At 72.2% G+C, this 56051-nt stretch carries 48 protein-coding genes and 7 pseudogenes (1 of these 55 running past the window's edge); 26 read left to right on the top strand and 29 right to left on the bottom strand.

Annotation, left to right across the window (positions count from 1 at the left end; translation table 11 throughout):
• A pseudogene (locus ACYVMZ_RS31820) lies at positions 1 to 296 on the bottom strand (VWA domain-containing protein); its annotated part reaches 809 nt to the left of the window's first position; the annotation flags it as partial.
• A pseudogene (locus ACYVMZ_RS31815) lies at positions 295 to 822 on the bottom strand (ABC transporter ATP-binding protein); the annotation flags it as partial. The pseudogenes ACYVMZ_RS31820 and ACYVMZ_RS31815, both read right to left, overlap by 2 nt.
• A 141-nt stretch (positions 823 to 963) precedes the next feature.
• On the opposite strand from ACYVMZ_RS31815, the gene ACYVMZ_RS31810 reads away from it, so the two are divergent.
• Positions 964 to 1608, top strand: a complete 645-nt coding sequence (locus ACYVMZ_RS31810; protein WP_461085837.1) for a hypothetical protein — start codon at positions 964 to 966, stop codon at positions 1606 to 1608.
• A gap of 46 nt (positions 1609 to 1654) precedes the next feature.
• On the opposite strand, the gene ACYVMZ_RS31805 is transcribed toward ACYVMZ_RS31810, so the two are convergent.
• The 6 genes from ACYVMZ_RS31805 to rhaI form a co-directional block, all read right to left on the bottom strand.
• Complete coding sequence (locus ACYVMZ_RS31805; protein WP_461085835.1) at positions 1655 to 2314, bottom strand: LutC/YkgG family protein; 660 nt, start codon at positions 2312 to 2314, stop codon at positions 1655 to 1657.
• Entirely contained in the window at positions 2311 to 3789 is a 1479-nt protein-coding gene (locus tag ACYVMZ_RS31800; protein ID WP_461085833.1) for a LutB/LldF family L-lactate oxidation iron-sulfur protein, read from the bottom strand. Before ACYVMZ_RS31800 ends, ACYVMZ_RS31805 begins: the two co-directional genes overlap by 4 nt.
• On the bottom strand, positions 3786 to 4541 hold the full coding sequence (locus tag ACYVMZ_RS31795; protein WP_461085831.1) for a (Fe-S)-binding protein: 756 nt from the start codon (positions 4539 to 4541) through the stop codon (positions 3786 to 3788). Before ACYVMZ_RS31795 ends, ACYVMZ_RS31800 begins: the two co-directional genes overlap by 4 nt.
• 70 nt (positions 4542 to 4611) lie before the next feature.
• The gene (locus ACYVMZ_RS31790) at positions 4612 to 6000 is read right to left on the bottom strand and encodes a rhamnulokinase (RefSeq protein ID WP_461085932.1); all 1389 of its coding nucleotides are present in this window, start codon (positions 5998 to 6000) and stop codon (positions 4612 to 4614) included.
• Positions 6001 to 6062: 62 nt separating this feature from the next.
• A complete protein-coding gene (locus ACYVMZ_RS31785) occupies positions 6063 to 8102 on the bottom strand; it encodes a bifunctional aldolase/short-chain dehydrogenase (protein WP_461085829.1) in 2040 nt (679 codons plus the stop codon).
• Between the two features lie 134 nt (positions 8103 to 8236).
• Positions 8237 to 9397 (bottom strand): L-rhamnose isomerase, encoded by a 1161-nt coding sequence (gene rhaI / locus ACYVMZ_RS31780; RefSeq protein WP_461085827.1) that lies wholly within the window; start codon positions 9395 to 9397, stop codon positions 8237 to 8239.
• 260 nt (positions 9398 to 9657) lie between these two features.
• Between rhaI and ACYVMZ_RS31775 the strand changes: the two genes are divergently transcribed.
• From ACYVMZ_RS31775 to ACYVMZ_RS31735, 9 genes are all read left to right on the top strand, one after another.
• The gene (locus ACYVMZ_RS31775; RefSeq protein ID WP_461085825.1) at positions 9658 to 11175 is read left to right on the top strand and encodes a sugar ABC transporter ATP-binding protein; all 1518 of its coding nucleotides are present in this window, start codon (positions 9658 to 9660) and stop codon (positions 11173 to 11175) included.
• A 31-nt stretch (positions 11176 to 11206) separates the two neighbouring features.
• Positions 11207 to 12277: an ABC transporter permease gene (locus ACYVMZ_RS31770; RefSeq protein WP_461085823.1), complete on the top strand. Its 1071-nt coding sequence runs from the start codon at positions 11207 to 11209 to the stop codon at positions 12275 to 12277.
• Positions 12270 to 13280: an ABC transporter permease gene (locus tag ACYVMZ_RS31765; protein WP_461085821.1), complete on the top strand. Its 1011-nt coding sequence runs from the start codon at positions 12270 to 12272 to the stop codon at positions 13278 to 13280. The genes ACYVMZ_RS31770 and ACYVMZ_RS31765 overlap by 8 nt, the downstream gene beginning before the upstream one ends.
• 32 nt (positions 13281 to 13312) lie before the next feature.
• On the top strand, positions 13313 to 14395 hold the full coding sequence (gene rhaS / locus ACYVMZ_RS31760; RefSeq protein ID WP_461085819.1) for a rhamnose ABC transporter substrate-binding protein: 1083 nt from the start codon (positions 13313 to 13315) through the stop codon (positions 14393 to 14395).
• Between the two features lie 17 nt (positions 14396 to 14412).
• Positions 14413 to 14733 carry an L-rhamnose mutarotase gene (locus ACYVMZ_RS31755; protein ID WP_461085817.1) on the top strand — a complete coding sequence of 107 codons (321 nt, stop codon included), beginning with the start codon at positions 14413 to 14415 and terminating at the stop codon, positions 14731 to 14733.
• A 39-nt stretch (positions 14734 to 14772) separates the two neighbouring features.
• Positions 14773 to 16197 carry a BNR repeat-containing protein gene (locus ACYVMZ_RS31750; protein ID WP_461085815.1) on the top strand — a complete coding sequence of 475 codons (1425 nt, stop codon included), beginning with the start codon at positions 14773 to 14775 and terminating at the stop codon, positions 16195 to 16197.
• 91 nt (positions 16198 to 16288) lie between these two features.
• Positions 16289 to 17320: a LacI family DNA-binding transcriptional regulator gene (locus ACYVMZ_RS31745; protein ID WP_461085813.1), complete on the top strand. Its 1032-nt coding sequence runs from the start codon at positions 16289 to 16291 to the stop codon at positions 17318 to 17320.
• A gap of 99 nt (positions 17321 to 17419) precedes the next feature.
• Entirely contained in the window at positions 17420 to 18721 is a 1302-nt protein-coding gene (locus ACYVMZ_RS31740) for an alpha/beta fold hydrolase (protein ID WP_461085811.1), read from the top strand.
• Positions 18722 to 18899: 178 nt separating this feature from the next.
• Positions 18900 to 19643 (top strand): PIG-L deacetylase family protein, encoded by a 744-nt coding sequence (locus ACYVMZ_RS31735; RefSeq protein WP_461085809.1) that lies wholly within the window; start codon positions 18900 to 18902, stop codon positions 19641 to 19643.
• An 88-nt stretch (positions 19644 to 19731) separates the two neighbouring features.
• Here the strand turns inward: ACYVMZ_RS31735 and ACYVMZ_RS31730 are convergent, their stop codons facing one another.
• Complete coding sequence (locus tag ACYVMZ_RS31730; RefSeq protein ID WP_461085807.1) at positions 19732 to 19932, bottom strand: DUF5999 family protein; 201 nt, start codon at positions 19930 to 19932, stop codon at positions 19732 to 19734.
• A gap of 140 nt (positions 19933 to 20072) precedes the next feature.
• On the opposite strand from ACYVMZ_RS31730, the gene ACYVMZ_RS31725 reads away from it, so the two are divergent.
• Complete coding sequence (locus ACYVMZ_RS31725; protein ID WP_461085805.1) at positions 20073 to 20903, top strand: pentapeptide repeat-containing protein; 831 nt, start codon at positions 20073 to 20075, stop codon at positions 20901 to 20903.
• Here ACYVMZ_RS31725 and ACYVMZ_RS31720 read toward each other — a convergent pair.
• Positions 20865 to 22361: a cytochrome P450 gene (locus tag ACYVMZ_RS31720; RefSeq protein ID WP_461085803.1), complete on the bottom strand. Its 1497-nt coding sequence runs from the start codon at positions 22359 to 22361 to the stop codon at positions 20865 to 20867. The genes ACYVMZ_RS31725 and ACYVMZ_RS31720 overlap by 39 nt on opposite strands.
• Positions 22362 to 22469: 108 nt before the next feature.
• On the opposite strand from ACYVMZ_RS31720, the gene ACYVMZ_RS31715 reads away from it, so the two are divergent.
• On the top strand, positions 22470 to 23078 hold the full coding sequence (locus ACYVMZ_RS31715; protein WP_461085801.1) for a TetR/AcrR family transcriptional regulator: 609 nt from the start codon (positions 22470 to 22472) through the stop codon (positions 23076 to 23078).
• Between the two features lie 85 nt (positions 23079 to 23163).
• Positions 23164 to 23892 (top strand): DUF2470 domain-containing protein, encoded by a 729-nt coding sequence (locus tag ACYVMZ_RS31710; RefSeq protein ID WP_461085799.1) that lies wholly within the window; start codon positions 23164 to 23166, stop codon positions 23890 to 23892.
• Here ACYVMZ_RS31710 and ACYVMZ_RS31705 read toward each other — a convergent pair.
• The 3 genes from ACYVMZ_RS31705 to ACYVMZ_RS31695 form a co-directional block, all read right to left on the bottom strand.
• Entirely contained in the window at positions 23860 to 25065 is a 1206-nt protein-coding gene (locus ACYVMZ_RS31705; protein ID WP_461085797.1) for a lactonase family protein, read from the bottom strand. The two genes, ACYVMZ_RS31710 and ACYVMZ_RS31705, sit on opposite strands and share 33 nt — an antisense overlap.
• Before the next feature lie 115 nt (positions 25066 to 25180).
• Positions 25181 to 26239 (bottom strand): hypothetical protein, encoded by a 1059-nt coding sequence (locus tag ACYVMZ_RS31700; RefSeq protein WP_461085795.1) that lies wholly within the window; start codon positions 26237 to 26239, stop codon positions 25181 to 25183.
• 46 nt (positions 26240 to 26285) lie between these two features.
• Positions 26286 to 27539, bottom strand: a complete 1254-nt coding sequence (locus tag ACYVMZ_RS31695; protein WP_461085793.1) for an FUSC family protein — start codon at positions 27537 to 27539, stop codon at positions 26286 to 26288.
• A gap of 283 nt (positions 27540 to 27822) precedes the next feature.
• Between ACYVMZ_RS31695 and ACYVMZ_RS31690 the strand changes: the two are divergent.
• Positions 27823 to 29181: pseudogene (locus tag ACYVMZ_RS31690) on the top strand (erythromycin esterase family protein).
• A gap of 12 nt (positions 29182 to 29193) precedes the next feature.
• On the opposite strand, the gene ACYVMZ_RS31685 reads toward ACYVMZ_RS31690, so the two are convergent.
• Entirely contained in the window at positions 29194 to 29688 is a 495-nt protein-coding gene (locus ACYVMZ_RS31685) for an FBP domain-containing protein (protein WP_461085791.1), read from the bottom strand.
• Between the two features lie 137 nt (positions 29689 to 29825).
• Between ACYVMZ_RS31685 and ACYVMZ_RS31680 the strand changes: the two are divergent.
• A pseudogene (locus ACYVMZ_RS31680) lies at positions 29826 to 30696 on the top strand (DUF3626 domain-containing protein).
• Here ACYVMZ_RS31680 and ACYVMZ_RS31675 read toward each other — a convergent pair.
• Positions 30630 to 31280, bottom strand: coding sequence for a helix-turn-helix transcriptional regulator (locus tag ACYVMZ_RS31675; RefSeq protein WP_461085789.1), 651 nt, complete (start codon positions 31278 to 31280; stop codon positions 30630 to 30632). The pseudogene ACYVMZ_RS31680 and the gene ACYVMZ_RS31675 sit on opposite strands and share 67 nt — an antisense overlap.
• Positions 31281 to 31431: 151 nt before the next feature.
• Between ACYVMZ_RS31675 and ACYVMZ_RS31670 the strand changes: the two genes are divergently transcribed.
• The 3 genes from ACYVMZ_RS31670 (at position 31432) to ACYVMZ_RS31660 (ending at position 36101) form a co-directional block, all read left to right on the top strand.
• Positions 31432 to 34620 (top strand): cytochrome P450, encoded by a 3189-nt coding sequence (locus ACYVMZ_RS31670; protein WP_461085787.1) that lies wholly within the window; start codon positions 31432 to 31434, stop codon positions 34618 to 34620.
• Between the two features lie 23 nt (positions 34621 to 34643).
• A complete protein-coding gene (locus tag ACYVMZ_RS31665; RefSeq protein ID WP_461085785.1) occupies positions 34644 to 35606 on the top strand; it encodes a phosphotransferase family protein in 963 nt (320 codons plus the stop codon).
• A gap of 183 nt (positions 35607 to 35789) precedes the next feature.
• Positions 35790 to 36101, top strand: coding sequence for a hypothetical protein (locus tag ACYVMZ_RS31660; RefSeq protein ID WP_461085782.1), 312 nt, complete (start codon positions 35790 to 35792; stop codon positions 36099 to 36101).
• A 187-nt stretch (positions 36102 to 36288) separates the two neighbouring features.
• On the opposite strand, the gene ACYVMZ_RS31655 is transcribed toward ACYVMZ_RS31660, so the two are convergent.
• The 4 genes from ACYVMZ_RS31655 to ACYVMZ_RS31640 all read right to left on the bottom strand — a co-directional run bounded on the left by ACYVMZ_RS31655 (position 36289) and on the right by ACYVMZ_RS31640 (position 40845).
• On the bottom strand, positions 36289 to 37317 hold the full coding sequence (locus tag ACYVMZ_RS31655) for an SDR family oxidoreductase (RefSeq protein ID WP_461085780.1): 1029 nt from the start codon (positions 37315 to 37317) through the stop codon (positions 36289 to 36291).
• 455 nt (positions 37318 to 37772) lie between these two features.
• The gene (locus ACYVMZ_RS31650) at positions 37773 to 38984 is read right to left on the bottom strand and encodes an FUSC family protein (RefSeq protein ID WP_461085778.1); all 1212 of its coding nucleotides are present in this window, start codon (positions 38982 to 38984) and stop codon (positions 37773 to 37775) included.
• A 121-nt stretch (positions 38985 to 39105) separates the two neighbouring features.
• Positions 39106 to 39762 (bottom strand): HAD family hydrolase, encoded by a 657-nt coding sequence (locus ACYVMZ_RS31645; protein ID WP_461085776.1) that lies wholly within the window; start codon positions 39760 to 39762, stop codon positions 39106 to 39108.
• A 54-nt stretch (positions 39763 to 39816) separates the two neighbouring features.
• Complete coding sequence (locus tag ACYVMZ_RS31640; protein ID WP_461085774.1) at positions 39817 to 40845, bottom strand: PHP domain-containing protein; 1029 nt, start codon at positions 40843 to 40845, stop codon at positions 39817 to 39819.
• Between the two features lie 126 nt (positions 40846 to 40971).
• Here ACYVMZ_RS31640 and ACYVMZ_RS31635 point away from each other — a divergent pair, with 126 nt between their 5' ends.
• The 3 genes from ACYVMZ_RS31635 to ACYVMZ_RS31625 all read left to right on the top strand — a co-directional run bounded on the left by ACYVMZ_RS31635 (position 40972) and on the right by ACYVMZ_RS31625 (position 43120).
• A complete protein-coding gene (locus ACYVMZ_RS31635) occupies positions 40972 to 41781 on the top strand; it encodes an SDR family oxidoreductase (RefSeq protein WP_461085772.1) in 810 nt (269 codons plus the stop codon).
• Positions 41782 to 41791: 10 nt separating this feature from the next.
• Positions 41792 to 42808: a DNA topoisomerase IB gene (locus ACYVMZ_RS31630; RefSeq protein WP_461085770.1), complete on the top strand. Its 1017-nt coding sequence runs from the start codon at positions 41792 to 41794 to the stop codon at positions 42806 to 42808.
• Between the two features lie 75 nt (positions 42809 to 42883).
• Entirely contained in the window at positions 42884 to 43120 is a 237-nt protein-coding gene (locus tag ACYVMZ_RS31625; RefSeq protein WP_461085769.1) for a hypothetical protein, read from the top strand.
• 33 nt (positions 43121 to 43153) lie between these two features.
• On the opposite strand, the pseudogene ACYVMZ_RS31620 reads toward ACYVMZ_RS31625, so the two are convergent.
• From ACYVMZ_RS31620 to ACYVMZ_RS31600, 5 genes and pseudogenes are all read right to left on the bottom strand, one after another.
• Positions 43154 to 43328, bottom strand: a pseudogene (locus tag ACYVMZ_RS31620) (ricin-type beta-trefoil lectin domain protein); the annotation flags it as partial.
• 12 nt (positions 43329 to 43340) lie between these two features.
• Positions 43341 to 43943, bottom strand: coding sequence for a VanZ family protein (locus tag ACYVMZ_RS31615; protein WP_461085767.1), 603 nt, complete (start codon positions 43941 to 43943; stop codon positions 43341 to 43343).
• Positions 43944 to 44055: 112 nt separating this feature from the next.
• Positions 44056 to 44718, bottom strand: a complete 663-nt coding sequence (locus ACYVMZ_RS31610) for a DUF4230 domain-containing protein (protein ID WP_461085765.1) — start codon at positions 44716 to 44718, stop codon at positions 44056 to 44058.
• A gap of 227 nt (positions 44719 to 44945) precedes the next feature.
• Positions 44946 to 45326 (bottom strand): anti-sigma factor antagonist, encoded by a 381-nt coding sequence (locus ACYVMZ_RS31605; protein WP_461085763.1) that lies wholly within the window; start codon positions 45324 to 45326, stop codon positions 44946 to 44948.
• Positions 45327 to 45543: 217 nt separating this feature from the next.
• The gene (locus ACYVMZ_RS31600) at positions 45544 to 45993 is read right to left on the bottom strand and encodes a MarR family winged helix-turn-helix transcriptional regulator (protein ID WP_461085761.1); all 450 of its coding nucleotides are present in this window, start codon (positions 45991 to 45993) and stop codon (positions 45544 to 45546) included.
• Between the two features lie 103 nt (positions 45994 to 46096).
• Between ACYVMZ_RS31600 and ACYVMZ_RS31595 the strand changes: the two genes are divergently transcribed.
• Together ACYVMZ_RS31595 and ACYVMZ_RS31590 are read left to right on the top strand one after the other, a co-directional pair.
• Positions 46097 to 47551: an aldehyde dehydrogenase family protein gene (locus tag ACYVMZ_RS31595; protein WP_461085759.1), complete on the top strand. Its 1455-nt coding sequence runs from the start codon at positions 46097 to 46099 to the stop codon at positions 47549 to 47551.
• 33 nt (positions 47552 to 47584) lie between these two features.
• The gene (locus ACYVMZ_RS31590; RefSeq protein WP_461085757.1) at positions 47585 to 48691 is read left to right on the top strand and encodes an NAD(P)-dependent alcohol dehydrogenase; all 1107 of its coding nucleotides are present in this window, start codon (positions 47585 to 47587) and stop codon (positions 48689 to 48691) included.
• A gap of 641 nt (positions 48692 to 49332) precedes the next feature.
• Here the strand turns inward: ACYVMZ_RS31590 and ACYVMZ_RS31585 are convergent.
• Positions 49333 to 50283, bottom strand: a complete 951-nt coding sequence (locus ACYVMZ_RS31585; RefSeq protein WP_461085755.1) for an NADP-dependent oxidoreductase — start codon at positions 50281 to 50283, stop codon at positions 49333 to 49335.
• Positions 50284 to 50386: 103 nt separating this feature from the next.
• Here ACYVMZ_RS31585 and ACYVMZ_RS31580 point away from each other — a divergent pair.
• A pseudogene (locus ACYVMZ_RS31580) lies at positions 50387 to 50965 on the top strand (GlxA family transcriptional regulator); the annotation flags it as partial.
• On the opposite strand, the pseudogene ACYVMZ_RS31575 reads toward ACYVMZ_RS31580, so the two are convergent.
• Positions 50964 to 51352 (bottom strand): annotated as a pseudogene (locus ACYVMZ_RS31575) (terpene cyclase); the annotation flags it as partial. The pseudogenes ACYVMZ_RS31580 and ACYVMZ_RS31575 sit on opposite strands and share 2 nt — an antisense overlap.
• 370 nt (positions 51353 to 51722) lie before the next feature.
• On the opposite strand from ACYVMZ_RS31575, the gene ACYVMZ_RS31570 reads away from it, so the two are divergent.
• Positions 51723 to 52115: a VOC family protein gene (locus tag ACYVMZ_RS31570; RefSeq protein ID WP_461085753.1), complete on the top strand. Its 393-nt coding sequence runs from the start codon at positions 51723 to 51725 to the stop codon at positions 52113 to 52115.
• A gap of 597 nt (positions 52116 to 52712) precedes the next feature.
• On the opposite strand, the gene ACYVMZ_RS31565 is transcribed toward ACYVMZ_RS31570, so the two are convergent.
• Positions 52713 to 53012, bottom strand: coding sequence for a DUF4235 domain-containing protein (locus ACYVMZ_RS31565; protein WP_461085751.1), 300 nt, complete (start codon positions 53010 to 53012; stop codon positions 52713 to 52715).
• Positions 53013 to 53051: 39 nt separating this feature from the next.
• Entirely contained in the window at positions 53052 to 54077 is a 1026-nt protein-coding gene (locus ACYVMZ_RS31560; protein ID WP_461085749.1) for a glutathione S-transferase family protein, read from the bottom strand.
• A 108-nt stretch (positions 54078 to 54185) separates the two neighbouring features.
• On the opposite strand from ACYVMZ_RS31560, the gene ACYVMZ_RS31555 reads away from it, so the two are divergent.
• Entirely contained in the window at positions 54186 to 55145 is a 960-nt protein-coding gene (locus ACYVMZ_RS31555; RefSeq protein ID WP_461085747.1) for a cation diffusion facilitator family transporter, read from the top strand.
• A gap of 186 nt (positions 55146 to 55331) precedes the next feature.
• Here ACYVMZ_RS31555 and ACYVMZ_RS31550 read toward each other — a convergent pair whose 3' ends face one another.
• Positions 55332 to 55775 carry a nitroreductase family deazaflavin-dependent oxidoreductase gene (locus tag ACYVMZ_RS31550; protein WP_461085744.1) on the bottom strand — a complete coding sequence of 148 codons (444 nt, stop codon included), beginning with the start codon at positions 55773 to 55775 and terminating at the stop codon, positions 55332 to 55334.
• Positions 55776 to 56051: the final 276 nt, after the last annotated feature.

The raw sequence follows: 56051 nt of genomic DNA, 5'->3' as shown, positions 1-56051 counted from the left end.
CGCCCCCACCATCCGCCGGAAGACCTCGATACGCCGCCGGATCTCGTCCTCGAGCAGCCGGTCGGCGAAGCCCGCGGCGCCGTCCCGCGCCCGGATGTCGTCGCGGACGCGGGCGAGCAGCGTCTGCGGACGCAGCCGGTCCAGTGTCTGGTGCGACGACCAGCCGTCCGACGCCGGTGAACTCCCGTACACCCCCCGAAGCCGTCGACCGCCTCCACGGCCAACTGTCCCATCAGCGCCTGGTCGTTCGCGGCGAGGGCGACCGCCAGCCGGTCGCGCAGATCGTCCCTGCCCGCGGGGTTCGGTGACCAGCGCGCGGGCGATCGCCACCCGCTGCCGCTGACCGCCGGAGAGCTGGTCGGGCCGGTGCCCGAGCCGGTCGCCCAGACCGACCGCCGTCAGCACCTCCCGGACCCGCTCGCGGTCGACGCGCCGCCCGGCGAGATTCAGCGGCAGCACCGTGTTCTGCGCGACGGTCAGCGTCTCCAGCAGGTTGTACTGCTGGAAGACGAACCCGATCCGCCCGCGCCGGAACTTCGTCAGCTCCGCCTCCCCGCCGCCCGTCAGCTCGGTCCCGTCGACCCTCACGATCCCGCTGTCGGGCCGGTCGAGCCCGGCCGCGCACTGCAGCAGCGTGGACTTGCCGGAGCCCGACGGCCCCATCACCGCGGTGAAGGTACCGCGCCCCAGGCCGAGCGTCACGCCGTCCAGCGCGGTCACGGCGCTGTCGGCGGTGCCGTAGGTCTTGCTGACCTTGACCAGCCGCAGCGCCTCGGCGGCGGGTCCCGTGTCATGCGTACGTCGTGAACCCGCGCGAAACATCTCCCTCACCTTCCGTCCGGCACGCCCTGTGCCCCGCCGACGACGCTACGGAGACGGCGACTTGACCACACGGGGCGCAGAACCCTTATCGCGGGGTGTACTCAGCACCACCCGGCAGCCGCGTGCGCCATCATCGTGACCATGACCGACGGAATAGCCTGGCTCGCCGCACCCCGGTCCATTGCCTTCGGCGGCTACAGCGTGGTGATGGCACGCGATCTCGCCGGAGAGGAGGTCGCCCGGCGCGTCGCCGGGACCGCGCTCGGCCCGAGACGCAGCGCCCGGTTCATCGGGCACCTGACCGGGACACAGCTGAACGACGTGCTGGAGGGCGTCTGCGGGGACGTCCGCGACGGGCTCGCCCTGCGGCACGGGGAGATCGACGAGTGGGGATTCGCCGTCAAGTACGGCGGCTGGTTCACGGAGTTCGGCGACCAGACCCCGGTCTCCCGCGGCGGCGCGCACGTCTTCCACCTCGAGTACCAGGAGGAGAACTTCAAGCCGGTGCCGCCGAATTTCGCGTACTTTCACGACGAACGGCTCATGTGCGCGCTCAACCTGCACCTGGACCGCTCGTGGGCCTACGGCAGCGCCGAGGGAGACGCCGAAGTGGCGCGCCGCGTCGAGGACATGCTGGCGGCTGCCGGTCTGCTCGACGAGACCATGGCGCGACGCGCCGTCCACCGGGCGTCACTGGAGGTCCTCGAACAGTGCTTCGGGCTGACTCTGCCCCGACGGCAGATCGTCGAGGAGACACTCCCCGCCGTCTTCCTGCGGCGCGACTGACACGCCTCACGGTGCCCCCGCTCCGCGGCCGGAGCCGGACGGCGTATCAGGTCCTGACCGCCTTCTCGCTCACCAGCACCACCTCCAGAGTGCGCGGACCGTGCACCCCCTCGACCCGGTCCAGCTCGATGTCGCTGGTCGCCGACGGCCCCGAGATCCACGTCAACGGGCGGGCCGGGTCGAGGCGTTCGAGGGCCTGCGGGACGGAGGAGACGACCTGGTCCGGGACCCGTACCACACAGATGTGGTGGTCGGGGACGAGAGTGATGCGGCGGCGGCCCTGGTCGGGAGAGCCGTCCAGGACGATGGTGCCGGTCTCGGCGATCGCCACCGCGCACGCCGTGACGACGCTGTCGACCCGGTCCAGCTCGTGCGGGGTGCTCTCCGCCCGGTCCGGGACCCGCTCGGCGCCGGCCGCCGCGAGCCAGCCCGGGTCCAGACCCGGCGGCACCAGCACCGTCTTCGCGCCCCGGGCGGCGAGCAGTCCGGCGATCAGCGACGGCAGCTCACCGGCCGCACAACGGTGCACGAGCGCCCGGTAGTCCGCCAGGTTCTCGGCCAGCAGCTCCACGCTCCGCTCGGGACTCCGGTCACCGTGCGCACGCAGGTAGTCACGTGAAACCGCCTGCTCGTACGGCGTGTCGTCCCGCGGTACGTCCGCGAGGGCGCGCCGCACCCGGCCCAGGATCCGTTCCCTGCTGCTCACTTGCCGCCCTCCTCGCCACCGCGCGTGCGCTGCCACCAGTCACGGAACGGCTCCGCCGGCACCGGCGGCAGCTCCCGGCTGCCGCTCCACGCCCGGCCGGGACCCGGCAGCGTGCGTGGATGGAAGCGCCGGGTGCCAGACGCCAGCCGCTGCCCGCCGCGCAGGGCGCCCGGGTGGGTGAACGCCCAACGGGCCGCGCGCATCGCCGCCCGCTCGGCGGCATGCCCCTTCGCGGGCCGCAGCACCACCTTGTTGCCCTCCCGCATGACCGGCCCGCCCTCCACGACCCGTTCCCGCAGATGCACCAGCACCTCCGGGATGTCGATGGCGACCGGGCACACCTCGTAGCAGGCCCCGCACAGCGTCGAGGCGTACGGCAAAGAGGCGTCGATCTCGCTTGCCGTGCCCCGCAGTTGGGGGCTGAGGATCGCGCCGATCGGGCCCGGGTAGACCGAGCCGTAGGCGTGGCCGCCGGCCCGCTCGTAGACCGGGCAGACATTCAGGCACGCCGAGCAGCGGATGCAGCGCAGTGCCTGGCGGCCGACCTCGTCGGCGAGGGTGTCGGTGCGGCCGTTGTCGAGCAGCACCAGATGAAACGTGCTCGGTCCGTCCTCGTCCGTCGTGCCGGTCCACATCGACGTGTACGGATTCATGCGCTCGGCCGTGGAGGAGCGGGGGAGGGTCTGCAGGAACACCTCCAGGTCCCGCCAGGTCGGCACGATCTTCTCGATGCCGACGACCGAGATCAGCGTCTCGGGCAGGGTCAGGCACATGCGTCCGTTGCCCTCGGACTCCACGACGACCAGCGTGCCGGTCTCGGCGACCATGAAGTTGGCGCCGGAGATGCCGACCTTGGCGCGCAGGAACTTCTCCCGCAGGTGCAGGCGGGCGGCCTCGGCCAGTTCGGCGGGCGTGTCGGTCAGGCCGTCCGGGGCGGGGCGGCCCCACTCGCTCATCTCGCGGGCGAAGATGTCCCGGATCTCACCGCGGTTGCGGTGGATCGCCGGGACGAGGATGTGCGAGGGCCGGTCCTTGCCCAACTGCACGATGAGCTCGGCGAGATCGGTCTCGTAGGCGCGGATGCCCGCCGCTTCCAGCGCCTCGTTGAGGCCGATCTCCTGTGTGGCCATCGACTTGACCTTGACGACCTCCGACTCGCCCGTCCGCTGGACGAGTTCGGTGACGACGCGGTTGGCCTCGTCGGCGTCGGCGGCCCAGTGGACGGTGCCGCCCGCCGCTGTCACCGCCTCCTCCACCTGCACGAGATACCGGTCGAGGTGACGGAGTGTGTGGTCCTTGATCCGCTTGCCCGCCTCCCGCAGGGCCGCCCAGTCGGACACTTCCGCGACGGCCTTGGCCCGCTTGGCGCGGATGGTGTGGGTGGCGTGCCGCAGGTTGCCGCGCAGGGTCGTGTCGTGCACGGCCTCGTGCGCGGCCTTCGGAAACGCCGGCATCCCGACGAACGTCCCGCTCATACCGCCGGTTCCTCCTCCGTGCTCGCCAGGATCTCCGCGATGTGGACCGGCCGCATGCCGGTCCGCAGCCGGGCCATCGTGCCGCCGATGTGCATCAGACAGGAGTTGTCGGCCGCGCACAGCACCTCGGCACCCGTCGACTCCGCGTTGCGCACCTTGTCGGCGCCCATCGCCGCCGAGACGTCGGAGTTCTTCAGCGCGAAGGTGCCGCCGAAGCCGCAGCACTCGTCGGCGCCCGGCAACTCGACCAGCTCCAGCCCTCTGACCGCCTGGAGCAGCCGCCGCGGCCGGTCGCCAAGACCCAGGCCGCGCAGCCCGTGACAGGTCGGGTGGTACGTCACCTTGTGCGGGTAGTACGCCCCGACGTCCGTCACCCCCAGCACGTCCACCAGGAACTCCGTCAGCTCGTACGTCTTCGGCACCACCGGTGCCAGCGTGGCCGCGAGGCCGTCCCCGCGGCCCTCGGCCCGGGCCCGCTCACCCATCCGCGGATACAGCTCCCGCACCATCGCCCCGCACGACCCGGACGGCGTGACGATCGCCTCGTACTCCCCGAAGACATCGGAGAAGTGCCGGGCCAGCGGCTCCGCCTCATGCCGGTAGCCGGTGTTGTAGTGCGCCTGCCCGCAGCAGGTCTGGGCCATCGGGAAGTCGACCTCGACACCCAGCCTGGTCAGCAGTTTCACCACGGCGCGCCCGGTGTCCGGATAGAGCGTGTCGTTGACACAGGTCAGGAACAGGGCGACACGCATCGCGGCTCCTTGTGGTTGATCATCGGATGAGTGCAGCGTAGTCCGGGGCCCAGGCCGGGGGGAGACCCCGTCACGCCCCGGTGAGCCGAGCCTGCGCGGCCCGCCACCGCTCCGCACTGCCGCGCGGCTCGTACCGCGTGAGCGGCTGCGTACGGGTGAGCAGGTCCCGCATCCCCGCCAGGTCGCCGACCAGCCCGTCGGCCCGGGCCTGTACGAGCACGTTCCCGAGGGCCGCCGCCTCCGTCGGGCCCGCCACCACCGGCAGTCCGCAGGCGTCGGCGGTCAGCTGGCACAGCAGGGCGTTGCGGGTGCCGCCGCCGACGACGTGCACGACGTCGACGGGGTGGTCCGCGAGCCGCTGCGCGTCCTCGACGGCCCTGCGGTGGGCGAGGGCCAGGGAGTCGAGGATGCAGCGCGTGATCTCGGCGGGCGTCGACGGCACCGGCTGCCCCGAGGCCCGGCATGCCTCGGCGATCCGCTCCGGCATCCGGCCCGGCGCGAGGAACGCCGCGTCACCCGCGTCCACGACCGACCTCAGCGCCGGCACCTTGGCCGCCTCCAGCAGCAGCCCGCCCAGGTCCGGCTCGCCCCAGGCCCGTACGCACTCCTGGAGCAGCCACAGCCCCATGATGTTGCGCAGATAGCGGACCGTGCCGTCCAGGCCCAGCTCGTTGCTGAAGTTGGCGGCCCGGCTGTCCTCGGTCAGCACCGGCGCGTCCAGCTCCAGGCCGGCCAGGGACCAGGTGCCGGTGCAGATGTACGCGAACCGCTCGCCCGTCGCCGGGACGGCGGCCACCGCCGAGGCGGTGTCGTGCGAGCCGACCGTCGTCACCGGCACCGGCCCGGCCAGCCCCGTCTCCTCCAGCACCTCCGGCCGGAGCACGCCCGCGGGATCACCGGGCTGCCGCAGCGGCGCGAAGAGGCCGAGGTCGACACCCAGCCGCTCCGCGACGTCGTACGACCAGTTCCGCGTCCGCGGATCGATCAGCTGGGTGGTCGAGGCGTTGGTCAGCTCGGTGCCCTGCTCGCCCGTCAGCCAGTACGCCATCAGGTCGGGGATCAGCAACAGGCGCTTCCCATGGGCGAGTTGGGCGGTGGATCGGGCGGCGGTCAGCTGGTACAGCGTGTTGAAGGGCGCGTACTGCAGGCCGGTCGCCGCGTACAGCTCCTCGGCGGGCACGGTCGCCCACACCTTCTCCGCCACGCCCTCGGTACGGCCGTCGCGGTAGTGCACCGGATTGCCGAGCAACGCCCCGTCCGCGTCCAGCAGGCCGTAGTCGACGGCCCAGCTGTCGATGCCGACCGAATCGACCTGCCCGGCGGCCTTCAGGCCGTCCAGCACCCCCGCGTACAACGCGAGGATGTCCCATCGCAGCCCCTCGGGCACGCGCACGGGCCGGTTGGGGAAGCGGTGGACCTCCGTCAGCTCCAGGCTGTCGGAGTCCACGCGGCCGACCATGACGCGCCCGCTGGACGCGCCGAGGTCGACCGCGGCGTACGACTTCACGGACGTCACCGCCGTCACCGCAGGAACGCGGCGGCGACGCCGGCGTCGACCGGGACGTGCAGCCCGGTGGTGTGCGTGAGATCACCGCCGGTCAGCGCGAACACGGCGTTCGCGACATGCTCCGGCAGCACCTCCCGCTTCAGCAGCGTCCGCTGCGCGTAGAACTCGCCCAGCTTCTCCTCCGGCACCCCGTACACCGCCGCCCGCTGCGCGCCCCAGCCGCCCGCGAAGATCCCGGAGCCGCGCACGACCCCGTCCGGGTTGACGCCGTTGACCCGGATCCCGTGCTCGCCCAACTCGGCGGCCAGCAGCCGCACCTGATGCGCCTGGTCGGCCTTGGTGGCCGAGTAGGCGATGTTGTTCGGCCCGGCGAAGACGGCGTTCTTGCTGGCGATGTAGACGATGTCACCGCCCAGCCCCTGCGCGATCATCACCCGGGCCGCCTCGCGCGAGACGAGGAAGGACCCGCGGGCCATGATGTCGTGCTGGAGGTCCCAGTCCTTGGCGGACGTCTCCAGCAGCGGCTTGGAGATGGAGATGCCGGCGTTGTTGACCACCAGATCCACACCGCCGAAGGCCAGCACCGCCACCTTGAACGCCTCGGCGATCTGCTCCTCGGACGTCACGTCCACGGTCACGGCGACGGCCTTGTCGGGCCCGCCCAGTTCCTCGGCGACCGCGACGGCGTTCTCACCGTTCAGGTCCGCGACCACGACACACGCACCCTCGGCGACCAGACGGCGGGCGATCGACTTCCCGATCCCGCTCCCCGCACCGGTCACCAGTGCCACCCGGGTCGCCAGCGGCTTGGGCTTCGGCATCCGCTGGAGCTTGGCCTCCTCCAGCGCCCAGTACTCGATACGGAACTTCTCCGACTCCTCGATCGGCGCGTACGACGAGACCGCCTCGGCCCCGCGCATCACGTTGATCGCGTTGACGTAGAACTCGCCGGCCACCCGCGCGGTCTGCTTGTCCTTGCCGAAGCTGAACATGCCGACACCGGGGACGAGCACGATCGCCGGGTCGGCGCCGCGCATCGCGGGGGAGTCGGGCTCGGCGTGCCGCTCGTAGTAGGCGGCGTACTCCTCCCGGTACGCGGCGTGCAGCTCCTTCAGCCGTCCGACCGCCTCGTCCAGCGGTGCCGTCGGCGGCAGGTCGAGCACCAGCGGCCGGACCTTCGTACGGAGGAAGTGGTCGGGGCACGAGGTCCCGAGCGCGGCCAGCCGCGGATGCTCGGCACGCGCGAGGAAGTCGAGGACGACATCGGAGTCGGTGAAGTGCCCGACCTGGGGCTTGTCCTGCGAGGCGACGGCCCGCACGTACGGCGCCAGCGCCGCCGCCCGCTCCCGCCGCTCGCGCTCGGGCAGCGGCTCGTACCCCTCGACCACCGGCCCGAAGGGCTCGGCCTTCCCCCGCTCGGCCAGGAACATCTCGGCCGTGCTAATGATGTGCAGCGAGTTGCGCTCACACTCCTCGGACGTGTCCCCCCACGCCGTGATCCCGTGGCCGCCGAGGATGCACCCGATGGCCTGCGGGTTGGCCTCCTTCACGGCCGCGATGTCCAGCCCCAGCTGGAAACCGGGCCGCCGCCACGGCACCCACACCACCGTGTCCCCGAAACACTCGGCGGTCAGCTTCTCCCCGTCGGCGGCACACGCGAGCGCGATCCCGGAGTCCGGATGCAGATGATCCACATGCGTGGCCTCGACGAGCCCGTGCATGGCGGTGTCGATGGAGGGCGCCGCACCCCCCTTCCCGTGCAGGCAGTAGTCGAACGCGGCGACCATCTCGTCCTCGCGCTCCACGCCCGGATAGACGCCCTTGAGCGCCCTCAGCCGGTCGAGCCGGAGTACAGCGAGTCCCGACTCGGTGAGCGTCCCGAGATCACCGCCCGACCCCTTGACCCACATCAGCTCGACGTCACCACCGGTGACGGGGTCGGTGTCGGTGCCCTTGGCGGACGCGTTGCCGCCCGCGTAGTTGGTGTTGCGGGGATCGGAGCCGAGCCGGTGGGACCGGGCGAGGAGAGCGGCGGCTTCAGGGTGGGGTGCCATGAGTACCAGTTCCTTTTCAGAAGAGAGTGTGTGAGGAAGGGACGCGGGTCCGTATCGGATGTGCGGCTCCGCCGCGTGGGCGCGACCAGCCACAACCGGCCCGCAGCCCGCAGACGACGGAACTCGGCAGACGCTTACGCCCCCCACCCGGCCTGCTGCCCACCAACCCGCTCGGCGACGATCTTCTCCGCCCACCCGGACCGGCGGTACGCCGCAAGGGGATCGGGGTCCAACCCCATCTCCTCCCGCACCTCCGCCAGCAACGGCCGCACATCCGTGTTGTACGCGTCCATCAGCACGGCGTTCGCCCCCAGCACATCCCCGGCCTGCTGAGCCGCGGCCAACGCCGACCGATCGACGAGCAGCGCCTTCGCCGTGGCCTCCTGCACATTCATCACCGACCGGATGATCGCCGGAATCTTCGACTCGATGTTGTGGCACTGGTCGAGCATGAACGCGACCTCGGGTGAGAGCCCGCCCCCGCGCACCACCTCGTACATGATCCGGAACAGCTGGAAGGGATCGGCGGCCCCGACCATCAGGTCGTCGTCCGCGTAGAACCGCGAGTTGAAGTCGAACCCGCCGAGCTTCCCCTCCCGCAGCAGCGTCGCCACGATGAACTCGATGTTGGTCCCCGGAGCGTGATGCCCCGTGTCCACCACGACCTGCGCCTTCGGACCCAGCTTCAGACAGTGGGCATACGCCGTACCCCAGTCCGGAACATCCGTCGTGTAGAAGGCCGGCTCGAAGAACTTGTACTCCAGCAGCATCCGCTGCCCCTCACCGAGCCGCTCGTACACCTCCGCGAGCCCCTCGGCGAGCCGGTCCTGCCGGGCCCGGACGTCGTCCTGCCCCGGATAGTTCGTACCGTCGGCGAACCACAGCTTCAGATCCCGTGACCCGGTCGCGTCCATGATGTCGACGCACTCCAGCAGGTGGTCCACGGCCTTCCTGCGCACCGCCGCGTCCGGATGACAGATGCTGCCGAGCTTGTAGTCGTCGTCCTGGAACGTGTTGGAGTTGATCGCGCCCAGCTTCACGCCGCGCTCCTGGGCGTACTTCGCAAGGGCCGCGTAGTCGTCGACCCGGTCCCACGGAATGTGCAGGGCCACCGTGGGTGCCACGCCGGTGAGCGCGTGCACCTGGGCAGCGTCGTCCAGCTTCTCCTGCGGCGTGCGGGGAACGCCCTGCTGCGCGAACACCTTGAAGCGGGTGCCCGAGTTCCCGTACGCCCACGACGGCGTCTCGACGGCCTGTGTCTTGAGAGCGGCCTTCGCCGCGGCGAGCTCGGTCACGTCAGGCTCCTGTGACATCGGGTCGTGAGACCACTGAGTGAAACGATTCAGAAGGGGAAGCTATGGGCCCTCAGTAGGGGTGTCAACCCCTCCCGTCGGCCCCGGTTTCCGTGACCGGCGCGTGACCTTCGGCTATCGAAATTTTTTCGAACCGGACCCATTGACGTGACATGCGAAGCGCGCCTAACGTCCCGGCAACCCAGTTGAAACCTTTCACGACGCCGAGAGGGCCGTCCCGCCGGCGTCGTCGAGGAGCCCCCATGACCCACCCGTCCACCACGGGTCCGGCCCCGGTTCTGGCGCTCAGGGACGTCTCCAAGTCCTTCGGCGCGGTCCGCGCCCTGCGGGACGTCTCCCTGGAGCTGTTCCCCGGGGAGGTGCATGCCCTCGCTGGTGAGAACGGAGCCGGCAAGTCGACTCTCATCAAGACGCTCGCCGGAGCGCACCGGCCGGACGCCGGCCAGGTGCTGCTCGACGGCAGGCCGGTCGTCTTCCACGGTCCCGGTGACGCCCGCGACGCCGGTATCGCCGTCATCTACCAGGAGCCCACGCTCTTCCCCGACCTGTCGATCGCCGAGAACATCTTCATGGGCCGCCGGCCGAAGCGCGCCCTCGGCCGCATCGACCACAAGGCCACGCACGCCGCCACCCTCGCCCTGATGCGGCGCCTCGGTGTCGAACTCGACCCCGACCGGCCCGCCCGCGGCCTGTCCATCGCGGACCAGCAGATCGTCGAGATCGCCAAGGCGCTCTCCTTCGACGCCCGCGTCCTGATCATGGACGAGCCGACCGCCGCCCTCACCGGCAGCGAGGTCGCCCGCCTCTTCGGCGTCGTACGGACCCTGCGGGAGCAGGGCGCCGCGGTGCTGTTCATCTCCCACCGGCTGGAGGAGATCTTCGAGATCTGCCAGCGGGTCACCACCCTGCGCGACGGCGCCTGGATCGCCAGCGAGCCGCTGGACGGCATGACCGAGGACGACCTGGTGCGCCGCATGGTCGGTCGCGACCTCGACGAGCTCTACCCCAAGCAGGACGTCCGCCCCGGCGAGGTCGCCCTGAGCGTGCGCCGGCTGACCCGCGAGGGCGTCTTCACCGACGTCTCCTTCGACGTGCGGCGCGGCGAGATCGTCGGCCTCGCCGGACTCGTCGGCGCGGGGCGTACCGAGGTCGCCCGGGCCGTGTTCGGCATCGACCGCTGGGACGCCGGCGAGGTCTCGGTCGACGGCAAGCCCCTCGTCAACGGCGCCCCGTCCACCGCGATGGCCGCGGGGCTCGCCCTCGTCCCCGAGGACCGGCGGGCCCAGGGCCTGGTGATGGACATGTCCATCGAGCGGAACATCGGGCTCACGGGTCTTCGTACGACCGTGAAGGCCGGGCTCATGGACCGGCGCGCCGAACGCAGCCGCTCCCTCGACTGGGCGGTCAGGCTCCACGTCAAGTACGCCCGGATCGCCGACGCCGTCGCCACGCTGTCCGGCGGCAACCAGCAGAAGGTCGTCCTCGCCAAGTGGCTCGCCACCCGCCCCCAGGTGCTGATCGTCGACGAGCCGACCCGCGGCATCGACGTCGGCACCAAGGCCGAGGTGCACCGGCTGCTGTCCCAGCTGGCCGCCGACGGCGTCGCCGTCCTGATGATCTCCTCCGACCTGCCCGAGATCCTCGGCATGGCCGACCGCGTGCTGGTGATGCACGAGGGCCGGCTCACCGCAGAGATCCCGCGCTCCGAAGCCACCGAGGAAACGGTGATGGCCGCAGCCACGGGGAGGGCCGCCGCATGAGCCCGACGACCGCACCCTGGAGGGCCGCCGCATGACGGTGACCGCACCGAACCCCGCCTCCACCACCGAGGTGCCCGAGTCCAGCGGCACCCGCCTGGTCGACCGCGTCTTCAAGATGCGTGAACTCGCCATCGGCGTCGTCTTCCTGGTGATGATCGCCGTCACCCAGGCCGGCAACAGCGAGTTCCTGTCCGAGCAGGGCATCAAGGACCTGCTGCTGAACGCCACGATCCTGGTCCTGGTCGCCACCGGCCAGTCCCTGGTCGTCATCACCCGCAACGTCGACCTGTCGGTCGGCTCCACGCTCGGCATCAGCGCCTTCGCCGCCGGTACCTACCTCCAGGGCGGCGGCAACTCCGTCGTGGCCGTGCTCCTCGCCGTCCTCATGGGTGTCGGCTTCGGTCTCCTCAACGGACTGCTCGTCAGCCTCGGCCAGGTGCCCGCGCTCGTCGTCACCCTCGGCACGCTCTACATCATCCGCGGCATCGACTCCATCTGGGTCGGCTCCCGCCAGATCACCGCCGCCGACCTGCCCGGCGGATTCGTCGACTTCGGCTCCGGCGGCATCTCGGCGGTGCCGTACCTGGCGCTGATCGCCCTCGCCGTCCTGGTGGCGACCGCGTACTACCTCAAGCACTTCGGCAGCGGCCGTGAGCTGTACGCGCTCGGCTCCAACCCCGAGGCCGCCCGGCTCGCCGGCATCCCGGTGCGCAAGCGGATCCTCGCGGCGTACACCTTCTGCGGCGCGCTCGCCGGACTCGCCGGCGCCCTGTACCTGGCCCGGTTCGGCAACGTCGACTCCGGCACCGGCAACGGCTACGAACTGACCGTCGTCAGCGCGGTCGTCGTCGGCGGCGTCGTCTTCACCGGCGGCTCCGGCAGCGTCTACGGCGCGGCCCTCGGCGCGCTGCTGCTGACCTCCATCAACAGCGTGCTGCCCGCCCTCGGCGTCAGCTCCGTCTGGGTGCTCGCCATCAACGGCATCCTGCTCATCCTCGCCATCGCGGTCGACCGGATCGTCGCGCTGCGTGTGGCCACCGCCCTGAAGAAGACGGCTCTGAAGAAGACGGCTCTGAAGAAGAGGAACGCCCGCCATGCCTGAGTCTCTCTCGCGCGCGATCCGCTGGGACACGGTTGTCGGCGCTCTGCTCATCGTGGTCCTGCTGTTCTCCTTCGGCTTCGTCGACGGCTTCGGCAACGCGCTCAACCTGTCGTTCCTCATCGGCAACACGCTCCCGATCGCGCTCATCGCCCTGCCGATGACGCTGCTGGTGGTCTCCGGCGAGATCGACCTGTCGGTCGCCTCCACGGCGGGCCTGTCGGGCGCGGTGATGGGCGCCCTGTGGAACCAGGGCATGACGATCGAGACGATCATCCCGATCTGCCTGCTGCTCGGCGTGGTCTGCGGCCTGGTCAACGGCCTGCTGGTGACCCGGCTCGGCCTTCCGTCCCTGGCCGTCACCATCGGCACGCTCGCCGCCTACCGGGGTATCGCGCAGATCGTGCTCGGCTCGGACGCGGTGACCGACTTCCCCTCGCAGTACCTGGACTTCGCGGCCGGACGCATCGGCGACACCTTCGTCCCGTACGCCTTCCTGCCCTTCCTGGTGCTTCTCGCCATCGCCGTGGTCGCGCTGCACGCCACCCCCTTCGGGCGGTCGCTGTTCGCCATCGGCGCCAGCGAGGAGGCCGCGCGCTTCGCCGGCATCCGCGTCAGGCGGCAGAAGCTGATCCTGTTCACGGTGACCGGCCTGATGGCCTCCCTCACCGGGATCTTCTGGGCGCTGCACTACGCCAGCGCCCGCTACGACAACGCCACCGGCCTCGAACTGTCCGTCGTGGCCGCGGTGCTGCTCGGCGGCATCGACTTCGACGGCGGCAAGGGCACGCTCGGTGGCGCGATCGCGGGAGTCTTCCTGCTCGGCGCGCTGCAGAACGTGATGAGCCTCGTCAACGTCTCCGCCCAGTCGCAGATCGTCGTCACCGGCGTTCTGCTCGTCGTCTCCGTGCTCGGCCCGAGGGTCGCACGGCAGATCTCCGTCGCGAGGGCGGGCCGCAGGGCTGCCTCAGCGCCGGTGCCCGAGGCGCCGGCGCCCACCTCGTGATCCCCGCTCACCTTCGTAAAGGAACCACTGCCATGCGCAAGTCATCCCTCCGCCGCACCTGCGCGGCCCTCGCCGCCGTCACCTCCCTCGCCCTGGCCGCCACCGCGTGCGGCGGTACGACCAAGAAGGACGTGCAGAACGAGGGCGGCTCGGCCGCCGCGGCCGGCAAGGCCAACCCCGACGCCGAGCTGAAGAAGGGCCTGACCGTCGGCTTCCTGCCCAAGCAGGTCAACAACCCGTACTTCACCACTGCGGACAAGGGCGGCGAGAAGGCCCTGAAGGAGCTCGGCTCCAGCTACAAGGAGGTCGGCCCGTCCAGCGCCACCGACACCTCCGGCCAGGTCTCCTACGTCAACACCCTCACCCAGCAGCAGGTCGAGGCCATGGCCGTCTCCGCGCAGGACCCCGGCGCCCTGTGCACCGCGCTCAAGCAGGCCATGAAGAACGGCATCAAGGTCGTCACGTACGACTCCGACACCAAGCCCGAGTGCCGCAACGCCTTCGTCTCGCAGGCGTCCGCCGAGGACCTGGGACGCACCGAGGTGCAGCTGCTCGCCAAGCAGATCGGGTACAAGGGCGAGATCGCGATCCTGTCCGCCGCGCAGACCGCGACGAACCAGAACACCTGGATCGAGTTCATGAAGGACGAGCTGAGCAAGCCCGAGTACAAGAACATGAAGCTGGTGAAGGTCGCGTACGGCAACGACGACGCCCAGCAGTCCTTCCAGCAGACCCAGGGCCTGCTCCAGGAGTACCCGAACCTGAAGGGGATCATCTCCCCGACCACCGTCGGCATCAAGGCCGCCGCCCAGTACCTGTCCGGCTCCAAGTACAAGGGCAAGGTCAAGCTGACCGGCCTCGGCACCCCGAACGACATGCGCAAGTACGTCAAGAACGGCACCGTCGAGGCGTTCGAGCTGTGGGACCCGGCCAAGCTGGGCGAGCTGGCCGCCCGCACCGCCGTCGCCCTGGCCTCCGGGCAGATCACCGGCAAGGAGGGCGAGACCTTCAAGGCCGGCGCGATGGGGGAGTACACCATCGGCAAGGACGGCGTGATCAGCCTCGGCAAGCCCACCGTGTTCGACGCCAAGAACATCGACCAGTTCAACTTCTAGAAAGGCAGCGGTACTTCATGCAGCGCGTCTGTTTCCTGCTCAAGGTCCGTCAGGACAAGATCGCCGAGTACCGCGAATGCCACGCCGCCGTGTGGCCGGAGATGCTCGAAGCTCTCTCGGCCACCGGCTGGCACAACTACTCCCTCTTCCTGCGCGACGACGGCCTGCTCGTCGGATACCTGGAGACCGAGGACTTCGAGGCCGCCAAGGCCGGCATGGAAGCCGCCGAGATCAACGCCCGCTGGCAGAAGGAGATGGCGCCGTTCTTCGAGTCGCTGGACGGCGCCCGCCCCGACGAGGCGATGAAGCCCCTCACCGAAGTGTTCCACCTCGACTGATCCCGTGCTTGGTCCCGCCCGACAAAGGAGTCCCCCGAGATGAGAAGACGTACCCTGCTGGCCGGAGCCGTCCTCAGTGCCGTGGCCGGCCCCGCCCTCGGCAGCGGCACCGCCCGCGCCGCCGACCCCGGCCCGTCGGTCACCCCCACCGGTACCACCACGCTGGACAGCCAGGCCATCTTCTTCGTGTCGTACGACGGCCTGGTCAACAACAACTCGTTCCAGAAGAACGGCCTGCTCACCTACAAGGGCTACCAGTACGCCGTCTGGTACACCGCCGACCGCAACGCCGTCGTCGGCCGCCGCGCCCTCGGCGCGAGTACCTGGCAGACGGTCAAGGTCGGGCACACCCTGCGCTACGACGACTCCCACAACGTCATCTCCATGGGTGTCTCCAAGATCGACGGCCGCCTCCACCTCAACATGGACTCCCACAGCGACGGCTTCACCTACGTCAAGTCGGTCGCCGGGCTCATGGACAACCCGGCCGGGCTGAGCTGGACCACGAGCCGCTTCGGCGCCCGGCAGTCGACACTGGACGGGCTCACGCTCACCTCGCAGTTCACCTACCCGCAGTTCGTCTCGACCCCCGAGGGCAGGCTCCAGCTCAGCTACCGCGTCGGGGTCTCGGGCAACGGCCGCAACGCCCTCGCCGAGTACGACGGTTCGAGGTGGACCGCGCTGGGGGAGTGGACGTCCTCCACCGGCACCTACACCAGCGAGCACGGCTCCTCCACGGCCCGCAACATGTACCTGCACGGCATCGACTACGACCGCAACGGCCGCCTGCACTCCTTCTTCACCTGGCGCGAGCAGAACGGCGCCGTGATGTGCTCCAGCGGCGGCATCACCAACCACGACACCGGCTACGTCTACTCCGACGACCGGGGCCGCACCTGGCGCAACAACGCGGGCACCGTGGTCGGCACCACCGGCGGCTCCGACCGGGTCTCCGTCAACGACGCCGGCCTGGTGGTGGACCCGCTCAACCCGGACCACTCCCTGATGAACCAGGAGAGCCAGTTCACCGACTCCGCCGGCCGCCCGCACGCGATCATCAGCTACGTACCGGGCCGCTTCGGCCAGTGCACCACGAACTACGTCGCCGACCGCACCCGCAACGGCCGCGCCTTCCACGTCCGCAAGAACAGCTCCGGCGCCTGGCAGAAGACCGAGATCCCGGTTCCGCTGAACTCCAGCCAGCGCACCAAGCTGATCCTGGACAAGTACGACAACGCGTACGCGATCTTCCCGTTCGGCAGGATCGCCGGCGCCTCGGCGGCCTCGGGCCACACCGACTGGAAGCTCCTGTTCGACGGCAGCGGCCTCAACGCCTTCGGCGAGGTGGTGATCGACGAGACGCGCGTCGCGCAGGACGGGGTGCTGTCCTTCATGTACCAGGAGAAGTCCAGCGGTACGACCCCCTCGGCGCTGCGCGTCGTCGACTTCCGGCTCCCCGCCTGACCGCGGCCGCACCGAAGCCGTACCGGGGCGGCATGACGGTACTGTGAAGGCCTTCCGGCCGCCCCACGTTCTCCTTGGAGGTCCCTGCCCGATGGCCCAGTCGGTCGGTATCAAGGACGTCGCCCGCGTCGCCGGAGTCTCCGTCGGCACGGTCTCGAACGTGATCAACCGTCCGGACACGGTCGCCGCCGAGACCCGGGCGCGGGTGCTGTCCGCCATAGACCGGCTCGGCTACGTCCGCAGCGAGTCCGCGCGCCAGCTGCGCGCGGGCCGCAGCCGGATCATGGGGCTGCTCGTCCTCGACATGGGCAACCCCTTCTTCGTCGACGTGGCGCGCGGCGCCGAGCGCGCCGCGCGGCAGGCCGGGCTCGGCGTGATGGTCTGCAACAGCGCCCAGGACCCCAGCGAGGAGGCCGAGTACCTGTCGCTCTTCGCCGAGCAGCGGGTGCGCGGGGTGCTGCTGACCCCGTCGGACGCGAGCGGCCGCAACATCGCCTCCTTCCGCCGCCACGGCATCCCCTTCGTCCTCGTCGACCGGGTGGCCGAGGGCACCACCGAGTGTTCGGTCTCCGTCGACGACGTGGCGGGCGGCGCCCTGGCCGTGCGTCACCTCGTCGACGCCGGGCACCGCTCCATCGCCTACGTCTCCGGCCCGCCCGGCCTCAACCAGGTCCGGGACCGCCGTACGGGCGCCCTCAACGCGCTCGCCGAGGCCGGCCTCGGTCCCGACGCGCTGCGCGAGCTGCCCACCGAGCGGCTCGACGTCGCCGCCGGCCGGGACGCCGGTGCCCGCCTGCTCGGCCTGGCCGACCGCCCCACGGCCGTGTTCTGCGCCAACGACCTGCTCGCCCTCGGTGTCCTGCAGGCCATGTACGCGGCCGGTGTCGACGTCCCCGACGACCTGGCGATCGTCGGCTACGACGACATCGAGTTCGCCGCCGCCGCGGCCGTCCCGCTCACCTCGGTCCGGCAGCCCGCCGTCACCATGGGCGCCATGGCGGCCGAACTGCTCCTGGAGGAGACGGAGGCGGATGCGGAGGGCGCGGCGAAGAAGCACCAGCACAGACGGGTCGTGCTCCAGCCCGAACTGGTGGTGCGCCGCTCCAGTCTGTCCGCCCGCTGATCCACCGTTCAGTACGTTCTCATGATCCTGGGAGTCGGCCGGCGGACGATCGTGTGCTGAACTGGGACGGCCCGAAAACCGTCCGTCCCGGGAGACCCGTTGACCTTCAGCTACCGCCAGCCCGGTGTCGTCCTCACCGACCGCCGCTTCACCGTGCCCCTCGACCACGACGCCCCCTCGGGGGAGACGATCGAGCTCTACGCCCGTGAGGTCGTCGCCAGCGACAAGGCGGACCGGGACCTGCCGTGGCTGGTCTACCTCCAGGGCGGCCCCGGCTTCGGAGCCAACCGCTTCGTCGGCAAGCAGGCCTGGCTCGGCCGCGCCCTGAAGGAGTACCGCGTCCTCCTCCTCGACCAGCGCGGCACCGGCCACTCCACCCCCGCCAACCGCCAGACCCTCCCGCTGCGCGGCGGCCCCGCCGCACAGGCCGACTACCTCGCCCACTTCCGCGCCGACTCCATCGTCCGCGACTGCGAGGCCATCCGCCCCGAGGTCACCGGCGGCGCCCCCTGGACCGTCCTCGGCCAGAGCTTCGGCGGCTTCTGCACGGTGACGTACCTGTCCACCGCCCCCGAGGGCCTGGACACCGCCGTGATCACCGGCGGCCTGCCGTCCCTCGACGCCCACGCCGACGACGTCTACCGGGCCGCCTACCCGCGCATCGAGCGCAGGGTCGCCGCCCACTACCGCCGCTACCCGCAGGACGTCGACCGCGCCCGCCGCATCGCCGACCACCTTCTGACCCACGACGTGGTCCTGCCGAACGGCTACCGGCTCACCGTCGAGGCCTTCCAGTCCCTCGGCGCCCTCCTCGGCAGCGGGGAGGGCAGCCACCGCCTGCACTACCTCCTGGAGGACGCCTTCGTCCGCACCCCGCAGGGCTTCGCCCTGTCCGACGCGTTCCAGGAGCAGGTCCAGGGCCTGCTGTCGTACGCGAGCCACCCGCTGTACGCCCTCGTCCACGAGGCGTGCTACGGCCAGGACGCCCGGCCCACCGCCTGGTCCGCCGAGCGCGTCCGCGCCGAGTTCCCGCGGTTCGACGCCGCGAAGGCCCTCGCGGGCGACGACCCGCTGCTGTTCACCGGGGAGTCGGTCCACCCCTGGATGTTCGACTGCGACCCGGCCCTGCGCCCCCTGCGCGAGACCGCCGAGCTGCTCGCCGCCCGTACCGACTGGACGCCGCTGTACGACGCCACCCGCCTCGCCGCCAACGAGGTGCCGGTCGCGGCGGCCGTCTACCACGACGACATGTACGTCGACACGGCACATGCCCTGCGGACCGCGCGGGCGATCCGCGGCCTGCGCACCTGGGTCACCGACGAGTTCGAACACGATGGCGTACGGGTCGGCGGACCCCGCGTTCTCGACCGGTTGCTGGCCTTGTCGCGAGACGAGGCCTGAGGCCGACGCCGCTGCCTTCGGCCTTGAGGCCACCGGGGTCGGGGTGTTCGACCCATGTCGACCCATGCTGCGAGCCGGCATTCGCCGGGCCTCCCCTGCCGCGCCGCGGCCCCGGTGGGGACCGGCCGGTGTTCGCCTTCCTCCGGCCTGATCCCCGGACAGGCCCTAATCTGCGGACATGACCGAGCCGACGATCACTCGACTCCAGCCCATGCCCACCGACTGGCAGCGCGCCCTGGCGGTCGTGGCCCACCCCGACGACCTCGAGTACGGCTGCTCGGCGGCGATCGCGGCCTGGACCGACGAAGGCCGCGAGGTCGCCTACGTGCTCGCGACCCGCGGCGAGGCGGGCATCGACACGCTGGAGCCCGCGCGGTGCGGCCCGCTGCGGGAGCGTGAGCAGCGGGCCGGCGCGGCCGTGGTCGGCGTGTCGGTGGTGGAGTTCCTCGACCACCGGGACGGCGTCATCGAGTACGGCACGGCCCTGCGCCGCGACATCGCCGCCGCGATCCGCCGCCACCGGCCCGAACTGGTGATCACCCTCAACCACCGGGACACCTGGGGCGGGGTCGCCTGGAACACCCCGGACCATGTGGCCGTCGGCCGTGCCACGCTCGACGCGGCGGCCGACGCCGGCAACCGGTGGATCTTCCCGGACCTCGCCGAGCAGGGCCTCGAGCCCTGGAACGGGGTGCGCTGGGTCGCCGTCGCCGGTTCCAGCACACCCACGCACGCCGTGGACGCGACCCCGGGCCTGGAGCGCGCGGTGCGCTCGCTGCTCGAACACCGCACCTATATCGAGGCGTTGACCAGCGAGGACCCGGAGGCGTACGTCCGCGGCTTCCTGACCGAGCACGCCCAGGCCATGGGAGAGCGCTTCGGGGGCCGGCCGGCGGTGGCGTTCGAGCTGTTCGGCAGATGACGGGAGGCCGGCCGGGCGCTCCCTGATCTTCGCGGGCCCCCCACCCCGCAGGACGGGGCGCTGGAGCTGCCCGGCCTCGCAGGGTGGGTCAGGCGGCCACCGCGAGCGGGCCGAGGGCGCGGTGCGGGTCCACGACCCGCCCGTCCGGCAGGAGTTCACCGGTGTCGTCGAAGACGATCGTGCCGTTGCACAGCAGGCTCCAGCCCTGCTCGGGGTGGGCCGAGACGATCACGGCCGTGTGGTGTTCGGGGCTGTCGGCGGCGGGACACGGGGGCCGGTGGGTGCACATGACGTCTCTCCTCGATCCGTATGGCTCCTGCCTGTGCGTCTGCTGCCTCATTGATAGCCGAGCTTGTTTTCCGTTGTATGAGGGGACCCCCACAGGTCCGGAAACGCCTCGGTGAGTTTTCGTTTCGTATGCTGAACGGCATGCGAGATCAACCGGCCGACCAGGCTGACCTGCGGGGCGACTGCGCGCGGTGCTTCGGACTGTGCTGCGTCGCCCTGCCGTTCGCGGCCTCGGCCGACTTCGCGCGCGACAAGGACGCCGGGACGCCCTGCCCGAACCTGCGGAGCGACCACCGGTGCGGCGTTCACGCCGAGTTGAGGCTGGAAGGGTTCACCGGCTGCACGGTCTACGACTGCTTCGGCGCCGGGCAGAAGGTCTCGCAGATCACCTTCGGCGGCCGGGACTGGCGTACGGGCTCCCGGGAGCACGCCCGCCGCATGTTCGACGTGTTCCCGGTCGTGCGACAGCTGCACGAGCTGCTGTGGTACCTGACCGAGGCGCTGACCCTGCGCGCGGCCCGTCCGGTCCACGCCGAGTTGCGCCGGGCTCTGGAGCGGACCGAGCGGCTCACCCGTCGCAGTCCCGGGGAACTGGCCGTCCTGGACGTGGCGGCGCACCGGCAGGAGGTCAACGTCCTGCTGCTGGAGTCCAGCGAGCTCGCGCGGGCCGGGGTGCGGGGCCGCAGGAAGGACCGCCGGGGTGCGGACCTGATCGGTGCCCGCCTCAAGGGCACGGACCTACGGGGCGTCAGCCTGCGCGGCGCCTACCTCATCGCCGCCGACCTCACCGGCGCCGATCTGCGGGACGCGGACCTGATCGGCGCCGACCTGCGCGACGCCGACCTCACGGACGCCGACCTGACCGGGGCGTTCTTCCTGGCCCAGCCCCAGCTCAACGCGGCCCGGGGAAGCGCGGGCACCAGGCTGCCGGGGTCACTCACCCGCCCCGCGCACTGGACAGCGCAGGTCTGAGGCCGGCTCCCGTGCCGGGGTGCGGCGTTCGAGGCGCAGCCGCAGCCCCTCCGGCAGCAGCGTCAGCCGCTCGGCCACCCGCAGCCGGTAGCCCGGGTCGGGCCGCAGCTCGTAGCGGCGCAGCAGCAGGCCGAGCACCAGCGTGGCCTCGTGCAGCGCGAACTGCCGCCCGATGCACGCCCGCGCGCCCGTCCCGAACGGTTTGAAGGTGTGCGGCGGACGGGACCGTACGGCCCTGGCGTCGAAGCGGTCCGGGTCGAACCGCTCCGCGTCCGCGCCCCACACCTCGGGATCCCGGTGCAGCATCGGCGTCAGCACCAGCGCCCACGCGCCCCGCCGCATCGGATGCTCCCCGGCCAGCACCGTGTCCTCGCGCGCCTCCCGGGCGAAGGCGGGCGCCGTCGGCCACAGCCGCAGCGACTCTTCCAGCACCCGGCGGACGTAACGCAGCCTGGCCACCTGCTCGTAGGCCGGTTCCGCCACGTCTGCCCACACGCGGTCCACCTCGGCGCGGGCGCGGGCGGCGACCTCCGGGTGCCGGGAGAGGTAGTACAACGCGAAGGAGAGCGCGCCCGAGGTCGTCTCGTGGCCGGCGACCAGGAAGGTGATGACCTGCCGGCGGACGTTCTCGGGGGACAGCCGCTCCCCGGTCTCGGGATGGGCCGTGTGGAGCATCCGGTCGAGCAGGTCCCCGTTCCCGCCGCCGGCGGCGCGGCGGGCCCGCACCAGGTCGTCGACCGTGCGGTTGAGATGTGTGATGTCGGCCGTGTTGCGGCGGTTCGCGGCGCGCAGCAGCAGCGGAGCCAGCGGCGAGGGCACGGTGTTGCGCCGCTGGGCGTAGGTGAGCGTGCCCACCATCGCGGTCACGAACGGGTGCGGACGGGCACGTTCGAAGGACCCGAAGTCGTGCCCGAACCCGGTGCGTGCGATCGTCTCCAGCGTCAGCTTCGTCATGTCGCCGGGCACGTCCACCGCCCGGCCCGCCGCCAGCGCGCGGTCCCAGTGGTCCATGAGCCGCCCGGTCACCGCCAGCATCATCGGGTGGTAGCCCGCCATGGCCTCCCGGCTGAAGCCGGGCGCCAGCACGTCATGGGCCAACTGCCAGTTGGGCTCGTGGTTGTACGCCGTGAACAGCCCGTCCCCGGCGACCGGACGCAGGTTGGCGATCCCGAGCCCCACGTGCTTGGCGAAGCGGGACTCGTCCGCCAGGTCGGCCACGAGATCGGCGCCCCACACGAACACGAACTCCTTGCCGAAGGCCCTGCGGCGGAAGATCGGCCCCAGCTGCCGGGCGTAGCGCAGGGAGGCCTGCAGGGGAGCGCGCCGGTCGGCCCCCAGCACATCGCCGAGGAGGGGGAGCCGGTGCGGCGGATGCGGTATGCGGCGCAGCTCGGGCCAGCCCTGCTCGGCACCGCGGAACCCCTTGGGCAGCCCGGTCCTCGTCGTCGTCTCCGCCATGACGCGATCTCCCTTGATCCAGCGGCAGTTGAGCGTGTTGTACGTGAGTTCAATAACGTGGTTCAAGTCTCGTCCCGTTGTTGAACCGGCGTCAAGTAAAGTGCGGGCATGGCCGCGAACCAGGGCGAGCGCACCCGCCGCCGCCTCAGCACCGCCGAGCGCCGCGAGCAGCTGCTGTCGGTCGGGGCGCGGCTGTTCTCGGAGAGTCCGTACGACGACGTGTGGATCGAGCAGGTGGCCGAGATCGCCGGTGTCTCGCGCGGGCTGCTCTACCACTACTTCCCGACCAAGCGGGACTTCTTCGCGGCGGTCGTCGAGCGCGAGAGCGAGCGGATGCTGCGGATGACGGCTGCCGTGCCCGGGGTTCCCGTGCGCGCGCAGCTCACCGCGGGGCTCGACACGTATCTGGAGTACGTCCAGGCCCACGCGCACGGCTACCGCGCCTTCCATCGCGCCGACGCGGCGGGGGACCAGGCGGTGCGCCGGGTCTACCAGCGCGCCCTGGCCGCGCAGGAACGGCAGATCCTGGCGGCCCTCGCCGCCGACCCCGAGTTCGGGCCGGTCTTCGAGGAGCGGCCCGACGTACGGCTCGCCGTGCGCGGCTGGCTGGCGTTCACCACGGCCGTCTGCCTGGAGTGGCTGCGCGGCTCGGAGCTGACCCGTGAGCAGGTGCGCGATCTGTGCGCACGCGCCCTGCTGGGCGTCCTCACGCCCTGAAAGGTCTGGCAAAGATCACCCGGGCTGGTTGGCGTGCACCCGGATCTTCGATAGGTTAGGTGAGGCTTACCTAAGGAGGTTTGGGATGGGTGACGACAGCCACAGCTGGACGGCAGCGCCCGCCGCGGCGGAACGGGCCCGCTCGGTGCTCGCCGTCGCGTGGTCCTGCGCGGTGACCGCGGAGGGCACGCGCGAGGAGCTCGTCGGCGCGCACACCGTGACCGAGGACGGCCGGGTGCTGCTGGACGTGCCCGAGGACAGCGCGCTGCTCGCGGCCGCGATCTGCGCGCCCCGCGGCGAGCCGTCCGCCGTGCTGGAGTTCGCCGACGTCGCGCCCGTCCCGGTACGCAACCGGATCCGTGCCCGGCTGTGGCTCGCGGGCTCGTTCACCGCCGAGGACGGCAGACTCGCCTTCCAGGCCACGCGTGTGGTGCTGCGGCAGCCGTCCGGTGCCGTGGTCGTCGACCTCGACGACTTCGCCGCCGCCGTACCCGACCCGCTGGCCACGGCCGAGGCCCGGCTGCTGACCCACCTCGCCGACTGCCACGCCGACGCGGTCGAACGGCTCACCCGGCTCGTCGAGCCCGACAGTCTGCACGGCGCGGTCCGCATCCAGCCGCTCGCCGTGGACCGGCACGGACTGACCCTGCGCATCGAGCGCGTCCGCGCCCACGGCGACGTACGCCTGCCGTTCCACGCGCCCGCCGACACCGTCGCGCAGCTCACCGAACGGATGCACGTCCTGCTCGGCCAGGCCAGTGCCGCCTCCTGCCCCCGGGCCCTACAGCGGCAGCGCACAGACGGCGACCGGTGAGGCGAAGGGCTCGCCCGCCCGCCGCAGTCGACCGCTGTCGTCGTCCACGTGGAACACGCTCACCGTGCCGGACTTCTGGTTCGCCGCGAACAGCAGCGTCCCGTCCGGTGAGAACGCGATCTGCCGGGGGAAGTCGCCGCCCACCGGCACGGTGTCCAGCAGCCTGAGACGGGCTCCGTCCGCCTCGATCGCGTAGCGGGTGAGGCTGTTGTGGCCGCGGTTGGCGAGGTAGGCGTACGAGCCGTTCGCGGTCACCAGGATCTGCGCCGGGTAGCTGGTGCCGGACCCCGTGCCCGTCGACTGCGCCGCGCCGACGGTCAGACGGCCGGAGTCCGGGTCGTAGGCGCACACGGCGACCGTGTTGTCGGTCTCGTTGGCGAGGTAGGCGTACCGGCCGCCGGGGTGGAAGGTGAGATGGCGCGGACCGGCACCGGGCCGCGTGTGGGCCTGCGCGACCTCGGTGAGCGCGCCGGACCGCTCGTCGAGCCGGTAGGTGTAGACGGTGTCCGTGCCCAGGTCGACGGCGAGGACATGTCCCTTGTCGGGACTGGTGATGATCTGGTGGGCGTGCGGGCCGTCCTGGCCCGGCCCGGGCCCGGGACGGGAGTGCGTGACCAGGTCGGTGCGCTCGCCGAGCGCCCCCGAGGCGTCGATCGGGTGCACGGCCACGCTGCCGGAGGTGTAGTTGGCGCTCAGCAGCCAGCGCCCGCCCGGATGCACCGACAGATGGCACGGACCCCCGCCGCCGGTGCCCTGGCGGCCCAGGACCCTGCGGTCGGACAGACGGACGGCGGTCACCGCACCGTCGTCCCGTTCGTTGACCGCGTACAGCGTCCTGCCGTTCGGATGCACCGCGAGATACGACGGGTCACCGACGCCGGTGAGCGTGCCGGTGCCGGTGATCCGGCCCGTCGTGGCGTCGTACGTGGCCAGGCCGATGCCCCGGCCGCCGCCCTCGACGGAGGTGTAGCTCCCGAGGTAGAGGGGGCGCGGGCCGGAGGGTGCCCGGGACTCGCGTGGGGCGGCGGCGCTCGCTTCGGGGGACGCCGAGGTCGACGCAGTGGCCTGAGCCGACGGCGCCGACGCGTTGTCGCATCCCGGGAGTGCCGCCGCGGCGGCCGTACCCGTCAGGGCGCCGACGAATCGCCGCCTGCTCCAGCCACTCCTGCCCATACCCGCACCTCAGGTCGTCGGTCGTCACCGTCGTGAACAGCCACCCTGACCTGGATCACCCACCGGGTGCAAGAAAGCCAGTGCGCGTTGCCGAGTGCAACGCGCCCGTCCGGCCTTACCAGTCCCCGTCCTCGACCGGCGCCCCCGGCGCGTCCTTGAGCTGCTGCACCTGGTGCGGCGCGGGCTCCTGCCAGGGCTCGTGGTCGTCCCCGAGCCAGTCGCCGACCGGCTTGACCGCCTGGAGCGTGTCCGCCGGGGCGAGATCCTCCGCGTCCTGGTCGTAGTAGTCGAACCAGGGCAGGCCCGCCCGGGTGTACGCGGCGCGGTCCACCGGCGACGGCGGCGGCGCCTCCCCGGTGATACGACGCCACTCCGGGGGCGTCACCAGGTGCACGAACACCCGGCCCGCCGGCTCCTCGGACCAGTCGGACAGCGGCCGGTCGTCCTGGTACACCTCCTGGCGCATGGAGCCGCCGACGCCGAGTCCCATCGCCCCGGTGGCCCGGGGCCGGCCCACCGGAGCGCCCGCCGCGGGTGCCGGGGCCGCGCCCGGCGCGGGCGGCGCCGCCATCGGCAGCGCGGCACCGTAGGCACCGGGCGCGGGAAGCACCCGTGCCCGCTCCGCGCGCCGCCGCTCCGCCTCGCGCCATGCCGCCAGTTGCCGGTCGTTCAGCGGGAAGCACTGCAGCTGTACCCCGCCCCACACCTCCTCGCCCGTGACCTGGCCCTCGACGGTCGCCCCCAGGCCCAGCGGCACCGCCACGAACTGGCGGACCGTGCCCTTGCCCGAGTTGATGCCGTCCAGCCAGGGCTGGCGGGGCAGCACGACGTAGTTCTGCGGGTTCCGAGACAGCCGGTCGCTCCACGGCCGGCCCGACACGGCGCACACCTTGCCCACGCCGACCTGCAGGGCGGCGGGCTGCGTCGTGCCCGAGAAGCTCAGCCACATCGCTTCGCGCAGGTACACCGGCAGCATCACGCCACCGCGGGCCCGCCACGCCTCGGGCACCGTGTCCGGATGATCCGCGACCCGCCGGATCGGGAACTCGCCGAGCCCCGGCGGCAGCGGATGCGTGCCGCTCTCGGGCAGCCGCAGCGTGCGGATGAACCGCACCGCCACTCCGCCCGGCAGCCGCAGTGTGTTCCCGTCGATCCGCACGGTGGTGTCGGTCATCGGCCCGCTTCCTCACGTCCGGCGCCGGCCCCGTCGCGGCGCTCCCTCACCGAGAACGCCCGTCCATCCCGGTACGGTTCCGCCACAGCTGCTCCTGAACGCCCAGGCGCTGCCGCAGCCGGGTGAGCCTCGGCTGGCGTTCGAGCTGCTCGCGCGAGTGACGGTCCAGCTCCTCCAGGAGGCGGTGCGAGCGGTGCTCGGTGTCGAGTTCGTCGAGGATGCGGTTGACCTCGGTCAGTACCGCGCCGTGCAGCTGCCACTGGCGGGCGTCGCGCTGCACCTCGTCCAGCAGCAGCTGGGCCAGTTTGTCGCGGGTGGCCGAGGCCTGCCGCAGCTCCGTGCTGAGCCGTTCCTCGGCCGACTCGGCGTTCAGGCTGACGCTGGTGGTGACCAGGACCGCGAAGCTGACGATGGCGTTGGCGATCTCGGACAGCAGCTGTTCGAGCGTGGCACCCGTCTCCGGCTCGAACAGCGGGTCCGGCTCCCGCTCCTTCGCGAGGTCGGTGAGGGTGCGCGCGAGCACCCGCAGGACGACCGTGCAGATCTCCAGGGTGTCCAGGCCGGTGCGCAACACCACCCGGTGCAGCAGGCCCTCCCGCACGCGCGGATTGAGCCGCAGACTGTCCTCGGCCTGTCGGAGGGCCGCGTCCACCTCGACGATGTCGTGGTCGAGGCGTCGCGCCTCGTGCAGCCGCTCCGCCGCGCGGTGCACGGGCGTGCGGCCCGCGGCCTCCTCGCCCATCCGCAGCATCAGCTGCCGCAGGCGGCGCGCCAGCCCGTCGATCGACTCGCCCGCCTCCTCCACCCACACCGGCGGAGCCAGCAGCAGATTGCAGCCGAGCCCCACGACCGCGCCGATCAGCGTCTCCACGACCCGGGCCCAGGCCGTGTCCCCGTGGGTGGTGACCCCGAGGACCAGCATCGCGCTGATCGCCACCTCGGGGACGTACTCGTTGACGCGTACCAGGTGCCCCACGGCCAGCGCGGCCAGGATCAGCAGCCCGAGGCTCCACCAGGTCAGCCCCACCAGCAGGCTGAAGGCGATGGCGACGAGGACCCCCGCGACCACCGCGTTCACCCGGCGGATGCCGTTGGTGAGGGTGGCATAAAGGGTGACCTGGACGACCAGCAGCGCGGTCAGGGGCGCGGTGAGCGGTGCCACCTCGGGGCTCAGACGCAGCGCGATGACATAGGCGATCGTCGCCGCGGTGGCCGAACGCAGCGTCTGGACGACCAACGGATCCCGGCGCCGCTTGACGAACCGTACGGCGGGCACTGTCCACTCACGTACCTCTCGCATCCTCTGGGCTGTTCCCCTTCCCCAAGCACATCGAACGTTTTCTTGAAAGACGGTATTCGGCCGGAGGAACGACGGCGGCAGTGGGTGGGGGAGTGACGGCGGCAATCGGCTGGGGGGTGGGGGAGTGACGGCGGTAATCGGTTGGGGGAGGGGGGAGCGACGGCGGTGACCGGCCCGGGGACACGGCTGCGGAAAACCCCCGTGCGCACCCCGTGGTTTTCCGCACCTCAGGTCGGCGGTCAGCCGCATGGTGTCCGGCGAGGCGGAGCGGAAGCCTTGGATCATGACACGCCATCGGACCGGAATCCTTCTGACCCTGTTCGCCGCTCTCGGCGCCGTGACGGCCGGCACCCCGGCCGTCGCCGCACCCGCCCTCCCCCCTGCCCCGGCCTCCGTCCACGCCTCGACGGTCGTCGACGCCCTCGACCGGGCCGCGCACCGGCTGCGCACCGTCGAACCGGGCGGCGACAGCCGCGACCTGCGCCCGCTCGACCGGATGATCGGCGACGCCCGGGTCGTCGGCCTGGGCGAGGCCACCCACAGCACGCACGACTTCTTCGCCCTCAAGGACCGCGTCTTCCGCCACCTCGTCGAGGAGAAGGGCTTCCGCACCTTCGCCCTGGAGGCCCCCTGGAGCACCGGCCTGCGCCTCAACGACTACGTGCTGCACGGCAGGGGAGACCCGCGGCGCATCATGCGCGAGGAGTTCCAGCGCGACTACCTGTGGTGGAACAACACCGACTACCTGCGGCTCCTGGAGTGGATGCGCGCCTACAACCGGCAACACCCGCAGGATCCGGTCCAGTTCATGGGCGACGACTTCGCCTGGGCTGGTCCCGAGCTGTACGACAAGGTCACGGGCTATGTGGCCCGCGCCCACCCCGGCCTCCTCGCCCGTTTCACCGAGCTGTACCGGGGACTGCGGCCCACGGTGCCGACGGGAGCGTACATCGAGCAGTACCTGAACAAGCCGTACGCCGAACGCGAGGCGATGGCGGCCCGCACCGGCGAGGCCCTGAAACTGCTGCGGCAGCAGCCGCCGGGCACCGAGCGGGAGGCGTACGACTGGGCGGTCCAGCACGCCACCGCCATCGACTAGACCGCTCGCGGATACGCCTTCGACTTCGAGGACGAGGAACAGGTCAGGGCCGCCATGCGCTACCGCGACTCGGTCATGGCGGACAACGTGGCCTGGTGGGTGGAGCACACGGGCACCAAGGCCCTGCTGTCGGCGCACAACGGACACATCGCCTACGTGCCGGACGATCCCGCCCACTATCCGAAGATGCAGGGCGCGTTCCTGCGCGACCGGCTCGGCAAGGGGTACGTCAGCGTCGGCTTCACCTTCTACCGGGGCTCGTTCAACGCCACCGGGCCCGACGAGAACACCCAGCGGTTCACCCTGGGGCCGGCGGGGCCCGGCAGCAACGAAAGGACGCTCGACCGCGTGGGGCACCGGGACTACGTCGTCGACCTGCGGACCGCGCCGTCACCGGCCCGCGCCTGGCTGAGGGAGGCCCGGCCGACCCGCAGCATCGGCACGGTCTACCCGGAGGCGGAGCACGACATCGCGCTCGCCCGCAGCTATGACGTCCTCATACATCTGCACCGTGTGGAGGCCGCCCAGCTGCGCGACCGGTGACCGGCATCCGGCTCAGGCGCACACCTTGTCGAGGAAGGCGGACAGGTTGCCCGTGGTGCGGGCGATCTGTTCCTCCAGGGTCAGGCTCTCCTCGAAGCGGGCGCCGGTCTCCGGCACCTTCTTGCCGCGGATGTACAGGGAACACGCGAGATCGGTGCACATGTACGCGCCGACCGAGTTGCCCTCCCGGCCCGCCGGGCCCGCCTTGCGCGCGGTCATCAGCGACACACCGCCCCGCGGATGGGTCGTCAGACACAGCGAGCACATGCTGCGGTGCAGGAAACCGCGCTGTGCCGGCTGGAAGCGCAGCGCCAGACCGACGAGCCGTCCCTCGCGTTCGGTGACGAGATAACTGCGGTCGGGTGCTCCCGGATCCCGCCAGCCCAGGAAGTCCAGGTCGTCCCAGGGCCGTTCGGCGAGGTCGCGGGGTATGGCCAGGCGCTTGGCCTCTCCCTTCGAGCAGTTGATGAACGAGTTGCGGATGTCCTGCTCGGTGAGGGATCTCATGGGGGGTCTCCTGGGCGTCGTACGAGCGAAACCTAGGGGGTCTAGGTTTCGTGGTCAGGGTAGACAGCCTCGGCGAAGGGGAGCCAGTGGATTTTCGTGAGATCGCTTCACCGCGGGCGTGGGCGGCGCTGCGCCATGTGGCGGCGCGCTCGGCGGGACCGGCGCTCGGGCCGGGGCCGCGCATCACGCTGAACTTCCATCCGGACCGGCTGGTGCGCGGGCTGCCGGTCCTCACCGCGCTGGCTCAGGACGGCGGGTACCACTCGCAGTTCGTCACCGGTACCAGCAACGGCGGTCTCACCGCGCACCCGGGCGGCGACCGCCGGCGCTGGGAGAGCCGGATCTTCGGCGGGGCGTACGGCGACGCCGCCCCGCCAGAGCGGCCCGTGTACGGCGCGCTGAACTTCCGCCGTCAAGTGGTCGGCGCGGCACCGCGGTTCGGCTCCTCGCACTTCCGGCTGACCAGTGCGGTGCTCTCCCGCGCCACGTTCTGCTACCCCGACAGCGCGGCCGAGCCGACCGACTTCGGGGTCGCGGCCGGCATGTCCCTCATCGCGCTGGCCGAGGCGGACGAGCGGGACCCCCTCAACGACTACATCGAGGCACAGGTGCACTGGAGGCGTCGACCTGGCCCGCGACGTGGAGGCGCTCATGCTGGACGCGTGCTACCGCGGCACCCCCGTGGAGGCGGCGGCCCGGCGGCTGCCGTGCCCCGTCGCGTGGCACCCCGGCTACCGGCTGACCGTGGCCGAACTGCGCCGCCACGCGGACTACCGGGGCCCGGAGTACGCCGAGCTGGGCGCCCGGATCGTCCGGGACGGCCGTATCGACCCCCGGGTCATGGGCGACGCGGCCCGCACCGGACGGTACGAGCTGCAGGACCTGAAGATGGTGTGGCACACGATCGCCCGTTTCGGAGCCCCGAAGGGGGCGGGCACCGCCTACTGCGCGACCGGGACCGCGGGCGCCGGGGGCCAGACCCCGGGGGTGAGCACCCCCAGCGCGTAGGCGCGGGCAACCAGTTCGGTGCGGTTGGCCGCGCCCCAGCGGGCGGACAGCCGCCGCAGATGGTAGGTCACGCCGTCCGTGGTCAGGCCGGTCTCGCGGGCGGCCCGGGCCGTCGTGGCGCCCCCGGCCAGCAGGGCCAGGATGCGGGCCTCCATCGGAGTGACCCGGGCCGGGGCGGCGGACGTCTCGGCGCGGGGTTCGGGTTCGCCGTCCACCCGCAGCATCACCAGCAGCGCGGGCGTCTCCTCGACGGTGTCGCTCACCGGGTCCGCCGTCAGTTCCCCGTACCGCTCCGCGCCACCGGGCGCCCGCCAGCGCACCGACACCTGGTACCGCGACCGGTGCCGCAGCCGCAGCGCCTCGGCGATCCGCTCCACCTGCGTCGCCTCCCGCGGCCGGAACAGCTCCAGCACGTCCCGCCCGCGCAGCCGCCCCGGCGTCGTACCGCACTCCGTCGCCATCGCCGGATTGGCGAGCAGGACCGACCCGTACACATCACAGACGGCGACCGGCACCGTCACCCGGTCGAAGAGCGTCAGCGCGCGGTTGCGCCACACGACGGCCTCCCGCCGCCCCGTGTCCACCGGTACCTCCTGCCACGCCGTGCTGCTCCGCGCAAGCGTGACGCGCCTGCTCGTCCTACACAATCATGTAGTGCGGTGGGGCGGCCCGCCGGTCCCCGTCGATCACGCTGGATCGCAGTACGTCCGTACCGCGAAAGGCAGTTGCCGCGTCATGTCCCCCACCGTGCCGCACCCCAGCACCGCAGACACCCTCCCCGGCGTCCCCGTCGCCGACATCTCCGCGACCGGACCCGGCCGTACCCCGATCCAGCAGGTCATGGGCCTGATGCGGGAGCACGGCCCGGTGCTCGTGCGGCGGCTGCACGGGCGGGACACGCTGTTCGTCGCCGACCTGGACCTCGTCACCGAACTCGCCGACGAGCAGCGGTTCGCCAAGCACATCGGACCCGCTCTGGAGAACGTCCGGGAGTTCGCCGCCGACGGGCTGTTCACCGCGTACAACGACGAGCCCAACTGGGCCAAGGCGCACGACATCCTCATGCCCGCCTTCGCCCTCGGCTCGATGCGCACCTACCACCCGGTGATGCTGCGGGTGGCCCGCCGGCTCATCGAGTCCTGGGACCGCGCCGCCCGCGCCGGGCAGCCGGTGAACGTCCCCGACGACATGACGCGGATGACCCTCGACACCATCGGCCTGGCCGGATTCGGCTACGACTTCGGGTCCTTCACACGGGACGAGCCCCACCCGTTCGTCGAGGCGATGGTCCGCTGCCTGGAGTGGAGCATGACCCGCCTCGCCCGCGTCCCGGGCCAGGACCACTCGGCGGCCGACGCGGCCTTCCGCACGGACGCCGCCTACCTCGCCCAGGTCGTCGACGACGTCATCGCCTCCCGCACCGGAACCGACCAGCGCGGCGCCGAGGACCTGCTCGGCCTCATGCTCACCGCCCGGCACCCGGCCGACGGCACCACCCTCGACACCGCCAACATCCGCAACCAGGTCATCACGTTCCTGATCGCCGGGCACGAGACCACCTCCGGCGCGATGTCCTTCGCCCTGTACTACCTCGCCAAGCACCCCGCCGTGCTCCAGCTCGTCCAGCGCGAGGTGGACGCGCTGTGGGGCGACCGGGCCGAGCCCGAGCCGACGTACGACGACATCGGCAGGCTGACGTACACGAGGCAGGTGCTCAACGAGGCGCTGCGGCTGTGGCCGACGGCCGCCGCCTTCGCCCGGGAGGCGGTCGAGGACACGCTGCTCGGCGGACGCGTCCCGCTGCGTGCCGGGCAGGGCGTCATCGTGCTCGCCCCGATGCTGCACCGGCAGCCCGTGTGGGGCGACAACCCCGAACTGTTCGACCCCTCCCGCTTCACACCCGAGGCGGAGGCGGCCCGCCCGGTGCACGCCTTCAAGCCGTTCGGAACCGGTGAACGCGCCTGCATCGGGCGCCAGTTCGCGCTGCACGAGGCGACCATGCTGCTGGCGATGCTCGTCCACCGCTACCGGCTGCACGACCACGCCGGCTACCGGCTCACCGTGAAAGAGACCCTCACCCTCAAGCCCGATGGCTTCACCCTGACCCTCACCCCGCGCACGGCCGCCGACCGCGCGCACGCCGCGCTGCCCGGAGCAGTACGCGACGAGGAGACCGGAGCGACCCCGGCTCCCGGCACCCTGCCCGCCCGCGTCCGCCCCGGCACCGGCGCCCTCTTCCTGCACGGCAGCAACTACGGCACCTGCCGCGACTTCGCCGCCCAGCTCGCCGACGAGGCCGCCGCCCTCGGCTGCGAAACCGAGGTCGCGCCGCTCGACGCGTACGCCGACGGCCTGCCCATCGACCGGCCCGTCGTCATCACCGCCGCTTCCTACAACGGACGCCCCACCGACGACGCCGCCGCCTTCGCCGCCTGGCTGGAGGGCACCCCGGACGTCTCCGCGGTGACGTACGCCGTGCTGGGCGTCGGCGACCGCAACTGGGCCGCCACCTACCAGCACGTTCCCACCCGCATCGACGAGCGGCTGGCCGAGCTCGGCGCCACCCGGCTGCTCGACCGCGCCGCGGCCGACGCCTCCGGCGACCTGACCGGCGCCGTCCGCGACTTCACCGCCCGCCTGCGCACCGCCCTCCTGGAGCGGTACGGGGACCCGGAGGCCACCGCACCCAGCGACGAGCCCGTGGCGGCCTACGCGGTCCGCACACTCACCGGCGGCCCGCTGGACGCCCTCGCCGACCGCCACGGGCTGGTCCCGATGACCGTCACCGAGGCATACGACCTGACAGCGCCCGGGTATCCGCGTCGCAAGCGGTTCGTCCGCGTCGCGCTGCCCGAGGGCGTCACCTACCGCACGGCCGACCACCTCACCGTCCTCCCCGCCAACGCCCCGGCCCTCGTCACCCGCGCCGCCGCGGCGCTCGGCGCCGACCTCGACACCGTCCTGGACATCCGGCCCACCCGCCCCCGCCGCGACGGCCTCGCCGTGGACCGGCCGGTGACGGTACGGCACCTCCTCACCCACCACGTCGAACTGCAGGAACGCCCGAACGCCGCCCAGCGGGCCGCGCTCGCCGCCGCCAACCCCTGCCCGCCCGAACGCCTGTCCCTGGCAGCCCTCACCGACGACGACCCGCGCACCCTCGTGGACATCCTCGAGGACCACCCCGCCCTGCGCGGCGCCCTCGCCTGGCCGGCGCTCCTCGACCTGCTCACCCCGCTGCGCCCCCGCCACTACTCCATCTCGTCCTCGCCCGCCGTCGACCCCGGCCACGCGGACCTGATGGTCTCGCTGCTGGAAGCCCCCGCCCACTCCGGCAAGGGCCTCTACCGGGGCACCGGTTCCGGTCACCTCGCCGCCGTCGAGCCCGGCGACACGGTGTACGCCCGGGTCCAGCCCTGCCGGGAGGCCTTCCGGATCGACGCCGTCGACGCCTGCGCACCGGTCGTCATGGTCGCCGCCGGCACGGGCCTCGCCCCGTTCCGCGGCGCGATCGCCGACCGCACGGCAGCCCTCGCCGCGGGCGTCGAAATCGCCCCGGCCGTCTGCTACTTCGGCTGCGACGCCCCCGACGCCGACTTCCTGCACGCCGCGGAACTGCGCGCCGCCGAAGCCGCCGGAGCCGTCTCGCTCCGCCCCGCCTTCAGCGCGGCCCCCGACGGCGAGGTGCGGTTCGTGCAGCACCGCATCGCCGTGGAGGCCGACGAGGTCTGGGCCCTGCTGAACGCCGGAGCCCGCGTGTACGTCTGCGGTGACGGTGCCCGAATGGCACCGGGCGTGCGCGACGCGTTCCGTACCCTGTACCGGAAGCAGGTGCCGGGCGCCGGCCAGGCGGCCGCCGAGCAGTGGCTGGACGGGCTGATCGCCGAGGGGCGTTACGTCGAGGACGTGTACGCGGCCGGCTGACGAGGAGAAGGGGCGGGCGCACGGTGGTGGACTCCTGGGAACGGGCCCGGCACGTCCTGGCGGAGGCGGGCCTGCCGCCCGACCGCCTCGCCCACCTCCGCCCGCTGACCGGCGGCACGTACAACACCGTCGAGGAGCTCCGCCTCACCGACGGCAACCGCTACGTGCTGAAGATCCCGCCCGCGCCCACCGCTCCGGGCCTTCGGCACGAGCGGCGACTCCTCGTCTCCGAGGCGGAGTTCTACGGTGCGGCGGCCAGGGCAGGCGTACCGGCGCCGCGCGTACGGGCCGTCGGCACGCCGTTTCTGCTGATGACCGCGTGCCCCGGCGACCCCTGGGACGACACGCTCACCGACACCGAACGGGCCGCTCTGCGCAGGGAGCTGGGCCGTCAGGTCGCCCGTCTGCACGACCTGACGGGGCCCGGCTTCGGCTACCCCTCCGGTGCCCTCGGCCCGCTCGCGCCCGACTGGCGGACCGCGTTCACCACGATGTTCGAGGCGGTCCTCGACGACGCCCGGCGCTACCGGCCCCGGCTGCCGCGCCCCGTCGACACGGTGGCCCGCACCGCCCGGGCCGCCTACGACGCCCTCGACGAGGTCACCGTCCCGCGCCTCGTCCACTTCGACCTGTGGCCGGGCAACATCCTCATCGACCGCTCGGCGGGGGACGCCCGCATCGGCGGCCTCATCGACGGCGAGCGCATGTTCTGGGGCGACCACCTCGCCGACTTCGTCTCCCTGGCGCTGCTGGGCGACATCAAGCAGGACGAGGCGTTCCTCGCGGGCTACCGGGAGGCCGGCGGCCGGGCCCGTTTCGACACCCCGGCCCGCCTGCGTCTCGCCCTGTACCGCGCCTACCTCTACCTGATCATGCTCACCGAGACGGTCCCACGGGCGGTCGACGAGGGGCAGGAGCGGTGGGTGCAGGACGCGGTCGCCCCGGAACTCGTCTCGGCCCTGGAGGAGATCGAGGAACTGCGGTGAGCTCACGGGCGCCCGGCCCGGGCAGATCCCACCGGCGGCCGGACGGTTCCGTCGGCCAGGCCCTGTCCCCGCCGGGCGCACCGCGCCGGAGGAGGGGCGCCACCGAGGTTTCGCTGATCACGGCGGAGGTACTCGCGTGACGCCCGAACGCGTGACACCCGAACGACCGGAAGGGAGCACGCCGTGACCGACCACCGCTCCGAAGGGCCGGGGGAGACCGGCCCCCCCACTCCGCGGGACCTGCCGGACCAGCAGGCCGGCGCGGGAGAGGACCCGTGGGAGGTCGCCCCGTCCCGCGCGGCCGGTGACACCGGCGAGGACGCCGAGGCCTCCGGGGCCGACGAGTCCGGCGCCGACGAATCAGGCGTCGACGAATCAGGTGAGCCCGCGACCGACGTTCCCGACACGGACGAGGCGGGCACCGGCCGCCAGGGTGCCGCGCGCCCGGCCACGGTCAACCCCGAGCACCCCACACCCGACGAGTCGCCCGCCTGAGGCGGCCCACCGGTCTGCTCAGTCCGTTCCCCGGCGCGGCAGGCGCCGGGGAACGGCCGAGCGGAGGCTCGACTTCGTACGGCTGGCCCATCAAGTGAAGGCCCGGGGACGGTTCTCCGACGCTGCCGCCCCGCCGCTCAGTCCGAAGACGGCGAGCACGGCCAGTAGCCGGTGAACCGCCCGGCCGTCAGCCCACCTTGCGCCCCCGCAACGGCTCCGTCCGAGCCCCCGCGCCCTGCTGCAGGCCCTGCAGGAACTCCTCCAGCACCTCCGTCGCCGTGCGTGTCGGCCGCCAGCCGAGCTCCGCACGCGCGCGCGTGCAGTCCATCAAGGGGAGCCTCAGTACGGCGTCGAAGAGGTGCGGGGGGGCCGGCAGCAGGTGCAGGCCCCACGCTGCGGCGATCGCCGAGCGGGCCGCGGTGCGGGGCAGCCGTATCGGGCGGGCGCCCAGCATCTCGCCGAGCAGCTCCGCGTCCACCGGCGGCTCGGCCGCCAGGTTGAAGGCGCCGCGGACGTCGGTGTGCACCGCCAGCCGGTACGCGTTGGCCGCGTCGTCGGTGTGCAGCGCCTGCACCCGCAGCCCCGGGATGTCCGGGAGGAAGGGCAGCAGTTCGGGGCGCGCCAGCGGGCCCGGCAGGAAGCGGCCGCCGAAGATGCGGCGCTGCTCGCTCGCGGACTCCCGCTTGAACAGGAACGCGGGCCGCATCCGCACCACCCGGGTCTCGGGGTGGTCGCGCTCGAACGTGTCCAGAGCACGCTCCAGATAGGCCTTCTCCCGGCAGTACGCGGCGTCCGGCCAGCCGTGCGTCGGCCACGACTCGTCCACGGCGTGATCCTTGGGACCCGGCGAGTACGCGCCGACCGACGAGGCGTGCACCAGCGCCGGCACCCCGGCCGCGGCCACCGCCTCGAAGACCCGCATGCTGCCGAGCACGTTCGTGCGCCAGGTCGTCGCCGGGTCGTGCGTCGGCTGGAACGCCCAGGCCAGATGGACCACGGCATCGGCGCCCGCGAACTCCTTGACCAGGCCGGAGTGTTCGGAGGCCAGATCGACCGCCGACCAGTCCGTCTTGTCCGGCGACCACTCGGGGATCCGCCGGGCCAGGCCCAGCACGGAGCCGACCTCCGGGTCCTCGGAGAGGAGACGCACGACGCTGGTGCCCACGTTTCCGGTGGCGCCCGTGACGACGATCCTCATGCCCGTTCCGCTGCTCACCTTCCGCTCCTCTCGGCGCGCCGGCTCGAAGAGGTGACCGAGTACCCGGCCTGCGCGCGTTCCACCCGGAGGGCGGCCGTGACGCGGCCTCCATACGTATGTGGCCGAGACTGCCCGTGCGGCGCGGGCCGCGGGAAGGGCTGAGCCCCTCCACGGTCGGCGGCTGGGAGAGAGAACGGCCTGCCCGGGGGAGCGGCGGCGCCGAAAAGCCCCGACCGGACGGGGGAATCACGGTCGGGGCGGCTCAGAGGTGGGTACGGATGGCGGTCGCCTCTCGGCGAAAGGCTCCACAGGGCTTCAGCCGAACGATCGTCCCTGTGGGCAAAAGGTGAGGCCCGGGGACACTGTCCCATCCGTACCCACGGCTTGTTCAACGGCCAACCACCTCTGGGTGTTCCGTGCTCTGCCCCCCTTTGGGGTGATGTGCGTCACCACGGGTCATCACGCCAGGTGCGTCACTTCCCCCGCGCGTCCGGAACGGTCTCCGCCCACAGGTTCTCGGCCTGGAGCAGCAGGGTGCCCAGGACCGCCGTCCGCGCGGCGCCCTGTCCGGCGTGCTCGCGCAGCTCCTCCTCGAGGTGGTGGTGCAGCTCCCGCCTCGACGCCTCGGCCCTGCCCTCCGCGGCAGCGCCCGCGTCGCCGTCCAGCAGGCGGCGGGCCTCCGCGTGACAGGCGTCCCCGATCAGTTCCAGCAGACGTGCGTACGCGCGCAGGGCCCGGCCCTCGGGCGGGGCGGGTGTCCGGCTCTCGTCGGCCGCCACCGCCAGCGTCCGCACCAGTGCCGTGACATGCCCGGTGACGCGACTGAAGCGCTCGTCCTCCTCCGTCGGCGGCAGGGCCGCCTGCGGAGCACGGTGGAACCACCGCAGCGGGCGCGAGGTCAGCCGCAGACTCTCCTGGCTCCAGCGGCGGGCCGCGCGCAGCGCGTCCAGGCGGCGTTCCAGCCGTGCCGACGCGCTGAGCCAGCCGGCCGCGTTGTGTGCGTCCCACTCGTTCTCCCGCAGGTCGGCGGCGACGGTGTGCAGCACGTCGCCGGCGTCCCGGGGGAGCGCGGCCAGGTTCTCCCGTACGTCCCGCAGATGGATCGGCGGCAGGACGAGCGCGTTGACGGCGACGCCGATGACCGCGCCGAGCGCCGCCAGCCCCACCCGGTGCCCGACCGCGGACGCGCTGACCGTGCCCGAGGCGAGGGTGAACAGGGCCGTGGTGGCCGCGTAGATGCCCTGGTCGCCGAAGCGGGGCCAGTTCGCGAGGAGCATCAGCACCGGTACGGACAGGGCGAGCGCGCCCGTCGTGTCGCCGGTGAGGGCCTGCGCCGCCGATGCCAGCAGGGTCCCGGCGCAGATCGCCGCGAACTGCCGTGCCCCCTGCACCAGCGAGCTGTAGACGGTGGCCTGCACCAGCACCAGTGCCACCCAGGGCGCCATCAGCGCCAGCGGGTCGCCGAGCCAGACGCCCGCCACCAGCCAGGCCAGCAGTGCCGCCGCGGCGGCCTTCAGCGACTGCACGACCAGGTCGCGCTCCCGCCCCGGCCCCCGCCAGGCGGCCCGCCCGGCCCGCCCGACGGCCCGTGCCTCTCGCCGCACGACGTCCACCGCCCGGGACACCCACGCCGCCGGTCCGGCACCATTCGTCTCGCGTCGCATCCCATCCGTCACACCGGTCATCCGCTGCGGGTATCCGCGCGTACGGGGGTGTCACTCCGGGTGTGACCGGGGTCGCAGGCCTGAGGCCCCCGGCGTCACGCCAGGCTGTGACCGACCTGCCCACCGGCCGCGGGCCGGGACCTCAGGCCAAGGGACTGTCCGCCAAGGACGCCAGCAGGTGCGCGGGATCGTCGTAGATCGCGTCCGCTCCGGCCTTCTCCAGGTCGGTGCGCGGGATGCCGCCGCACAGGACGCCCACGCAGCGCACCCCGGCCCGGCTGCCCGCGCGCATGTCCCACACCGTGTCACCGACGAACACCGCCCGCTCGGCGGACACCCCGGCCAGGTCCAGGGCGTGCTCGACCGGCTCGGGAGCGGGCTTGCCCTGGTCGACGTCGTCCGCGCTCGCCGTCGCGGTGATCGCGTCGTCCGCGTCGATCGCCCGGCGCAGCGCGCTCAGCTCGGCGCCGCCCGCCGAGGTGGCGAGCACCACCTTCCAGCCGTCCCGGTGCAGGCGCCGCAGCAGGTTCCCGGCGTCCGGCAGCGCGGGAAGCCGGTCGAAGTACTGCCCGTACAGCGCCTTGTGGGCGGCGCTCAGCCCGGCGTCCTGATCCTGGTCCCGGTCGTCGCCGAGCAGGTGGGCGATCAGGTCGGTGGAGGCCAGGCCCACGGCGCGGTGGACGGCGTGCATCGGGACCCGGTGGCCCGCCTGCCGGAAGGCTTCCCACCAGGTGACGACGTGGAGGTGGTTGGTGTCGACCAGAGTGCCGTCGACGTCGAACACGGCCGCCCGTTCCATGTGTGCAGTCCTTTCCCTCTCGCTCGGCGCACGGGTAACCACCTAGGCCCTGTCCTAGTCCGTGGGCAAGGCCCGTTCCCGGGTCCAGGCCAGCAACTCCTCCAGGGACCAGGTGGTGACCACGCGTTCGGGCGGCACCCCGCACTCCTCCGCCCGCGCGCATCCGTGGATCTGCCAGTCCAGCTGGCCCGGCGCGTGCGCGTCGGTGTCGATCGAGAACAGCACGCCCGCCTCCACAGCCCGGCGCAGCAGCCGCCGCGGCGGGTCGAGCCGCTCGGGCCGGCTGTTGATCTCCAGGGCCGTGCCGGTCTCGGCGCATGCCGCGAACACCTCGTCGGCGTCGAACTGCGACTCGGGCCGCCCCCGCCGCGTCACCAGCCGTCCCGTGCAGTGCCCGAGCACGTCGGAGTACGGACTGCGGACGGCGGCCACCATGCGGCGGGTCATCGACCGGGCGTCCATGCGCAGCTTGGAGTGCACGGACACCACCACGACGTCCAGTCGCTCCAGCAGCTCCGGCTCCTGGTCCAGCGAGCCGTCCTCGAGGATGTCGCACTCGATGCCGGTCAGCAGCCGGAACGGCGCCCAGGTCTCGTTGAGCCGCTCCACCACCTCCAGCTGCTCCCGCAGCCGGTCCGCCGACAGCCCGCGCGCCACCGTCAGCCGCGGCGAGTGGTCGGTCAGCGCCGCCCACTCGTGCCCGAGCCGCGCCGCGGCCCGGCCCATCTCCTCGATCGGGCTGCCGCCGTCCGACCAGTCGGAGTGCAGATGGCAGTCCCCGCGCAGCAGGGCCCGCAGGCGCTCCCCGCCGCGTACGGCCGGCTGCTCCCCGGCCTCGTCCTCCAGCTTGCGCAGGTATGCGGGCACCTCCCCGGCCAGGGCCTCCCGCACCACCTGCGCGGTCTTCGGGCCGACACCCTTGAGCGTCTCCAGCGACCCGGCCGCCGCCCGCCTGCGCACCTCGTCCTCGCCCAGCTCCGTCAGCACGCGCGACGCGGTGCGGAAGGCGCGTACGCGGTAGGTCGGCGCGAGGGAGCGCTCCAGCAGGAAGGCGATCCGGTCCAGTGCCTCGACGGGGTCCATCGCCACCTCCTGGCTCCAGAGTTCCCCAGCCCCGCCGGGGCCGCACGACGGGCGAACGGTTTGTCCGCCACGCACCCGGGTACCTCGATGCGTCGTCCCCGCGCCACGCCGAGGAGGAAGCCCGCCATGTCCGCCCCGACCGCCCCCCGCAGCAAGGTCGCCGTGATCACCGGCGCCGACTCCGGCATCGGCAAGGCCACCGCCGTACGCCTGGCCCGGGCGGGCATGGACATCGGTATCACCTGGCACACCGACCTCAAGGGCGCGGAGGAGACGGCGGAGGAGGTCCGGGCGCACGGGCAACGGGCCGCCGTGGCGCAGATGGACCTCACCCGGCTGCCCACCGCCGCCGGCACGGTCGACGAGCTCTGCGACCGCCTCGGCCGCATCGACGTGCTGGTCAACAACGCCGGTACGGGCACCATGACGCCCTTCCTCGACCTGGAGCTCGACACGGTGCGCGAGGTCCTGGACGTCGACCTGATCGGCCCGTTCCTGTGCGGGCAGAAGGCGGCCCGGCACATGATCCGGCAGGGCGACGGCGGCCGGATCGTCAACGTCACCTCCGTCCATGAGCACCAGCCCCGGGTGGGCGCCGCCCCGTACTGCGCGGCCAAGGGCGGCCTCGGCCTGCTCACCCAGGTCATGGCCCTCGAACTCGCCGAACACGGCATCACCGTCAACGCGGTCGCCCCAGGCGAGATCTCCACACCGATGACCGGGCAGGAGGACACCGACCCGCACACCGAGAGCCGCCCAGGAGTGCCCCTCGGGCGGCCCGGCGACGCCCGTGAGGTCGCCGCCGTCATCGCCTTCCTCGCGAGCGACGACACCTCGTACGTCACCGGCGCCTCCTGGAGCGTGGACGGCGGCATGCTCCGCATGGGCCCGCAGGCCGGATCACACCTGACCAGCGACGACTGGCGGCGGCCCTGAGCGGGCCGCCGTGCGTCTGCGCACCAGCTCCTGCGACCGGCCCGGATTCCGCCGCGTGCGCCACGGCCGCGGCTTCCGCTACCTGGACACCGACGGTGAGCCGCTCACCGACCCCGACCAGCTCGCCCGTATCAAGGCGCTGACCATCCCGCCGGCCTGGCGCGACGTGTGGATCTGCCGCTGGCCCAACGGCCACCTGCAGGCCGTCGGCACCGACGACGCCGGGCGCCGCCAGTACCTGTACCACGAGGAGTTCCGCGCCCAGCAGGAGCAGGCCAAGCACGAGCACGTCCGTCAGGTCGCGCGTGCCCTGCCCGAACTGCGCGCGAAGGTCGCCCTCGACCTCGCCGGACGCGGCCTGAGCCGGGCCCGGGTCACCGCCTGCGCCGTACGCCTGCTCGACCTCGGCTTCTTCCGCATCGGCAGCGACAGACACACCCGCGCGAATGAGACGTACGGCCTGACGACGATGCTGCGCGAGCACGTCACCTGCGGCCGCGGCGAGATCGCGTTCGGCTACCCCGCCAAGGGCGGCACCGAGATCGTCCGGGCCCTCGTCGACGAGCAGGCGCACGCCGTCGTACGGGCCCTCAAGCGCCGTCGGCGCGGCGGGGACCGGCTGCTGGTGTTCTGGGAGCGGGGCGCCTGGCACGACCTGCGCGGCGACGACCTGAACGAGGCCCTGCGCCGCCTGTCGGGCACCGACATCACCGCCAAGGACTTCCGCACCTGGCACGCCACCGTCCTCGCCGCCGTCGCGCTTGCCGTCACCGCCGAGGACGGCCGCGCCGGCCCGGCGGCACGGCGCCGGCAGATGAGCCGGGCCGTGCGCGAGGTCAGCCACTACCTCGGCAACACGCCCGCCGTGTGCCGCGCCTCGTACATCGACCCGCGCGTCTTCGAGCTGTTCGAACAGGGGAGGACCGTCGCCCCCGTCCTGACCCGGCTGGGAGAGCACGGGGACTTCGGGCGCCCGGCGACCCAGGGCGCCGTCGAGGCGGCGGTGCTGGACCTGCTCGGCGACTGACCTCGGCGCCCACGTACGGGAACGCGGGCCTCCACGGGCGCCGCGCTCCCGCCGGTTCGGTTCTACGCTCTATGCATGACCGAAATCGCGAGCCCGTACATCTCCCACCCGCGGATCATGGTGCTCGGGGTTCAGCCGGGCACGCCGCCGTTCCGGATCGTGGCGATCGACGGCCAGGTGGTCGGCGAGGCGAGGGCCGTCACCGACGTCCTGGAGACCGCCGCCGCCTTCGGCATCACGGTCCACGACCTGGACGACCCGGACGTGGTCCGCTGGGTGGGCGGAGACAAGTTCACCTGGACCGTGCACTAGCCGTCGGCGCACCAGCCGTCGGCCGGGGCCGGCTCAGCCGACCGTCCACTTCTGGCCGGCGCCGCCGGCGCACGTCCGGATCTGCACACGTCCGGATCTGCAGCCGTGTGCCGTTCGCCGAACTGTTCCCGGTGGCGTCGAGGCACTTGTCGGCCTGCGGGTTGACGATGTCGCGTGCCCCGGTGACGACCCACTTCTGGCGGGGGCCTTCACACCGGCCTCAACCGCGAGCCTCGCGTGCGTGCACCGCGCGGCCCAGCCGCCGTCCCAGCAGCAGATATCCGATCAGTGCGCCCGTGGTGTTGAGGATGACGTCGTCGATGTCGAAGGCCCGCCCGGTGACCACGGCACCCTGCGCGAACTCCACCATCAGCATGACCACGGCGGTCAGCAGGAGCACCCGCAGGATCCCGCGGGTCCGTGGCGCGACGACCGGGGCCAGTACCCCGAACGGGACACCGAGCAGGAGGTTGCCGCCGATCTGCCGGACGGCGTCCCGCAGCTCGGGCTGGTCCAGGTAGGCCCTCAGGGAACGGCCCGGATGCAGATTGCTGTGCGTCAGCGCCTCCGAGGCCGGGGAGGGCTGCAGGGTCAGCTTCGCCAGCACGACCGCGAACGCGACCATGAGCGTGAAGGCGCACGCCATCGCCAGCAGGCGCAGGAGGAAGGGGAGCGGACGCCGCGCGGGCCGCGGCGCGTCCTTCGCGGAGCGGGGTGCGTCCTTCGTGGGCCGCGGTGCGTCCTGGGCGGGTGGAGGCGCGCTTTTCGGCTTGGAGGTGCGGGGGCGAAGCAAGGAGCGTGGACGTACGCCTGCCCGGGCCATTCGGTCCTCCTGTCTTCAACGTCCCTGAGTGATAGGCCGGTTACCCAGCAGGAGCCCGTCGATGCCGTGCGGGCCGCCGCGGCGGTCCTGCCGGGCAGGGGCACCGGCCGCGTCACTTCTCGTACGAGACGCGCACCTCCTTGAAGCCGAGGGAACGCAGCAGGCCTTCGAGCATCTCGGTGGTGTTGGACTCGGCGCGCGCGGTCAGCCCGCTGTCCTTGGCCGCGTCGCCGATGTGCCGTACGGCGAGCTTCTGCACGGCCTGTTCGCTGTTGGGATTGTCCGAGAAGAGGTCGCCGATGCGGTCCAGGAGACCGCGCTGCTTGGACACGGCGTAGGAGCGGTCGGGGTCGAGGGCCGGCTTGCCCAGCTGTGCGTGGGGCAGCCGGAGGGTGGCCGACGTGCGGTCGTCATTGACCTGGATGTCGTTCTCGCCGACCTTCCCGAGGTCGACGTAGGCCTCCACGGTGCCCGCACCGACGTACAGGGTGCGGCTGCCGCGGATCGCGTCGGGCAGGAGCTTGGCGTCCTTCTCCAGATCCACGACGATCTGGAAGTTGCCGGAAGCGGCGTCGTAACGGCTGATGTCCTGGATGGACTCCAGGAGCGCGGGGCCCGAGCGGTCCTGGGTCTCGGTGCCGAACAGGTCCTTCAGACCGGGCAGTACGCTCAGCCGGATCCCGGCGAAGAACACGATGAGCACGAGCACGACCGCGCTGACCACCTTCGCCCAGGTGGGCATGCGCCTCGGTATGCGCTTGACGGGAGTCGTCATGGCGACGGCCCTCCTTCCTACTGTCCGGATGCCCCTCACATCCCCTGCCAGACCGTCCTGTTGACAAGTGGATGGCTCGGGCGGAAGCACGACAGGGCGCATACCCCGCCCTCAGTGCGGGCCTCGCAGCGGCCGGTCGCCCGAGGTTGTGGGACCACCACACGCCCTCGCCGTGCGTCACCCCGGCAGCCGCAGCATGCGGCATCACCGGATGCCGGGGAGGGGCGTCAGACGGAACCGGATGTGGCCTCGGGCAGGGCAAGGGCCGCGTCCAGCGTCGGCTGCGGGGGCAGCAGCCGGGCCAGACCGGTGATCCGCAGGACGCGCAGGGTCAGCGGATGGGTGCAGACGAGCAGCAGCCGGCCGTGCCGCTCCAGCACCCGGCTGCGGGCCCGGTACAGCAGGCGCAGTCCCGAGCAGTCGAAGAACTCGACCTGCGTCAGGTCGATCACGATCCGGCCCTCGGGGCGTGATGTCGCCCGGTCCAGGTGCGGGGCGATCTGCGCGGCGGCGGCGATGTCGATCTCGCCGCGGAACTCCAGCACCGTGTGCCCCCGGTCCTGGCGGATGCGCAGGTGCCGGGAGAGCGGTGCAGGTTCCTGCCGCACGACGACATCGCCTCCAGCCTGCTGCGTGCGTGGGGGAGGGGAGCGGTCCCCAAAACCGTTCCCCGCCTTGCAAGTTACCCTCGGAGGACTGCATTTGAGCATGTTCGATTGACATATGTCTTCGAATTGCGATCGAGTTCTTGCCAGGTTTGCGCGGGGTGGATGCGCGGGCGTGTGCGCGGGTGTGGACCTGGGCGTGCGTGCGGGCGCCTGCCTGCTATGACAGGGCGTGCCACGCCTTGGTGAGCGCCTGACGGAACTGCTCGGTCTGATGGGCCGTGAGATCCCGCACCATCCGGTCCTCCAGCTCCCGGACCGGCCCGGCATGCCGCACGAGCAGCTCGCGGCCGGCGTCGGTCAGCAGGATCAGCAGCTCACGGCGGTTGTGCGGATTGCGCTCCCGGCGCACCAGACCGCGGTTCTCCAGGGACCGGACGAGATCGGCGATGGACTGGGCGGTGACGAAGGAGTCCCGGGCCAGCTGTGCCGCCGACAGTCCGTCGTGTCGCTCCAGAACGGTCAGCGCGGTGTACTGGAGTGCGGTGATACCGGACGGTCTGACCAGCTCGTCCAGGTGGGACCGTACGACGAGCTCCACCTGCTTGACCATGTAGAGCAGGGAAGGGGGTGCCTTGGTCGCCTGGGCGTCCGCCTGGGTGTCGAGCATGCGTTCAGCCTAGAGCATTGACAGGAAACCTGTCTCTAATGAGACTGCGAACGAACAGGAATCCTGTTTGTTGAAATCTTGGCGACGACGCTGAGGAGTGGCGATGACCACCTTCGAGAGGGAACCCGGACAGCTGTTCATCGGGGGGCAGTGGCGCGAGGCCGCCGACGGCGCGCGCACCGAGGTGGTCGACCCGTCCCGGGGCACGGTCGTCACCACCGTCGCGGAGGCGGGCCCCGCCGACGTCGACGCGGCCGTACGCGCCGCCCGGGAGGCCTTCGACGACGGCGCCTGGTCCGGACTGAGCGGCCGCGAGCGGGGCCGGGTGCTGCACCGCGTCGCCCAGCTGATCCGCGAGAACGCCGACGAGATCGCCGCGCTGGAGAGCCTGGACGTCGGCAAGCCGATCACGCTGTGCGGCGCCGTCGACGTGACGAACGCGGCCAACGACTACGAGTACTACGCCTCCCTCGCCCAGACCCTGGACGGCGCGCTCCGCGACACCCCCATGAACGCCCTCGCCTACACCAAGCGCGAGCCGCTCGGCGTGGTCGCCGCGATCACCCCGTTCAACTTCCCGCTGATCCTGGCCGGTTCGAAGATCGCCCCGGCGCTGGCGGCCGGGAACACGGTGGTGCACAAGCCGGCCGACGAGACCCCGCTCAGCGCCCTGTACATGGCCCGGCTGCTCCAGGCGGCGGGGGTGCCGGACGGGGTGGTCAACGTCGTGACCGGCACCGGCGCGGTGACCGGCGAGGCGCTGCTGCGCCACCGCGGTGTCGACAAGGTCGCCTTCACCGGCTCGACCGCGGTCGGGCGGCACGTCTCGAGTGTGGCGGGGGAGGCGCTCAAGCCCGTCACCATGGAGCTCGGCGGGAACGCGGCCCACATCGTCTTCGAGGACGCCGACCTGGAGAAGGCGGTCGGCGCGGTCATCAAGGGCTTCGTCTTCAACACCGGCCAGTTCTGCATGGGCGGCCCGCGCCTGCTCGTGGCCCGCTCGGTGTACCCCACCCTGCTCGGCATCCTCGCCGAGGCCGTGCCCGGTGTCCCGGTCGGCGACCCGCGCGACCCCGGCACCGTCGTCGGCCCGATGGCGGCCGAGAAGCATCTGAAGAAGGTCGAGGAGTACGTCGCCCTGGCCCGCAAGGAGGGCGCCCGCATCGTCTGCGGCGGCGAACGCCTCGACCTCGACGGCGGCTACTACTACAAACCCACCGTCATCGCCGACCTGTCGAACGACTCCCGTGTCGTCCAGGAGGAGATCTTCGGCCCGGTCCTGACCGTCCAGCCCTTCGACAGCGAGGACGAGGCCGTCACGCTCGCCAACTCCACACCGTACGGCCTGGCTTCGGGCGTCCAGACGTCGAACCTGGCCCGCGCCCACCGGATCGCCGACCGGCTCCAGGCCGGCATCGTCTGGGTCAACGACTGGGCGATGCTCGACCCCGCCGTCCCTTTCGGCGGCGTGAAGGACTCCGGCTACGGCCGCGAGTACGGCCCCGAGGCCCTCGCCGGCTACACCAAGGTCAAGTCCGTCGTCGTCTCGCTCGACTGAGCGCCCCGCCTGCCCCGCCAAGGAGTTCGTACGATGTCCACCACCACCCGCGCCGCGGTCGTCGAGTCCGGCGGCGCGCCCTTCACCCTCTCCGACATCGTCCTCGACGAGCCCGGCCCGCACGAGGCGCTGGTCCGGATGGTCGCGACCGGCCTGTGTCACACCGACCTCGGGGTGGCGAGCGGCGGACTGCCGTTCCCGCTGCCCGGGGTCCTCGGCCACGAGGGTGCGGGCGTCGTCGAGGCCGTCGGCCCGGCCGTCACCGGCGTCGCGCCCGGCGACCACGTCCTGCTGTCCTTCACCTCCTGCGGCGGCTGCCGCAACTGCCGTGGCGGGCACCCGGCGTACTGCGCGACCTGGCTGCCGCTGAACCTGCTCGGCGGGCGCCGGGCCGACGGCACGGCCACCATCAGCCGGGACGGCGAGCCTCTCGGCGGCCACTTCTTCGGCCAGTCCTCCTTCGCCGAACGGGCGCTCGTGGACGAGCGCAGCCTCGTCAAGGTCGACCCGGACGTACCCCTGGAGTCCATCGCCCCGCTGGGCTGCGGCGTACAGACCGGGGTCGGTGCCGTGTGGAACGTCCTGAAGCCGGTCACCGGCAGCACGGTCGTCGTCCTCGGCGCGGGCGCCGTCGGCCTGTCGGCCGTGATGGCCGCCGCCCTGACTCCGGCCACCACGATCGTCGCCGTCGACCGTGTCGCCGAACGCCTCTCGCTGGCAAGGGAGTTGGGCGCCACCCACACCGTCGACACGAGCGAGACCGACCTCGCCGACGCACTCGCCGGGGTCACCGGCGGCCAGGGTGCGGACGGTGCCGTGGAGACGACGGGCAACGTCGGTGTCCTGCGCCAGGGCGTCGACGCGCTCGCCGCCCGCGGCACCCTGGTCGTCGTCGGCGCACCGCCCTTCGGCACCGAAGTCGCCCTGGACGTCAACGGCTTGCTGGGCGGCAAGCGGATCGTCGGGCTGACCCTCGGCGACAGCGAGACACAGACCATGATTCCGGCCCTGGTCCGGCTGGTGAAGGACGGGCGGCTCCCGCTGCACCGCCTGATCGGCACGTATCCGTTCGCGGACATCGACCAGGCGGTGCGGGACATGAGCACGGGCAAGACGATCAAGCCCGTGCTGACGTTCTGACTGCGGTTCTGTCGCCTTGGGCTGGACGGCCGGCCGGGTCGGCAGGCTTGGTGGGGTGGCCGAGGGTTGGCCCGGGCGATAGCGGGAGGTGGCCGGGGTGGTGGAGGGTGCCGCTTGGTCGGGGGCGCGGGCGGTTGGCGGCAGGCCTCTCTGCCCGGGTGGCTGAGGAGTTCGGCCCGGGCGGTAAGGCGGGGTTGGTTGGGGTGGCCGAGGGCGCGGTCGCTCGGTCGGGGGCGCGGCGGCTCGGTCAGCCGGGCCGGTTCGGGAGCCGACGGCTCGGCTGTTTGCTCGGGGGCTGCGACTGTTCTGCGAGCGGGTGCTGCCCCGGCTGGGGAACTGATCGTCCTGATACTGCGCCGCCGCCCGGCTCGGCCGCTCGGTCGGGGCGCGGCCGGTTGGTCGGCAGGCCTGGTCGGGCTGGCCGAGGAGTTCGGCCCGGGGGCAGACCGGAGTTGGTCGTGCTGGCCGACGCCACGGCCGCTCGGCCAGCCGGCCCGGTTCGGGCGGCCGACGGCGCGGCCGGTTGGTCGGCAGGGCCGGGGCGTGGGCGGCCGGGGCGTGGGCGGTCGGGGCCCGCCGCCGGCACGGCGGCGGGCCCCGACGTACGCCCGTATGCCCCCGTGGCTCACCATCCGCCCCGCTCAGTCGACGACCAGCACCAGCTTCCCCGCCGTCCGGCCGGTCTCGCCCAGCGCGTGCGCCTCGGCGGCGTCGGCCAGCGGGAAGGTCCGGGCGATCTCGGCGCGCAGCTTGCCCGCCGCGACGAGTTCCGCGATGGCCTTCATACCTGTGTGGTCGGCATCCACCAGCATCCTGACCGCCCGGACGCCGAGCCGCTCGGCCTCCGCGTAGAAGTCGTCCGACCCCACCGGCAGGATCGACACCACCACCCCGCCCGGGCGCAGTACGCGCAGCGAGCGCAGCGAGTGGTCGCCGCCGATCGTGTCCAGGACGACGTCGACGTCCTTCACGGCCTCGGCGAAGTCCGTCTCCCGGTAGTCGACCGGCTCGTCCACGCCGACGCTCCGCAGGAACTCGTGCTTGCCCGCGCTCGCGGTGCCGATGACGTACGCGCCCCGCGCCTTGGCGATCTGCACGGCCACGTGCCCGACCCCGCCGGCCGCCGCGTGGATCAGCACCCGCTGCCCGGGCCGCACCTCCGCCCGCTCGACGAGGGCCTGCCACGCGGTGAGCGACACCAGCGGGAGCGCCCCCGCCTGCGCGTGGTCGATCCCGGCCGGCTTGAGCGTGAAGGCGCGCGCCGGGCCGGTGACGTACTCGGCGTGCGAGCCGTGGCCGAACGGGTAGGGCAGCATGCCGAACACCTCGTCGCCCGGCTTGAAGAGGGCGACACCGATGCCCACCGCCTCCACCACGCCGGAGACGTCCCAGCCGAGGACGAAGGGCGGCTCCCCGAGGAAGCCTCCGTTCGCCCGGTGCTTCCAGTCGGTCGGGTTGACCCCGGCGGCGCGTACCCGCACCAGCACCTCGTTCGGCCGCGGCGCGGGCCGCTCCACTTCCACTTCCTTCAGGACCTCGGGACCGCCGAGGACCTCCTGGCTGATGACGCGCATCGTCTTCTGAGTGCTCATGGGTCCCCAGCCTGCCGGGGAGTGCCGCCGCCACGGAAGTGGCATGATTGCCACCAGTCGATAGGATCGTGCCATGTGACACGCGCAGCACCCGGAACGGGTCGTGGTCCTCGCCCTGGACGGCGTCTATCCCTTCGAGCTGGGCATCCCCAGCCGGATCCTCGGCGCCGCCGACGGCCAGTACGAGGTGCTGACCTGCACCGTCGACGGCCGGCCGGTGCGCACCACCGCGGACTTCACCGTCACCGCCGAGCACGGCCCGGACGTCCTGGCCACGGCGGACACGGTGGTGATCGCCCCCGTGTCGCCGTCCCACGTGACCGCCGAACTGCCGGACGAGGTCCGCGCCGCCCTCGCGCTCGTCCGTCCGAAGGCCCGTCTGGTCTCCATCTGCACCGGCGCCTTCGTGCTCGCCGCGGCCGGACTCCTCGACGGGCGGAAGGCGACCACCCACTGGCAGCTCACCGAGCACTTCCGGCGTATGTTCCCGCACGTCGAGCTCGACCCCGGCGTCCTCTTCGTCGACGACGGCCGCTTCCTGACGTCCGCCGGAGCCGTCTCCGGCGTGGACGTCTGCCTCCACCTCGTCCGCAAGGACCACGGCAGCGAGCTCGCCAACACCGTCGCCCGCCGTTGCGTCGTCCCGCCGTACCGGGACGGAGGCCAGGCCCAGTACATCGAAGGTGTTTCCAGACCTCCGCCCAGGCCATGGTGATCGGGCAGACCACCCGCGGCATGCTGCCCGCCGGCCGCAACGGCGTGACGATGAGCTCCCGCGCGACCTCCGCTATCCGGTCCGCACGGTCGGGTTGACCGGGTCGAACTGGTCGTCGAAGAGGAAGGCCAGGGAGAACCAGTTCATCAGGACGACCATGTCGTCCGCCGAGGCGTACGGGTAGGTACGGGCGGCGGCCTGCGGCAGGTCCCAGGACTTGTACTCCTCGAAACCGGCCCGGCTGCGCACCAGCCCCATGTCCCACACCCAGCGCAGATGGCGCGCACGGGCGTACTCCAGATGCTCGCTGACGGGCGTGTCGAAGGGCAGGTCGAAACGGACGTCCTGAGGCATGCGCTTCCTTTCGGGAGACGGAACGCAGAGTCCCCCCACCCCTGCGAGCGGACGGTCGCCATGACCTCCCGCCCACTCGAACTCGGCTTCGCAGTCCGATAGTTGAACCGAGAAGCGGCAAGAAGCTGCCCAGGGCGCGAATGAGCCATTCCGTGACCGGGCCGTGATCTCGGTTACGGCTCGAACCTCGTGAGCTGCGTACACTCTCGCGCCTCGCACGGACGCCCGAGCCCGTCCCGTGCCGGCGATGGCCTCTGGCGGCCCGGCCGGCGATGGCCGGTGGCCGACTGAATCCGCCGGGCCGGGATATCCGCAAGGAAGAGGGCGGCGGGGCACGACCGTCCCGCCCCCGGACCCCTGCGGAGGAGAGATGGCACTGGTGAATGCGGGCGTGGTGGTGCTCGACTGCGCCGAGCCCGAGAAGCTCGCCGTGTTCTACAAGGAGTTACTGGAGGCGGAGGAGACCGACGAGAGCGCCAACCGGGTCGAGATCAGGGCTTTCGGCGGTTTCCGGCTGGCGCTGCGCCGTGACGTCAACGCCACCCCGCCGAGCTGGCCGCGCCCCGAGAACTCCCTTCAGGCGCACCTGGAGTTCGTGGTGGACGACCTGGACGCGGTGGAACGCCGGATCGTCGGTCTCGGCGGCCGTCCGCTGGAGGCCAAGGAGGCGCCGGGCCCGCTCGAGGAGCGCGGGTACGCCGACCCGGCCGGCCACTCCTTCGTCCTGCGCCGCACCGCGCCGACGGCACCCAAACAGGGCTGAGCCCTCCGGGGCCCGGCGGCGGTGTCGGGAAGGAGGGCGGCTTTGCCGGCTTTCCGCCCCGGCGCGGGAGGGGGCGGCTTTCCCGGCCTTCCGGCCCGGCGCGGGGAGACGTCGCCGGGACCGTTCCCCCGGCCCGCCCTTCCCGGGTGCGTCCGCCGGGATTCCCGGGGGCCGGGTCCTCACAGGCCGCCGACGGCGGTATCCGGGGTGGGGCGGGCGTCCTTTGAGGGTTCGCCGTCGGTACCCGGGGTGGCGTGGGTGCCCTTCACGGGTTCGCCGACGACACTCGGCGTGGGGTGGGTGCCCTTCACGGGTTCGCCGGCGTCACCCGGTAAGAGGTGGGCGCTTTTCACAGGTCCGTCGGCGTCACTCGGTAAGGGGCGGGCGCTTTTCACAGGTCCGTCGGCGTCACTCGGTAAAGGGCGGGCGCTTTTCACAGGTCCGTCGGCGTCACTCGGTAAGGGGCGGGCGCTTTTCACAAGTCCGTCGGCGTCACTCGGTAAGGGGCGGGCGCTTCTCACAGGTCCGCCGACGGCACCTGGAGAGGCCCGAAGCCCCTCCAGAACCGTCGGCGGAACCCGCGGGGGTGAGTGTCCGTCAGTCCCGGCCGCCCTTCTCACCGGCCGGCCACGTCCCGGTCGACCGCTCGATGGCCTTGGCGCCGGCGCGGTCCACGGCGCTGCGCACGACCGCGAAGATGGCACCCTGGATCGCGGCGGCCAGCAGGATCTCCCCCCAGCCACGGTCCCGGTCCAGCGCGTCGGGCGCGTCCTCCTCGTGCCGGATCGCCTGCCAGGTCTTACGGAAGGCGAGCCCCGCCAGCCAGCCGCTCGACCAGCCGAGCACGAAACCGAGCGGCTGGTAGGCGACAGACAGTTTCTTCTTCTTCTTGGCCACGTGGATCTCCTTGGTCAGTGGACTTGACGGTCGAGGTGGTCAGGGCCGGCCCGGCGCCGGAACCCTTTCGTCGGCACGCACCGGCCCCGGCGGCGTGCCGTCCCCGAACGGGCGGCCGCCCAGCTCCTCGCGGTGATGGGGCGTCAGCCAGCCGGACAGATCGGGGCCCAGGGGCACGATCCGGGTCGGATTGATGCCGGTGTGCACCTGGTAGTAGTGCCGCTTGATGTGGTCGAAGTCGACGGTGTCCCCGAAGCCGGGCGTCTGGTACAGGTCGCGGGCGTAGGCCCACAGCACCTGGTTCTCCGTCAGCTTCCAGCGGTTGCACTTGAAGTGGCCGTGGTACACGGCGTCGAACCGCACCAGCGTGGTGAACAGCCGGATGTCGGCCTCGGTGATGGTGTCCCCGGAGAGGTGCCGCTGCCCTCGCAGCCGGTCCGCCAGCAGCTCCAGCCGCTGGAACACGGCCGCGCACGCGGTCTCGTACTCCTCCTGGTCGGTGGCGAAGCCCGCCCGGTACACACCGTTGTTGACGTCCTCGTAGACGTCCGCCATCACCGCGTCGATCTCGTCGCGGCGCTCCCGCGGGTACAGGTCGGGTGCCCCCTCCCGGTGCAGGGCAGTCCACTCGGTGGCGAAGTCGAGGGTGATCTGCTGGTAGTCGTTGGTGACCAGCTTCCCGCTCGGCACGTCCACGATCGCGGGGACGCTGACCCCGCCCGGATAGTCGGTCTCCCGTTTGTCGTACGCCTCGCTGAGGTAGCGGATGCCGAGCACCGGGTCGCGGCCGTCCGGGTCCAGCGTGAACCGCCAGCTGCGGTCGTCCTGGATCGGGTCGGCGACGGCCAGGGACACGGCGTCCTCCAGCCCGAGCAGCCGACGGGAGATCACCGCCCGGCTCGCCCACGGGCAGGCGCGGCTCACCACGAGCCGGTAGCGGCCGGCCTGAACCGGCCAGCCGTCATGGCCGTCCGCGGTGATGCGGTCGGTGAAGTGGGCCTTGGACCGCTTGAACGCCCTCCTGCCGTAGGCGTTGTTGCCGGCCTCCCCTTCGTCGCGGCTCATGGCGTCGCCCTCCTTGCGTACGTATTCCCTGGTGACGGTGTTCCCCGGGTTCCCCGTTTTCCGCCCCCGGCACGGTGTGAGCTAGGCCGACCGGGGCAATCGGCTCAGATGAGCGGAACAAGGTCGGATCGGAGGACACGCGTCACCGTACTGGTGGCGCTCGCAGCGAATCTGGTGATCGCGGTCGCCAAGGCCGTCGGAGGCCTCGCCGCGGGATCGCCTGCCCTGCTGTCGGAGGCGGCACACTCCGTGGCCGACAGCCTGAACGAGGTCTTCTTGCTCGCCGCGCTGCGCCGCAGCCGCCGCCCCGCCGACCGTCGCCACCCGTTCGGCTACGGCAAGGAGCGGTTCTTCTGGTCGCTGCTCGCGGCCGTCGGCATCTTCGTCATGGGCGGCTGCTTCTCCTTCTTCCAGGGCGTCGAGGCCCTCAGCAACGGCAGCGAGGAGAAGCTCAGCGGATACGTCGCCGGTCTGATCGTGCTCGGGGTCGCCCTCCTCGCCGAGGGGGGCTCACTGCTGCGGGCCCTGTACCAGGCGCGCAGGCAGGGCGGCACGGGCGACGGGCTGCGCGACCCGGCGCTGCGCACGGTCGTCGCCGAGGACGGCACCGCGGTGCTCGGTGTCAGCCTCGCCATCGTGGGCATGGCGCTGCACATGGTCACCGGGCAGGTGGTGTGGGAGGCGGCCGCCTCGCTCGCGATCGGCGCGCTGCTGGTGTACGTCGCCTATCGGCTGGGCCGGGAGGCACGCGACCAGCTGATCGGGGAGGCCGCCGACCCGCAGGCCAGCGGGCGGATCCGGGCAATCCTGGAGGCGCAGCCCGAGATCGACAGCGTGGAGGCGCTGTTCACGATGAAGACGGGCCTCGATTCGGCCTTGGTCGCCGCCCGTATCGACCTGGTGCCCGGCCTGGACAGCGAGCGGGTCGAAGAGGTCGCCGTCCGCATCAAGCGGTCCATCGCCCGAACGGTCCCCGAGGCCGACCAGATCTTCCTCGACGTGACCGACCGGGTCGCCCAGGAGGCACGAGAAAGCCCCGCCGCGACGGGGGAGCGCGGCGGGGCCTGACGAACGGGTGCCCGCTGGACGACGGTTCATGCGTCCCGCAGGAAGAAATTTCCGGACGTCTCAGCGCCCGCCGAACGACTCAGTCCGCGTCGCACGGCTCAGCGCGTCGCACGGCTCAGCGCGTCGAACGGTTCAGGGCGTCGAACGGCTCAGTGCGCGCCGCCGGTTCACTCCGCGCCGCCCGGTTCACTCCCCGCCGGCCGGCTCCAGCACGAAGACCGGGATCTCCCGGTCCGTCTTCTTCTGGTAGTCGGCGTACGGCGGGTAGGCTGCCACGGCCCGCTCCCACCACTCGGCCTTCTCCGCGCCCGTGACCTCACGGGCCGTCATGTCCTGCTTCTTGGGACCGTCCTGTACTTCGACGTGCGGGTCGGCCTTGAGGTTGTGGTACCAGACCGGGTGCTGGGGCGCTCCGCCCAGGGAGGCGACCGCGGCGTAGCGCCCCTCGTGCTCGACACGCATCAGCGGCGTCTTGCGCAGCTTGCCGCTCCTCGCCCCCCGGCTGGTCAGCAGGATGACCGGCCTTCCCTGCATGGTCGTTCCCCTGGTGCCGCCGGAGCTCTCGTACAACTCCACCTGCTCACGCACCCACTGCGTCGGGCTGGGTTCGTACTCGCCCTCAAGAGGCATGGCATCCGTCCCATCGTCGGGTCGTACGGCTGACTGGCTCCCCGGTTCAACACCGGCAAGCGCGGGATTCATCCGCCCCGAAACGCGCGTCGGCCACCGGCCGCATTACCTCCCGCGTCATCGCGCCGTCCGCGCGTCTGCGGCACAGTCGTGACCGTCCCCGCAGGACGACCGGCCGAAGGAGTCTCAATGACCAAGTCAAGCCGCTTGCGTGACCGGCGGGGCGGAGGTGAATGCCCGGTTATCACGCAGGAGTGCCCACAGGACGCTGGCTCG

The organism is Streptomyces deserti, assembly GCF_054782695.1.
Note: the sequence above shows the minus strand (reverse complement) of the source record. Positions and strands in the feature narration are given on the sequence as shown.

Bases quoted from the DNA above. Each gene is read 5' to 3' on its own strand.
- ACYVMZ_RS31750 (WP_461085815.1), top strand. From the start codon at position 14,773: ATGAGAAGACGTACCCTGCTGGCCGGAGCCGTCCTCAGTGCCGTGGCC.
- ACYVMZ_RS31615 (WP_461085767.1), bottom strand. From the start codon at position 43,943: ATGGCCCGGGCAGGCGTACGTCCACGCTCCTTGCTTCGCCCCCGCACC.
- ACYVMZ_RS31625 (WP_461085769.1), top strand. From the start codon at position 42,884: ATGACCGAAATCGCGAGCCCGTACATCTCCCACCCGCGGATCATGGTG.
- ACYVMZ_RS31755 (WP_461085817.1), top strand. From the start codon at position 14,413: ATGCAGCGCGTCTGTTTCCTGCTCAAGGTCCGTCAGGACAAGATCGCC.
- ACYVMZ_RS31685 (WP_461085791.1), bottom strand. From the start codon at position 29,688: ATGAGATCCCTCACCGAGCAGGACATCCGCAACTCGTTCATCAACTGC.
- ACYVMZ_RS31765 (WP_461085821.1), top strand. From the start codon at position 12,270: ATGCCTGAGTCTCTCTCGCGCGCGATCCGCTGGGACACGGTTGTCGGC.
- ACYVMZ_RS31610 (WP_461085765.1), bottom strand. From the start codon at position 44,718: ATGACGACTCCCGTCAAGCGCATACCGAGGCGCATGCCCACCTGGGCG.
- ACYVMZ_RS31570 (WP_461085753.1), top strand. From the start codon at position 51,723: ATGGCACTGGTGAATGCGGGCGTGGTGGTGCTCGACTGCGCCGAGCCC.
- ACYVMZ_RS31730 (WP_461085807.1), bottom strand. From the start codon at position 19,932: ATGTGCACCCACCGGCCCCCGTGTCCCGCCGCCGACAGCCCCGAACAC.
- ACYVMZ_RS31725 (WP_461085805.1), top strand. From the start codon at position 20,073: ATGCGAGATCAACCGGCCGACCAGGCTGACCTGCGGGGCGACTGCGCG.
- ACYVMZ_RS31700 (WP_461085795.1), bottom strand. From the start codon at position 26,239: ATGACCGACACCACCGTGCGGATCGACGGGAACACACTGCGGCTGCCG.
- ACYVMZ_RS31600 (WP_461085761.1), bottom strand. From the start codon at position 45,993: ATGCTCGACACCCAGGCGGACGCCCAGGCGACCAAGGCACCCCCTTCC.
- ACYVMZ_RS31555 (WP_461085747.1), top strand. From the start codon at position 54,186: ATGAGCGGAACAAGGTCGGATCGGAGGACACGCGTCACCGTACTGGTG.
- ACYVMZ_RS31775 (WP_461085825.1), top strand. From the start codon at position 9,658: ATGACCCACCCGTCCACCACGGGTCCGGCCCCGGTTCTGGCGCTCAGG.
- ACYVMZ_RS31650 (WP_461085778.1), bottom strand. From the start codon at position 38,984: ATGACCGGTGTGACGGATGGGATGCGACGCGAGACGAATGGTGCCGGA.
- ACYVMZ_RS31590 (WP_461085757.1), top strand. From the start codon at position 47,585: ATGTCCACCACCACCCGCGCCGCGGTCGTCGAGTCCGGCGGCGCGCCC.
- ACYVMZ_RS31635 (WP_461085772.1), top strand. From the start codon at position 40,972: ATGTCCGCCCCGACCGCCCCCCGCAGCAAGGTCGCCGTGATCACCGGC.
- ACYVMZ_RS31560 (WP_461085749.1), bottom strand. From the start codon at position 54,077: ATGAGCCGCGACGAAGGGGAGGCCGGCAACAACGCCTACGGCAGGAGG.
- ACYVMZ_RS31695 (WP_461085793.1), bottom strand. From the start codon at position 27,539: ATGCGAGAGGTACGTGAGTGGACAGTGCCCGCCGTACGGTTCGTCAAG.
- ACYVMZ_RS31785 (WP_461085829.1), bottom strand. From the start codon at position 8,102: ATGGCACCCCACCCTGAAGCCGCCGCTCTCCTCGCCCGGTCCCACCGG.
- ACYVMZ_RS31720 (WP_461085803.1), bottom strand. From the start codon at position 22,361: ATGGCGGAGACGACGACGAGGACCGGGCTGCCCAAGGGGTTCCGCGGT.
- ACYVMZ_RS31790 (WP_461085932.1), bottom strand. From the start codon at position 6,000: ATGGTCGGCCGCGTGGACTCCGACAGCCTGGAGCTGACGGAGGTCCAC.
- ACYVMZ_RS31710 (WP_461085799.1), top strand. From the start codon at position 23,164: ATGGGTGACGACAGCCACAGCTGGACGGCAGCGCCCGCCGCGGCGGAA.
- ACYVMZ_RS31770 (WP_461085823.1), top strand. From the start codon at position 11,207: ATGACGGTGACCGCACCGAACCCCGCCTCCACCACCGAGGTGCCCGAG.
- ACYVMZ_RS31795 (WP_461085831.1), bottom strand. From the start codon at position 4,541: ATGCGTGTCGCCCTGTTCCTGACCTGTGTCAACGACACGCTCTATCCG.
- ACYVMZ_RS31645 (WP_461085776.1), bottom strand. From the start codon at position 39,762: ATGGAACGGGCGGCCGTGTTCGACGTCGACGGCACTCTGGTCGACACC.
- ACYVMZ_RS31735 (WP_461085809.1), top strand. From the start codon at position 18,900: ATGACCGAGCCGACGATCACTCGACTCCAGCCCATGCCCACCGACTGG.
- ACYVMZ_RS31705 (WP_461085797.1), bottom strand. From the start codon at position 25,065: ATGGGCAGGAGTGGCTGGAGCAGGCGGCGATTCGTCGGCGCCCTGACG.
- ACYVMZ_RS31745 (WP_461085813.1), top strand. From the start codon at position 16,289: ATGGCCCAGTCGGTCGGTATCAAGGACGTCGCCCGCGTCGCCGGAGTC.
- ACYVMZ_RS31585 (WP_461085755.1), bottom strand. From the start codon at position 50,283: ATGAGCACTCAGAAGACGATGCGCGTCATCAGCCAGGAGGTCCTCGGC.
- rhaS (WP_461085819.1), top strand. From the start codon at position 13,313: ATGCGCAAGTCATCCCTCCGCCGCACCTGCGCGGCCCTCGCCGCCGTC.
- ACYVMZ_RS31595 (WP_461085759.1), top strand. From the start codon at position 46,097: ATGACCACCTTCGAGAGGGAACCCGGACAGCTGTTCATCGGGGGGCAG.
- ACYVMZ_RS31640 (WP_461085774.1), bottom strand. From the start codon at position 40,845: ATGGACCCCGTCGAGGCACTGGACCGGATCGCCTTCCTGCTGGAGCGC.
- ACYVMZ_RS31715 (WP_461085801.1), top strand. From the start codon at position 22,470: ATGGCCGCGAACCAGGGCGAGCGCACCCGCCGCCGCCTCAGCACCGCC.
- ACYVMZ_RS31550 (WP_461085744.1), bottom strand. From the start codon at position 55,775: ATGCCTCTTGAGGGCGAGTACGAACCCAGCCCGACGCAGTGGGTGCGT.
- ACYVMZ_RS31810 (WP_461085837.1), top strand. From the start codon at position 964: ATGACCGACGGAATAGCCTGGCTCGCCGCACCCCGGTCCATTGCCTTC.
- ACYVMZ_RS31670 (WP_461085787.1), top strand. From the start codon at position 31,432: ATGTCCCCCACCGTGCCGCACCCCAGCACCGCAGACACCCTCCCCGGC.
- ACYVMZ_RS31800 (WP_461085833.1), bottom strand. From the start codon at position 3,789: ATGAGCGGGACGTTCGTCGGGATGCCGGCGTTTCCGAAGGCCGCGCAC.